The sequence below is a fragment of the Leptospira vanthielii serovar Holland str. Waz Holland = ATCC 700522 genome (genome assembly GCF_000332455.1).
In the GTDB taxonomy this organism is placed as follows: Bacteria; Spirochaetota; Leptospiria; order Leptospirales; family Leptospiraceae; genus Leptospira_A; species Leptospira_A vanthielii.
This window is the reverse complement of the sequence record NZ_AOGY02000038.1, coordinates 1-53908: the sequence shown is the minus strand read 5'-3', so window position 1 is coordinate 53908 and position 53908 is coordinate 1. Positions and strand designations below refer to the sequence as shown.

Genomic DNA, 53908 nt, shown 5'->3' with positions numbered 1-53908 from the left:
TGTTTATGGAATGCGGCGGATGCAGTTACCGCCATATTTCTTACAATGATGAGGTAGAAATCAAAACCACACTTCTGGAAGGAATGTTTCCGAAATGGAAAGGAAAGATTCAAATTGTCAGAGGGCCAGAAAACGAGTACCGAAATAACGTTCAATGGCAATCGAATGGTAGAGAAATTGGATACTTCTCAAAAAATACCCACCGGATTGTAAAGGATTCTTATTCCGTCTGTAAAACCGTCGATAAACGTTTGTTATGGGATATGGTTCCCGCTGGACTCCAAAAATCAGTATCCAAAAACAAGTCCATACAGCTTCGTTTGTCCTCAAAATCGGTTGTGAATTATGAAAGGGACCAAACAGAAATCAGCATTTTTAATACCAAGTTAAGAGTTCCAGAACGGGGATTCTTTCAAATCAACCAATTTCTAATAGAACCTTGGCTTGAAAAAATTAAATCGCTATTACCGGATTCTGCTAATATTTTGGAACTTTTTTGCGGCTGTGGAACAATTGGAATTTCAATACGGGAAAAAATTGAGTCCTTGTATGGAATTGAATCGCACGAAAAAAGCATTCGTTATGCAAAAGACAATGCGAAGACGAACAATGCTTTGCAGTTTGAGTATGAAGTTAGCGATTTATATCAAAAACATCTTCCGAAGCATGTTTCCACATTCCCAATTTGGATTGTGAATCCACCAAGGGCAGGACTTTCTGAAGGCATTGTCGAATCAGCATCTATGTTTTCACCAAAACAAATAGTTTATTCCAGCTGCAATCCGAGTACACTGAAACGTGATATCACAAGATTAGAGGCAATAGGATATAGACTGAATTATATGGGTTTATTTGATTTTTTCCCAAGAACACAACACTATGAAGTATTGGTGAGTTTGAAGAAATAAAGGCACAACTCACAAATTCAAATCTGTGAGTTGGTTATTATCTACCTTTGTGTGACTTATTTTTCTTTTGTAGTAAACTTAAAAGGAAGGTAAGCCGGGCAAAATCCAATTGCAGATGTTGCAATCATAACAAGTCCGATAACAAAGAGAACCAATGCTGTTGTTCCTTCTACAACTCCACCCAAATACAATCCACCTAATACTAAACCAACGACGACTCGAATGATTCTGTCATAAAGACCCATATTTTGAAACATATTCAATCTCCTTAAAGAATGTTTGACGAAAGAAAATGAATGGATTATTATTTATTTTTTCGTAACCATTCTAAAATCAGCTTTGTCACTTCTTCTCTTTTTTCCCATTGAAGAAAATGACCAGCATGATCAAAACCAATTTTACGAAATCCCCGAGGAAAGTCCGTTTCATCCAAAAGATGTTCAAACAGATTTTTATGGAAACAACCATCATTCAATCCATATAGAATTTGTGTAGGAACAGTAATTTGTGAATCTAAAATTCCTAATATACTTTCTCTTCCAGATTCTGTGAATAAATCGTTTAAATTTCGATAATAAGCGAGGGCCGAAGATAGAATTCCCGGATTTTGAAAGTTCGCTTTAATTTCTGCTAAATGGTCTTGGTTTGGAGTGTACCCTGGTGACCAGTCCTTCCATAAAAAATCCACCAAAGCAAATCCGTTGGAACGAATCGTTAACTCCGCTAAAAATGGAATTTGGAACAAAATAACATACCAAGAGTGGATTGTTTGTTGGGGTGCCCACAAGAATGAATCTTGATAAGTTCTTAGTAGTGGAACTCCTAAGCTTGTGATGGATTTGATCCGATTGGGATAATACATTCCAGCTGCAAAGGCAATCACTGCACCCCAATTGTGTCCTACTAAATGCACTGAATCCCATCTGCGGTCTTCCATCCAGCCCAAAATATCATCCACAAGATCGACTACATGTAGTTTATGTGCATGGGAAATTGTGGAAGGTTCATACCCTCGCATAACAGGTGCAATGCAATGGAATCCACTTTTCCCAATTTGTTCCATAATAGGAGCAAAGGTTTTATGGTTATCCGGAAATCCATGTAGGAAAAGAACAGGGTCTCCTGATCCTGTTTCTAAAGTGGTAAATACGGTGGATGAATTTCTAATTTCCGAATGATGCATTGTTTACCAACTTTTCTTTTTTGTAGGTCGACCTGAAGAATTGTAACACAATTTCTCTCGTATCCAAGTCCTTACTTAAGTACCCATATTGTTTTTCGTTTTGGTAATAAAATCCATTGGGCCAAATATGACCACCGCCGGGAATTAAATACCCTTCTACCAGTTGGTCCGAATGGCAATCCGTGATTTTGGTATATTGAATATCGCGTTTCCAAAACTTATTTAAATGCCTTCTTTTAGATTTTGTTTCTTCTTTGCAGGAAAAACTGGAAGTCCAAAACTCTAATGATTCTAAATAGGAAAGAACATCTCCTGCAGCAATGCGTTGCGAATGATTGTTGGGATCAGAAGGAATGGAAACCGTGCCCCCTTGATAGGGGACTACATCATCAGAAGTTCCCATAATGAAACCAATTGATTTTTGTGGAGAGGGATTACAGATTTCTTTCAAACCTCTGGAAGTGACTGCGGCAATTGAATAACCGGAAGTAAATAAATCAGTAGCTTCGCATAACAATCGTTGCGTCATGAATCCGCCATTGGAGATACCAACAGCATGGATTCTGTTATAATCAACGGGTATTTGTGTATCTAAATGCCGAACCATATCCCGAAAAAATTCCACATCTTTTGTGTTTCGTTTATCAGTTAAGGAATGTGGAATTTTTCTACCGTCGTTCCAACGATTGGCATAACCATCAGGATAAACGGCGATAAAACCATATTCTTCAGCCTTTTCGGACATTCGTGTGAGGTAAATCATTCCTTCCCCAGTGCCGCCACCACCATGCAAAATAAAAACTACGGGTAATCTGTCTTCTTTGATTTGTTTGGGAATGTAGTAGCGAAAGGATCGCAAAATTCCATCAGAAGAAATGGATTCTAACTTATGTTCTTTTACAGGAACAATGGAAGGCAGCGATTTACAAAAAAAAGATAAGGAAACCATAAGCAGTGGTAGGTATAATTTATTTACCAAAAAAATCCAATTCATACAAACAAAGATTCATACCAAACAATGGTTTCTTTAACTTTAGGATCACCTTCCAGCGGGTAGTTAACGTGAAACTCTTTGTCAATAGTTGGATCGTAAGGACCCGACTTCCCTTCAAAACAAACAGCATTCTCTGAAAGACAAACTAAACTATGCCAAACGCCTGGTTGTAGATCAATTCCTCGTTTGGGACCACTAGCGGAAAGTTTATGAGTTTCTTTGATATCTCCATTATCATGGAAGATTAAAAATCCAATTTCGCCTTCGAGCACCACGAAGGTTTCCGGTTTTGGATCCAACAAATGTCTGTGAGGTGGAATGTATGTGTTTTTAGAAAGGACGTTGAGGAATCTTTGGTAGACTTCCGTTGGTTCGTGGAAGTTATGATTGGTACGTTTTCTTTCGGTGTTTTTAGCTTTTTTGACGAGTGATTCGATTAAGTCGGAATCAATAATTTGTATTTCCTGCAAGTTGACCTTCCAATTCCTGCTCGATGAAGGCTAACATATCCGGAACACAGGCCGTACAAGTATCAGCTGCTCCCATCTCGCGGGCAACTTCTAGTATAGGGCGATTGGATTCTTTGACAACATTTAAGATGGATTCAAAGAAAACTTCTGCACAGTGACACTTGATCATGGTTCTGAGAATCAGTCTCGTAGATGTGCGAAAAGCTGACAAGTATTTTTGAACCGGTAAGTGAGGATTTTTATGGTCTAGAATCGGAGCCTGTGTGAGTTTTTTGGTAATGAGAAACTGCCCATTGAGTTAGTTCATTAATAACCTTTTCCAAAGATTTTCCATGTTTTGTGATCGAGTATTCAACGCCTGGCGGGAAGGAATCGATGACCGTTCGATCGATTAACTGAATTTTTTCTAAATCTTTCAGTTCTTTCGATAGCATTCTATCCGTAATTCCAGGGATTTCCTCAGCAATTTTTTTAAATCGCTTATTTCCGAACGATAGAGACATAATAATCGGCAGCTTCCATTTTCCGCTTAAGATTTCTAGGGCCTCACGAAGTGGTAAAATTAAATTAGCACATTCACTATGGTCGGGTTTGAATTTTGGATCTTTTCCCTTCATTGTAGTTTCATTCGAAGATCTTGGATCCATAAGGTCACGTCAACCGAACGAAAAATCTCATTTTTCCAAATTTTCTGTTTGCTAAATCAGCCCAATAAATATCTAAACAATAGTTACTATATAATATATAGCTACATAGAAAGTTTTATAGGAGTTTCTCATGAATCTATTTCGAATCATCTATTGGGTATCAACAGCGATGATCTCTCTTTTGATGCTTTTCAGCGCATTCAGTTATTTTGTGAATCCAGAAATTGCAGTCGGATTTAAACATTTAGGTTTCCCTGATTATTTCAGAGTAGAATTAGGTGCTGCGAAATTGGTCGGATCGTTCGTCATTCTCATTCCACAAATTCCCCAACAATTCAAGGAATGGGCCTATGCTGGTTTTGGAATTACTTTTATTTCGGCGGCCATTGCTCATTCGCAAAGTGGAGATCCAGTATCGATGGTAATTGCTCCCCTAGTGGTATTCGGAATATTAATTGTGTCTTACGTTTTTTATCATAATACACGACAATCATCAGTATAAGAGTTCGGGCGAATCTAGATTCTTTCGGATCTAAATAGAAAGTTGTTTGTAAACATCAGCTAATGATTGAATTGCACTTTTCCAAAGGAAACGGTTTGCGTTGGTCAGGCCTTTCTTTTGGTATTCATTTTGCAATTTATCGTTTGAAAGTAAAAAAAGAATTTTGGATTTCAAACTTTCCTTAACGTGCGGATCAAAATATTCCGCAGACGTTTCTAAAATTTCAGGAAGAACACTTGCGTTTGAAGAAAGCACAACAGTACTTACACTTTGTGATTCCAATACGGGAAATCCAAATCCTTCATAGAGTGAAGGGTAAATGAAAAGTTTTGCACCTTGGTAAGCAAGCGGTAGTTCATCATAGGGTAGGTGTGGAAGAAAAAAAATTAAATTTGGGTATTTGCCTTTGAAGAATCTTAGTTCTGTCGGAATCTCTTTACTGATCCCACCAATCACAAGCGGAAGATTCAATTTTTTTTCTTTCCATAATTCTTCTATGGTTTCTAATAAAAAAGGAAAGTTTTTGTGAGTTTTGCCAATTCCAACTGTGAAAAGATAAGATTTTGGAAGAGATTTTTTTTTTAAAAAATCGTTTAACTTCTTTAATGGTTTTTTCAAAAAAATCTTTCTATCGATTCCGTTATACACCACAGAAATTCTATTTTCTGGATAGCCAAACGATTGAACTAAATCTTGTTTGGTGAATTCGGAAACTGTAATAATCTTCAGTGCAAACCATTTGATCCATCGAAACACAATTTGCATATACACACGTTTGATGATCGAACTGTGTGCAACTTTGAAGTGGTAAGGAATGAGATCATGGATAGTAACAATGCACTTGCGAATGTAAGGAAAAGGAATATTGAAATGAGGGATGTCCAATATGTCCATTTCTGCCATTTTTGGATGGCCTAAAAATTCTTTTGGTGAATAGATATTGTCTTTGTATTCAATGATTGATGCCTGTTTTGGGAGATCGTATTTTTTTAAAATTACAGGATCGCCAAAAATAAATAAATCAGCGGACTCGTTTGGGATGGGCCAAAATTTCAAAATATGTTGGATACGGATACCAATCCCCGAATTTTCGATCATCCGTGCATCGTAACCGATTTTAAGCCGCATTGTATCTAGATTATGTCCTTTAGAATTAATTTAAAAAAAAGGAAATGTGTCTTTTCCTTATCAGTCAAGTCTAGTCAAATTGATAGTGAATATTCTGCATTCATAATTTGAAAGGTAGAATTATAAGGAACATATCTGTAAAAAGGAATCGGATGGAAAACTTAATCGAAGAAATCCTAAAACAAATTGGTGAAGATCCCACAAGAGAGGGTCTGATGAAAACTCCCAGTCGAGTGAAAAAGGCTTATGACTTTTTGACGAGTGGGTATAAAGCCGATTTGAATCAAATTGTAAATGGAGCTATCTTCGAAGAAAATACCACTGGTATGGTTCTTGTAAGAGATATCGAAATGTATTCTCTTTGTGAACACCACTTACTTCCCTTTTATGGAAGGGCTCATGTAGCCTACATTCCCAATAAAAAGATCATTGGGATTAGTAAAATTCCAAGAATTGTGGATGTTTTTGCGCGCCGATTGCAAGTGCAAGAACGACTAACTGACCAAATTGCACAGGCAATTCAAGAAACATTAGAACCACTTGGCGTTGGCGTTGTCATCAAGGCAAAACACTTGTGTATGATGATGCGCGGGGTAGAAAAACAAAACTCAGAACTTTTTACTTCTAGTCTCCTCGGTCTATTCAAAACAGATCCTACTACCCGAAGTGAATTTTTGGATTTGATCCGAACCGGTTCGCACTAGGTTCAATTTTTAAATTCTATTTTTAAGATTCATGCTGGACTTTTTCAAAAAAAAGTTCAGTTTTCTTTCTCTAGAGGGAATCTATGCCGAAAGAAAGAATCGTGGCACCGTCCAAAGACTTCGCTAAGTTTGCGAACGTTAGTTTAAAAGAATACAAAACCAAATATAAAGAATCCATTGAAAAACCAGAAAAATTTTGGGCTGAACAAGCAAAACGGCTAACATGGTTTAAAAAATGGACCAAAGTTCTCAAACATGATTTTGCAAAAGCAAAAGTGGAATGGTTTGTGGGTGGAAAACTCAATGTTTCTTACAATTGTTTAGACAGGCACCTAGATTCCCCACGTAAGAACAAAGCGGCACTCATTTGGGAAGGAGACAACCCTGATGAATCTAAAGTTCTGACCTATCACGACCTCCACCGCGAGGTGAATCATTTTGCGAATGTATTAAAAAAGTTCCATGTGAAAAAAGGGGACCGTGTTCTCATTTATCTTCCTATGATTCCTGAACTTGCAATCGCGACACTGGCATGTACTCGCATCGGTGCCGTTCATTCCGTTGTGTTTGGTGGATTTTCTCCGGAAGCCCTCCTTGGTCGTATCGAGGATTGTAAACCGGCAATTGTGATTACTGCAGATGGTGGATACCGAGGTGGAAAACCCATCGAATTAAAAAAGAATGTCGATGCCGCTTTAGAAGACACCAAGTTTAAAGTAAAAGATGTAATTGTTGTTAAGCGAACGGGAGATGAAGGAAACTTAAATTGGAAAGAAGGTCGTGACCACTGGTACCACTACTTAATGAAAGAAGCGGATGTCAGAAAAGAATGCCCTCCGGTGCCGGTGGATTCGGAAGACCCACTTTTTATTCTTTATACTTCTGGTTCTACAGGGAAACCGAAAGGGGTTCTGCATACAACCGCAGGATATTTGCTCGGTGCCAATCTAACTTTTGCAACCATTTTTGATTACAAGGAAACGGATACCTACTGGTGTACGGCAGACATCGGTTGGATTACTGGGCATAGTTATATCCTTTATGGACCTTTGTCCAATGGAGCCACTTCTCTTATGTTTGAAGGAGTTCCCAGTTACCCCGATGCCGGTCGGTTTTGGGATGTGATTGATAAATACAAAGTCACTGTATTTTATACCGCACCAACAGCCATTCGTGCTCTCATGCGAGAAGGAATTGAACATATTAAAAAAAGGTCGTTAGCATCTTTACGACTTCTAGGTTCTGTGGGGGAACCTATCAATCCAGAGGCTTGGGAATGGTATCACACCAATATCGGAAAATCCAAATGCCCGATTGTAGATACTTGGTGGCAAACGGAAACTGGATCCATTATGATCTCAGGAGTTCCGGGTGCGATTCCCCAAAAACCTGGTTCGGCTAGTTGGCCTTTTTACGGAATTCAACCAGTTCTTGTGGATAATGAAGGTGTGGAAATCAAAGGGAAGGGAGAGATCTCTGGAAACCTTTGTATCGCCAAACCTTGGCCTTCCATGATGCGAGGTGTGTATGGCGACTCCAAACGATTCTTTGATACCTACTTTTCTCAATTTAAAGGTTACTATTTTACCGGGGACGGCGCGAATAAAGACAAAGATGGTTATTTTCGCATAACAGGAAGAGTGGACGATGTATTAAATGTTTCGGGCCACCGAATCGGATCGGCCGAAGTGGAAAGTGCACTGGTAGAACATAAATCCGTTGCGGAAGCAGCTGTTGTTGGATTTCCACATGATATAAAAGGCCAAGGGATTTATGCCTATGTCACAGTGAAACATGGTGTGACCACCAATGATGCCTTAAAAAAAGAACTCATCGCTATGGTAGAAAAGGTGATTGGTAAAATTGCGAGGCCAGAAGTGATCCACTGGGCACCGGGACTTCCCAAAACTCGGTCTGGGAAAATTATGCGACGTATTTTGCGAAAAATTGCCAATAACGAATTTGATACACTCGGAGACATCAGTACACTTGCCGATCCATCCGTCGTACAAACGTTAATTGATGATAAAAAGAAATACCATAGTTAAAGATCCTGCGAGAGTGCGGCAAAGGGGCCTATCACTCGCAGAAATTCTGATTCTTCAAATTCTATATCGCGGTCTTTTAACCTTTGGCGGTATAGGTTTGCCTTTGTCAGATCTCGGTTAGAAAACCAGTGGATACAAAAGAGTAAATACTCTCTATTTTTGCGGTAGGTATTTTGGTGGTTTTCTAATTCAACTGCTGTGAGTTTATTTTGGTTCTGAAAGTCTTTTACGAGTGAATCAATCGCGAGAGTATCTCTATCTTTTCCGAGATTCGCATAACTTTGACGGATGAGAAATAAAATCTCCCCTGCATCCGTGTTTGGATGAAATTTTAGTAAATTATAAAATCCGCGTCGAAACAAAGACAGGGCTTCGAGGTATCTTTGTTTTTCTTGGAGATACACTCCATACCGAGTGAAATATCTTGTTTCGTTCAAAAACACGGTGGTTGTCCATTGGTAGGCTTGTTCTAAAAGTTTGGATTGGCTTCCTCTTCTTGCCAAAATCAAAGTTTCATACATACCTTCTTCTCTGGGAAAATAAACAAGGTAACGTAAACTCAAATCATCGGCTTCTTTCCACTTTTTGTTTTTGATATTCTTTTGAAGGCTTGTTTGTAAGGCCTCTTTTTCGGAAACAAAGGTTTTGTCTGATTCTAGTTTTTGGAAATAGGATTCGTATTCTGATTCGAGTCCTAGTTGTCGGGCGAGGATGGCTGCTGTATACAATCTGTATTTTGCGTTTGGTTTTTGTTCTAAATAGAATTTAGTATAAAACAAAGCTTCTTTTTGTTTCCGTTCTTTTTCATAAAAATCAGCAACATACAAAATCAAATCGAGTTGGTCTTTTTTCTTTTTGAGTGACTCTTCATAATCATGGATCCCATCGAAGTTTTGTCCGAGTTTTATATGAGCTCTTGCCGCTAAGTTGTAGTAGCGATAATCAGGATCTGGATTTATTTCTTTGGCTTTAATGAGAAAATCAAAGGCCTTCGCCGGAGTTTCTTGGATAATTTTATCCTCGGCCATTCGTAGTAAATCTTCATAGCCGTACAAAGCCTTAACGGGGTTCAGAACCTCTGTTTCTGCTAAATTTGGCCTGGAAACCAGAAATAGACTTGTTACCAGAACACCAAATTGCCATATTCTCCTAGACCGAAGTATCATCTATGGATTCTCATCGGTCATCTTCTAAATAATCTTAGAAATTCAAATAAACAATCTCAAAGAGGATCTCATGAATGTAGAGTTAATCATCATCGTCATGGCGCTTGTTTCCATTGCCACGGCGATTTTCTACGCAGCTAGGGTGGTTCGCATCCAAGTCGGCGGAGACGGTAGCGACGCAAAAGAAACCGCAAAGTTAAAAGAAATCTCCGCGGCGATCGCAGAAGGGGCAATGGCCTTCCTTCTTAGAGAATACCGAGTCATTTTGCTATTTATCAGTTTCATGACTGTTCTCATCTATTTACTTTTGGACAATCCGAAGACTGAGTTCAACGAAGGGATTTACACTGCCGTTGCGTTTGTCTCGGGAGCCCTCATTTCTTGCCTTTCTGGTTTTATTGGAATGAAAATTGCCACAGCCGGTAACGTTCGTACGGCTCAAGCGGCAAAAACTTCCCTTTCTAAAGCATTCCGAGTGGCTTATGATTCTGGAGCTGTTATGGGTTTCGGACTCATTGGTTTGGCTGTTCTTGGTATGATCGGCCTTTTCCTTCTATTCACAGGGACAAACGTTGGTGTTGCTAAACACATCCTTATGGAATCACTTGCTGGCTTTGGTCTCGGTGGATCTTCTGTGGCACTTTTTGGTCGTGTGGGTGGTGGAATTTATACCAAAGCTGCAGACGTTGGTGCTGACCTCGTCGGTAAGGTAGAAAAAGGAATTCCAGAGGATGATCCTCGTAACCCAGCTACCATTGCTGATAACGTTGGAGACAACGTGGGTGATATTGCTGGTATGGGTGCTGACCTTTTTGGTTCTGCGGCTGAGGCTACTTGCGCGGCTCTTGTGATTGGTGCGACAGCATCGGCACTTGCTGACAACAACTCTGCTCTGCTTTATCCACTATTGATTTCTGCAATTGGAATCCCTGCTTCTCTTATCACTACTTTCTTTGCACGTGTGAAAGAAAATGGAAATGTTGAGAGAGTATTAAAATTCCAACTTTGGATCTCCACATTTATCGTAGCTGCTGCACTTTACTTTGTAACTGACATCTTTATGATTGATAGTTTCCAAATTGGAGACAAAACCATCACTAAGTGGAATGTTTATACATCAGTCGCATTAGGTTTGTTTGCTGGTATGTTTATTGGTTGGATTACTGAGATTTACACTTCTCATTCTTACAAACCAGTGCGTGAAGTAGCCGATGCTTGTGAAACAGGTGCTGCTACGAACATTATCTACGGACTTGCACTTGGTTACAAATCGACTGTGGTTCCTGTCATTTTACTTGTGATTGTGATTGTAGTTTCCAATATCCTTGCGGGTATGTATGGAATCGCGATCGCTGCCATTGGAATGATTTCCACCATTGCCATCGGACTTACAATTGATGCATACGGTCCCGTATCTGATAACGCAGGTGGAATTGCAGAGATGGCGGAACTTGGAAAAGATGTTCGTGATAGAACAGACACTCTTGATGCAGCGGGTAACACAACTGCGGCCGTAGGAAAAGGATTTGCGATTGGATCTGCGGCATTAACCTCGCTTGCACTTTTTGCAGCATTTATCACAAGAACACAAAATGCTTCTAAAGAAATGGGTGAAGGTGCTGTTGACCTAACTTCTATCGAACTTTTAGATCCACTTGTTTTTGGTGGTCTTCTTTTTGGAGCCATGCTTCCGTTTATCTTTTCTGCAATGACTATGAAGTCTGTAGGAAAAGCGGCTCTCGATATGGTAAAAGAAGTTCGTCGCCAATTCAAAGAAATCCCTGGTCTTATGGAAGGAACGGCAAAACCAGAGTATGCAAAATGTGTAGATATTTCTACATCGGCAGCTCTACGTGAAATGATCCCTCCGGGCCTTCTCGTTCTTTTAAGTCCCATCGTTGTGGGTTATTTGTTTGGTGTGAAGTCTCTTGCGGGACTCCTTGCAGGTGCTCTCGTTTCTGGTGTTGTACTTGCGATCTCATCTGCCAACTCTGGTGGAGCTTGGGACAACGCAAAAAAATACATCGAAAAAACAGCGGGTGGAAAAGGATCCGAAAAACACAAAGCAGCAGTTGTGGGTGATACTGTGGGTGATCCATTCAAAGACACCTCTGGACCTGCGATTAACATTTTGATTAAACTGATGGCGATCACCTCACTCGTGTTTGCTGAGTTTTTTGTCACAAAAGGCGGAATCGTTTTAAATTTCTTTAGATAGATTTTTGAAGCAAATTATATTTAAGATTGAGAAGACTTCAATCTAGAAGTTTCCTTAAGAAAGATTACAGATAAAAATCCTTAAATAGAAACAAGAAGAGCCGGCGGAAACGTCGGCTTTTTTATTTATAAGGTGGTGAAACTGAAACTTGTGTTTGTGCCAAGAGTCAGTCCAAAGATCGATTGGATGTTTTGACCTAGGGTGATGGTATATGTAGTTCCAGTGATCAGAGCACTCGCAGGTGTAAGTGTGATCGTTCGGTTTGAAGCTCCGCCTGTCAGACTTGGACAAGACGGGGAACAACTGATATTTGTATTGAGAGAAGTTGATTCGACCGCTTGCGTCATCACAATGGTGATGGTGGGGTTCAGTGATATACCCGTTGCCCCATTGGCAGGAATTGTAGATTCAATGGTAAAATTTTCTGATGTCTGTGTTACCAAAGGTAATACAAGGACACCCAGCAGAGAAGGTTTTGGTTCTGGGAGGCAGGCCAGCGAGGAAAAAACAAATAGAAATAAGATTCGAATTTTCTTCCAGCTGAGCATAGGTTCTAGTTTTAGTTTCGACTAATTTCCCTTGGTAACTGTGCATAGTTTTGCGTAAATCCCCAAGAAATTGTAACTTTCTAATTCAATAGACGTAATTTCTTTAATATTTCCATTTTTTTGGGAGACTTCCACAGAGGCATCTCCCAGAGCAAGGAGGCCGAGGTAGGACTTGGCACAGGCAATTCCTTCCTTGTTGGCAAAGAGGCCAGTTTCCATCATGCTGATCCTTTGGTCCTCAAAGAGTAAACCTTGCGTTCCGAATCCAGAACTTGCGCAAGAAGATGTGAAGATAAAACTTATAAAACAGACTAGTCTAAAATACGGAAATTCCATTAAGGTTTGTTTACTTGTTAAGCTCCTTATCCAAGGTTTGTGAGAGTTTGTTTTGTAAAATGATGATGTCGTCATAGAGTTTTTTTATTTGTTCTTCTTTCTTTCGAATTTTTTCAGTAAGTTCATCTAATGATTTGTTAGATGTATTGATTTTTTTGGAATGAAATTCCTTTAATTTGGATTCTATTTCCTCGTAGATAAGTCCACTCTTCAGTTTTTTTGCAAATTCATTTAATGAGTCAATATTCTGTTTCATCGTCCGGTGATGCGTAAACAAAGTTCTTGGAAAAAGAAATATTGTTTTTTATAATAATGGTCTAGGCTATGAATTTCTTTAGGTCGAGAATGGCGCGGGATGAATTCTAAACTTGCATTACCTATACTAACCAATCCGAAATAGTTTGTGGTGCATGCTTCAACAAAACTGTCGGTTACTAAAGGAACTTTTCCCGGAGAATGCCAGCCCTCTTGCCCTTTGTTTTGAAATAACGTTACCGAAGGATTTCCAATTTGTACACTGAGACAATGATAAAAGTGTAACACAAGCGGTAACATCCAAAGTATTCTCATACTTTATTGATTTGTATCAAAAAAGTAGAAGTAAGAAAAACGAATTCCACGATCCATAGCATTGTCTTCTTTCGGTAAAATGCCAAGTAGGAGAGAAAAACTAAATGTTCCAAAACTTTCTGTATTCATGGAGATACCGGGATAAAAATTAAAATATCTTAAATTTTTATCTGCGGCTCTGTCGATTGGTTCTCTATATTCAATTTCTGTAAATATACGAACGGAATCCGCAATAGCAAAAGAGGGAGCAATTCCCACTTGGTAGTACCTTTTGAATTCTTGCAAACTAGATTCTTTTCCATGTCGGTTGGTTTCCGTTTGGAACCGAAACTCAGACATGATTTGAAAGATACCGTATTTATAACCGAGTCCAAAGTTGGGTCTGATTAAATAATAATCTGGATTTTCTCTTTCTCTGAATTCAGCATTTCTTTTTTTATCGTAGAGTCGCAAACCGCCACCGATGAGAAATTGCGATGAACCATTTTCAAAGACTTTTCCGTATGTCTTAGTTCAGTGAAAAACAGAATTTTGAGATTCAAAATTAAGCTAAGCAACAAGCCTTATATTAGCCTTTACCGAGTATTCTTTTCTCTTCAATTTTGCTTCAAGTAGTTTTTCTTTTCTTTCTGCTAAAATCTTTTCCTTGCGACCATAAAACACATCCATAGGTGTTACGTAACCGATTGCAGAATGAAGTCTTACCGAATTGTATTCTTCAATCCATTTACCAACTTCTTCTCTAATTTGTTCGAGTGAATACATTGGTATTTCACGGATTAACTCAGTCTTAATGGTTCCATGAAATCTTTCTAGTTTCCCGTTGGACTGAGGATGATTTACAGAAGTCCGAACATTATGGATTGAAAATTCTTTCAAAATTTGTTTGAATTCCTTAGTCAAGAATTGAGATCCATTGTCAGTTATGAGACGAACCGCTAAAAACTTATCGCCTCCAAGCCATTTGTCGCATGCATCCCATAAAACTAACTGTGTATCAAGTGACTCCATTCGAGTACTGATTGACCATGCAAGGACTGCACGTGAAAATCCGTCTAACACTGATATCAAGTAAACAAAACTTCCTTTAAAATTGATATATGATATGTCCATATGCCAGTGTTCATGAATAGCTTTAGGTTGATCAAAACCTGTTTTCTTGGATTCTCCCAAGGGCTTTTGCCATCTGCGGTTTAAACCACAGTCCACCAATACGTGGCGTATACACTAGAAGGACGCCACGTATTACGTTTTCATCAATCATCATCCATGCCAAAAGAACATATCCTTTGAATGGATGATTTCGTTTGTAATCTTCAACTGCCTTTCGTTCCTCTGGTGTTATCCAATGCGATTTTGGAATTACTTTCTTTGGTGATTTGTTTTTACATTTTCTCCAAACAGTTAACTTGCCTGGATTTACATCTATTTTACTACACAGGTATTTGATGGGGAGACCTGACGCCTCTTTCAGCCGATCTAAGGTATTTACAATCTCATGCTTTAATGCAGTCGAAACATGTAATCCTGTCAGAGCTCCCCAGCTTCTTTTTTTAGGTCGATGATCTCCCCTGTGAGTTCGGCTATGATTCTGTTTTTCCTCTCCAGTTCCTTTTCATACTTTTCTATCAGTTTCTTGTTTTCATTGGATTCTTTTTGATTCGACCCAGCCAATGCTTCGCGTCCTGCTTCCAATACTATTTTTAACCAATTTTGCATCATGGTTGGATGAATCCGATATTCATCACAGGTGTCTACCAACTTTGATTTTAATAGGTGTTTTCGGATGATGCCTATCTTGTCATCCGCTTTGAACGTACGTCTTTCTCTTACTTGTTTTTCCATCTCTAATCTCCATTTTCGGCTTGGAGTATTAGCTTAATTTAGGTCAGCAAAATTGCGTTTTCATCTGAACTGGAATACGTATTTGATCCCAGCATTCCAACGATCCCAAGTAACTTCTTTTGCTGTATCAGTTTGTGAATAATCGTTGCGACCAATAGAGGATATTACTGAAAAAGAATCTGTAAATTTGTATTCACCTTCAATGTTAATGTTTTTGTTTATTTCTTTGACTCCATTGAAGTCCTTGTGCCAATAACCAACATTACCTTTGAGCTTTGTATACACGGCCACCGGTTCAATTTGTAATGGGTGTGCAAAACCACTATTGGCAGGTTGCGAATATAAGGATGAAGCCAACGAAATAATAAAAAGAGAAATGATTATTATATTTTTCATATTTAAAATCCTATATTAGTAATCGGATAGATTAATCTTGCAAATTTATCTGCAAGATAAGTATAACCTAAGTTATTTGCATGAATACAATCTAACATAAATTCTGCTCGCGAATTCGGTTTCCCACCTAACGTATTTCTTAAATCTGCATAGATGAGAGAAGGTTCTTCTCGAACTGTATCAAGAAGTAAGTTATTGAATGCATCTAATTGGTTAGAGGTAAATACCGCTGCATCAGGAACAACAAGTCCGATGCTATCAAACTTAGATTTGCATCCTTCATCTGAACCAGCAATGACAGGTGCCATATATGGATTGGGATAGTCGTATCCATGGATGATCCATTTTAAAGGTGGACCCCCAAATTTCGAAATTTTGTAGGCATTACCGGAAATGATCATCTGTTTGAGGTTTGCTTTGATGGTTGCAAATCGCTGCGCTTGAACCGTTTCCACTTTTCCGATATATTCGGAGAGGTTTGCTTGGATATCATTTCCACCTAAGGATAGAATGATTACCTTCATATCTGCCCCACCTTGGTCTATGACTTGAAACTGAAGACCTTGGTTGACTACCTGTTGTAAGGTTTTTCCACCAAGGGTTGCACCAACGAATTTATAATGAAACCGATTTTCCAATTGAGGTCTAAGTGTTTCTACTGCTGGAAATCCAAGAAGGAGATCTGTCCAACTATCGCCGATGATGCCAGTTTTAGCAGGTGTTTCACCGTTACAGACTGCGTATGTAGTACAAAGTAGATTGGCTCCAACATCATCAAAATAATCTTTTTTTGTATCACATTGGATGAGGAATACTAAGATTCCTAACAAAACTGTATATTTAATTTTCTTCATTGGGTTTAGTTTCCTTCCAGATATGGTCCATGATAAATGCGCATGATAAATCGCCGGTTAGATTTACTGAAGTTCTACACATATCTAAAAAGCGGTCAACTCCAAAAAGGATAGTGATTCCTTCAATGGGTATGTGAAATGTATATAAGATGGATGCAAGTATGACGAGTCCAACCCCCGGTGTTGCGGCCGTTCCAATCGAAGCCGCCGTTACCGTTCCAACTAACAAAAACAAGTCTAAAGATGAAAGATTTACTTGGTATACCTGACTTAGAAATACGGTCGCAATAGCTTGGTACAATGCGGTTCCGTCCATATTGATAGTAGCACCGAGGGGAAGAACAAAATCTGCCACTGTCTCTTTCAATTTTAATTTCTCTTTGGCAAGTTTTAAAGAATAGGGAAGGACAGAGCTAGAGCTAGAAGTGGAAAATCCAAGTAAGGGAATTTCACGAACCTGGTTCAAAAAACGAAGAGGATTCTTTCCTGTAAAAATCAGAATCAAAACAGAGTAGAAAACAAGGATACAAAAAAGTCCCAATATTACTGTCCCAATATATGAAACAAGTCCAAATAACAGTGAAAAGCCGATCTGGACCATGGCATAACTCATCAAACCTAAAACGGCCAAGGGAGCTAGTTTCATTGCAGTAGCCACAACCCATAAACAAAAACTTTCTAAGGAATGACAAAAAGCTTTTAACGCTGCACCTGATTCACGAGAAGTTAGAAAAAAAATCCCTAAGATCATACCAAAAAAAACTACTGATAACATCTGCTGTTTGGACCAAACAATGACTAGGTTTTTAGGAATGATATTTGCTATGGTTTCTGGAACCGATTCTAAATTTTGATTTAACTTAGCGTCGGAGTTGTTTGTGCTAATTTCTACTGATTGGGTTTGGATGTGATTTCCCGGTTTGATGATGAGTGCTAATGAAATTCCGATACTTACTGATATGATCGTAGTAAAAATAAAGTAGAGGAGAGTTTTGCTTCCTAGGTTCCAAAGATCTTTTAAATTTCGTAAACTAGAAACACCGAGAGCTATAGAGACTATAACTAAGGGGATCATAATCATCTGAAGTAAATTTAGAAAGATATCTCCGGGAAGTTTCATCCATAGTAAATATGGTTTTAAAGTGAGTGTTGATACAAGGCCTGTTTCTGGATTTAGCAGGATTCCAAGTATCAAACCTAACAATAAAGATACGAGAATTTGAATCCAGAATGCAATTTTTGGAAAGAACATTTCCAAAGTCTATCCTTTGGAAATTCTATGTAAATGAATTTAAATGCTGATATAAGTTTGGAATAGTCGTATTCTATGGAAAATGGTGGCACCGTTTTTGATTTTCCGAATTTCCACAGTGTATTCGTCTTTAGCGCGTTGGATTTCTTTCATCGTTTTGTGGAGGACTGCTTTTTTTTCAGGACGATTGTCCCATTTATAAGCGGCCTCTTGGCGCATCAATTTTTCTTCTAATTGACGAATGGTTTTCTGGTGAGAAAGTTCTACTTTATATTCTTCCTTTTGAAATATGGATAGAGTTTCTTTTCTTAGGATTTCTTTTTTAATTTCCGCTTCTGATTCAACAATCGGATAACAATGGATAAATGCTTCTTCTAGTTTCGAAAGAGGGATTTCCTTTTCAGGAATATATGTTTTTGCCTCTGTCCATTCCGTAGGTTTCTCTGTATATACTAGAGTTTTCCTTTTTTTTAGATCAAATTCTATAAAGAAAAGATCCTTTCGTTTGAGAGAGAAGTCGAATTCCACTTGGAAAACAAAAAGGATTTTCTGCCCTAAGTTCTCTGAGATAAGATACTTTTTTTTACGACCGACATCACTCTGTGTGAGTAGTTCCGTTACCTTTTCTACAAAAGGATGTCCAAATGCCAAAAATTCGAGAGAGTCATTGGTTAGAGCCAAGTCAGAATCGAAGGTAGCTTTTTTAACTTTGCCTTCTGTATTTTTATATTCGTAGGAACCTTTACTGATCGCTGTGAGGGAGCCGGGTAAATAGTTTTGAAAGAACTTCGAACCTTGAGCTACCACTTCTTCTAAGTGGCTATTGTTCCATTCCCTTTCTTCGAGTGTGTGGTCGTAGTAATCTTTTAAATTAAAATCTAATACTTTGGGAGTAACGAGTGCATTGAGTTTTTCAAATCCTTTCTGAGCGACTTGAATCCGTAGGTCAAATTCTGTTTCTAATTCTTCTTTGGTTTTAGTGCCAGTCACAAACTTCATAAGGCTAGAATTAAAATCCAATTCTTCTTCTATGGTTCCCAGTAAGTCGTCAGAAGCACCAATCGATTCTTCAAACAAACGAATTTTGTTTGTGAGTACTTCTAGAATTCTTTCAGCAACTGTATCTTTGGAAGCAAAGTTAAAGATATAAACATTATCTTTTTGTCCAAAACGGTGGATCCTTCCTATTCGTTGTTCAATCTTGAGAGGACTCCACGGTAAGTCATAGTTAAATAGTATATTCGCAAATTGTAAGTTACGGCCTTCCCCACCGGCTTCTGTACAAATTAAAATTTCGTAGTCTTCTTTGAATTTTTGGATGGCTACTTCTTTTTCATCCATACTGAGTGAACCGTGAAAGGGAGATACTTTGAAGTCTGGTTCTAATACAGATTGTAAATGGTCTTGTGTGGTTCTAAATTGGGTAAAGATAATGAATTTTTTATGGCCTTCTCTTTTTAAGCGATAGAGTGTTTCTTTTAGTTTTAAAGTTTTTTTATCTTCTTTGATTTGTTTTCCCAAATGAATGAGGCGGTTCAGAGTGAAGAGCTCTCGTTTGATCCTTTGGAAACTACTCATTTCTTCATCTTCTAATTCAGTGATGAATTCTTCGACACCTTCTGTTTCATCCAAATCCCAATCATCGAGAGTGGTTTCATGTTCTTTCATATAATGGAATTTGGATTCCAACATAAATTTACGTTTTTGTAAAGCAGAGAGAAGGGCAATTACAGATGAATCGAGTAACTTCTGGAACACCACCATCACAAAACCAATGGCACGGTTTTTGGTTCCCATAGCCATATTATATTCTCTTTTTACATATTCGGTAGTTTCGTCATAAAACGCACGTTCGATGGGAGAAAGATCAATTCGAACTGTTTTTGCAAACCGTTTGGTAAACCCACCCACTTCTACCTTTCGGCGACGAAGAAGAACCTTAGAAATTTTTTCCTTTAAATCGCCCTTTTGACCAACTACATAGTCGTTCACAAAAGTGTGGTACGGCCCAAGGATATTTGGATCTACTAAATGTAAGAGATAAAAGAGTTCTTCTAGTTTTCCACGAAAAGGTGTGGCTGTGAGAAGGAGTAAACATTCTGTTTTACGTGCAATTTTTTCGGCAAAAAGGTACCCACGAGTAATTTTAGAATAATCACGTCTGAGCCTGTGGGCTTCGTCAAAAACCACAATGTCCCATTTCGTTCCTAAAATTTCTTCTGCATATTTTGGGTTTTTGATAAAATCAATAGAAGTGATAATTTTATTAAAGTTTCGCCAATGGTCGGGGCCGTTTGTGATAAAGTTTTTTCTGCGAACGATGGCAAATTCTTCGTTGAATTTGTTTTTCATTTCTTGTTGCCATTGGACAAGAAGGGGAGAAGGCGCAACCACGAGCACTTTTTTAAGTCCACGGCGAAACATGAGTTCCTTAATGGCAAGACCGGCTTCAATCGTTTTTCCAAGGCCTACTTCATCAGCAAGGATAAACCTTGGTTTTAGACTATTGGCTACAATGAAGGTACACTCAATTTGGTGAGGTAGGAGTCGTGTTCTGGAATTGGAAAGAGAAGACAGTTTATTAAAATTATAAGTAAGTTTGAGTTGGCTTGCCGCAAGAGCCAAGTCCATGGCTTTGGGAAATTCTTCCCAGTCACGAAGTGAATCTGGATATTGGTTTAAAAATTGTAATTGTTTATTGGATTTATTAACTGTTCGAAAAATTTCTTTAGATTCAAAGAACAACTCCACTGAGGTGGCCATCTCTTTGGTGACTTTAGCTAGACCTAACTCTGGTTCATCGATGAGGAATCCATACTCATTTGTTTGCTTTGGTTCAACCGTTGTTTCAAAATCTAAACTTAATTGAATAGGGATGTCCATCAAACTCCTTTCTGATTTCCCCAAAGCACTTTGTGAATTTGAAGCGACAAACGGCACTTAGGTGGGTTGTCTACTTTGATCCATTCGACTAGTTCTTTGGCATCCACTTCACCGTGGACTGGCGAATACAATATATTTGTCTGTATTTTTTGTTCGCGAATGACTTCGATACTTCTCTCAAAGTCGATTCTATCTCGCACAACGAACTTGATTTCGTCAAGTGAATTATGTCTCTTTTCTAGAATCCGAAAATTTTCCTGATCCATCCGGTTTTCCATTCCCGAACCAGGTAATTTATAATCCATAGTGAAAATAAAAAAGGAATCTTCGGTGATCCTTTCGCTTCCATTGGTTTCTACACGTGATGCAGGGTAGGGCCTACCGAAATTCATTCGGTGTTCGTAGATTCGTTTGGCAAGGGCTACTGATAGATCCCTGTTTTTTCCTTCTAAGGGTTCCCCTCCCGTGAGTAGTACTTGGTATCCGTGGCGCGGATCCAATTTTTCTAAATCGTTCCAAACAGAATCCAAAGTTTTTTCTTCACCTTGGTTTGGTCCAAGTGCGTAAGCTGTGTCACACCATAATGCTCTTGTTTCCGTTTTGCCACAACGTAAGGAACAACCAGCAAATCGTATGAAGACAGTAGGGATTCCTTGTGAAATGCCTTCACCAGAAATGGAAGAATAAACTTCATGAATTTTTCCAAACATTGTATTGATTCTCTCTGTGCCAGATTACTTTAAATTGTTCTTGCGAAAACATTTATTCAGAATTTCATTTTATGGTCATGTTTGTAGATGCCAAATTGGAATTTCCTTTGATTCAAGAAAAAGAGGTACAAGAAAACCATCTCTTACTTCGATTTCGAACTCCTGCCAACCCAAAGATTGATGAACGAAAACCTTTGGTGATCGGTCTTGCCGTGGACAAAAGTTGGTCCATGAAGGGGGAAAAAATGGAATCGGTGATTGATGCCTCCTGTGCCCTAGTCAATTGGCTTACCAGACATGATGCTGTCACAATCATTGCGTATTCAGCTGATGTTCAAATCATCCAACCGGTGACTCACCTAACAGAAAAAGTCTCAGTGACCGATAAAATTAGGAACATTCAAGTAGCCACCTCTACCAATCTGAGTGGTGGATGGTTGTCTGCTCTGAAAAGTCTTAACCAATCCAAAATTCCGAACGCATACAAACGAGTTTTATTACTCACAGATGGAAATCCCACATCGGGAATTAAGGAAAAAGAAGCACTTGTCAAAATTGCCGCTGATCATTTAGCAATGGGAATCTCCACCACAACCATCGGCGTGGGAAACGATTTTAATGAAGAGATGCTAGTAGAAATTGCAAAAGCTGGCGGGGGAAATTTTCATTACATCGATAACCCGGAAAAAGCATCAGACATATTCTTTGAAGAATTTGGAGACATTGGTGCCTTGTATGCACAGGCAATTGATGTAGAATTACAAATGGCACCAGGTGTAAGGTTGAAACAGGTTTTATCCGAAACCTCACACCAAATCGCAGAGGAATTTGATGAGTTTTTGGGTGATTCCAAAACCATTTCTAGACAAAAAATCAATCTCCAGTTAGGTGATCTCAGAGCCGACGACATTCGTAATTTAGTATTGCGTTTGGCAATTGATGACCGCATAAACCAAGCGGATTCTCCTTTTTGCGAAGTGAATGTTTCCTATTATAATTTATTACAACAAAATGCCTTAGAATCAGTAAAAGAATCTTTTCGTTTTCCCAAAGGGAACAATAGGGGAAAACAAGATCCCGATGTTCTTGTGGAAATTTTGATTGCCAATGCAACTCTTGGAATCAAAGAAATTTCGGATTTCATTAGACGTGGTCATACAGAGGACGCCAAAGCCTTGTTATTTGGTCTGATTCAAGATATAAAAACCAACCTACATTTTGCTCCGAATGCACTGGGATCGGTTCTGGGTCGATTGCAGGTTTTGGAAACAAAAATTACAACCAAATCGGATGATTTAAACAAACATCTGTTTATGAACTCGCAAATGATGATGAAAGGTCCAGAAAAGTTAGATTTGAAGGACGTAATCGTTCATGATGAAATTTTTGAATACCGCACTATAGGTGATATTGATTTGTATAAATGCCCTGAAATCAAACTTTTAATCGAACAAAAAATGTCAGAAGGATACAGGTATATGATTTTTGATTTTGCCAATACTTCGCATATTGATTCGTCTGCGATTGGGATGGTGATTCAAATTGTGGGTTGGTTACGCCGTCGTGGGGGGGGAACTTGTGGTTGCTAACATTCATGATTCTGTAAAAAAGATTTTTGAAATCACACGGTTGTACAACCACATTCGTGTCGCTGAAAACGTTTCCTCTGCCAAAGAAGTGTTACAAAGGATTATTTATGCAAACGAAGGGGATACAAACAAATAGTTGGTTTATGCTAACCAACGTTCTGCTTCTTCGATGGCCTCTTTCAATTCACCAACAAGAGTCGGTGCAATGGCGATCCCTTTCTGAGTGGGTTTTAGTTCACCGTTGGGATCGGTGTACCAAACTCTAATATTAAAAAAAGTTTGGCCTTTGTATTCGGAAATCTCCACACGGATGACTTCCCCTCTACCTTTGTCAATGTCTCGAATGATTCCTGTTTTTGCCATGTTAGTACGTCTCTACAAAAAGTTGTTCTTTTTCCTCTAGATGTTTTTTGAAATCCTCATACGATAGATCTGTTCCGCAAGCAGACATGATTTCTTGTATGACTCCTTTTTCCATTCCCTTCGGACCGCCACAAATATAAAACTTACCGTTTTCATTGACAGCATTTTTAATTGCTTCGGCATTTTCTTTTGCACGGTGAGTGATGTACATCTTTCCGCCATCAAACGAGTTTTTTTCTTCTCGACTAATTGCCGTTAGGAAGTGAAAATTGGAATGAGATTTAGCCATTCCTTCAAAATAATCGCGCAGGACAATTTCATCGGAGTAAGGAGCTCCATAAACCAACCAAACATTTCCTTGGAAGGAGATGATTTTTTGGACGAGGAGTTCTTCCACCATTCCAAAATAAGGACTGATTCCTGTTCCTGTGGCAAAAAAGAAGATATCGCCAATAAAATCCGTTTGAGGCAGGAGGAATTTTTTACCGGCAGGCCCGGTCATGGTCACCGTGTCACCAGGTTTTAAATCACAAAGGTAATTGGAACAAACGCCCTTATGAACAAGATTTCCATTTTCATCGTACACATTGTCCCTTTTGACCACAAATTCGATATTGTCCTTGGTTTGGCCAAAACTGAACGATGGTGAGGCGATGGAATACAAACGAATGGTATACGACGGGTCAGCTGATCCTTTAGCTTGTTTTTCTGGATCAATACCCGGAGGAATGATCCCAGCGCTTTGGCCGATCATATAGGGATAGGTATTGTGGTCGATAGCGATGGTGATTCGGTGGACTGCGGAATCGCCTTCCTTACTTGGGCGTTTTCCCTTACCCAGTTCGGGAGTCAAACGGGTGTTCGCCACAACTTGGGCTAGGATGGGATTGGATTTTTTGAAGAGATTGATTTGAGGGGTAAGCAAAGTCGTCCTCGTAACAGGTGGTTTTTGGTCAAGTTTGACATTCCGATAGTTCGGGAAAAGGAGAAGTTGGAGTTTTCATTTTTCCTCTTCAGAATTATGTCTCTTCCTTGACTGTATTTTTCGATTTTTTAAACTTTAGTCATTCCGGCCCCCTCGCCGATCCTATAGACAACCGGGAAAACAAATTGCATGAGATCGACTGAAGCACAAGAAAAGAAACCATCCTCATTTCCAAATACCGTCCTTCATCAAAAATTGGAATCATTCACTAATACGATGCTCCAATCTATGCAAACCAAGGCAAAAGAAGAAAAAACCTGGGCAGTTCTTTCGATGTCGGGAGAAATTTTAGCACAGGGTCACCAACTTCCGCAAATCGATCGTAATTCTGATTCTTTATTTTCAATCTAAGTACGGAGGTTTCTATGTTCAACCGTAGATTCCGACTCTTTGTTAAAATTCAATTAACAATTGTTAGTTTATTATTTCTACTGACTTCTTTTCCCGTTTCTGCGGAACCTTACGGGATGGCAGGGTGTGGGCTTGGTTCCATGGTTTCCGTTTGGAAAAACGATATTGGACAGGTTCTTGCCGCAACAACCAATGGCAGTTTATCCTCGCAGACTTTTGGAATTACGTCGGGAACTTCGAATTGTACTAATGATGGAATTGTAAGAGCAGATCGAGCCCAAGAAGTGTTTATAACTTACAATGAAGAACCATTGGAATTGGAAACTGTAAGCGGAACAGGCGAAAGGATTCGAGCGATCGCTTCTTTGTTAGGTTGTCCTACTCATAGTAATGAACTGGGAAAATTGATGAAAGAAAAACATTTATTTATCTTTGATAAAACACAAGGTTTAGATTCAAATTCCAGATCCAAGGTCATTTTATCTCGATTGAAATCAAAAATCGCCGAAGATTCTGAATTAAAACAAGCCTGTTTGTACTAGTCGCGAATCACTCGAGATATTTCTGAGTTATACCGATGCGCCGCTTCCGTTTGGTTGAGATAACCAAAGGCGCCTAGTTCAAATATAAAAGCTGCTGTAATTCCATAACTACCATCGGGTACATCGTCACATCCTTTTTTACCAGCAGGGTGAATTTTCCAATCGCGTGGATTGAGAAACTGGAAGTTTTCGGGACAAACCACATGACCGTAACTTTTTCCATCAGCGTGCCTTGCTTCATGTAATAGAACAAGGATCCGATCCATTCGATTTAAACTAAAGAAGGCACGACCGAGTAATACATCCCCATCATGATACATAGCTATGTATTCGCCAGTGGAACCGTAAGAGTATTTTTTGATCCGTGATTGGATCCAACGTGAAAGTTTTTTACCAGAGAAACCAAACTTAAAAATAGATTCAAATTGGGTGAGACGATTGTAGGTCGATTTATCGATTCTGATTCGTTTTGGTTCCAAAGTTTCCAAATAAGAAAACGATTCTTTTAAAACTTTGGATTGTTTCGCATTTAACTTTGATTCATCGGAGTACAGAGCAACTCCAGATAACCAATAAAGAACGATTACAAAAAAAAATGTTTTCTGCGAATAAAGTTCAAAAAGTGGCTTGGAGTCCACCATAGTAAAACCTGGGACGAATAGGATTGTATGTAAGCTCGTATTGGTCTAGGACATTGTCTACTCCTAAAAACAAAGCCATCCTTCCATCGAAGAATTTTTTCTCCATCCTTACATTTAAGAGAGTAAATGGTTTTCCATACACAACTTTGTTGGTTTCTTCTGGAGTTTTTGTTTGTTGGTCGATGAGAGCTGTACTTGATCCCGCAGTAAATTCATTGGTTGTACTATAAAACGGCCGTTTGTCTAAACGTTTGGCACGAAGGGCAAATTCCCAACCACCAGGTGCATTCACAAAAAAGTTCATTGTTCCTTGGTGGAGGGCTCTTCCTTCTAAGGGTCTATCGGTTGTTAGGTCACGAGTGTCCGTTTGGTTGTATCCCAATTCCAAAGCAAAATACTTCAGAAATCGAACTCGGGAACCCGCTTCCACACCTCTTGTATAGGCTCTTTGTACGTTCTTTAATTGAAAATTGGCAAATTCGCTGGTTCTCGTTCCAAAACTATATTGGATAAGATCGGTGATATCATTCCGAAAGACACTTAAGGATAGAGTCCAAAATTTAAAGGGAGTGTATTCGAGGTCTGCATTGACAGTTGTTGATCTTTCTGGTCTTAGTTTGTCATTCCCATCCACAACGTACCCCACACCTGGGTTTTCAAAACGTAAGTACAATTCTCGAAAAGAGGGAGGTCGGAATCCCTTACCGTAACTGGCACGGAAAACAAGGTCACTTGTGATATCGACTTTGGTTGCAATTTTTGGTGTAGTCTGACCACCAAACTGAGAATCCACATCATGACGTACCCCTGGAACCAACCGCCAAACAAAACCTTGGCGCCAAATCACCCATTCATCTTGAATGAAGGCAGCTCGTCTGGTTCTATAGGCATTTCTTCTTTGTAAACGATCTGATTGTAATTCTTCTGAATAGGATTCGACACCAGCAGTCACCATGTGATCTTTATTGATTTCATGATCAACTTGAGCGACACCTTGGGATGAAAATTCATTTGTGAATTCTTTTACGTCGAGTTCATTGGAATTTCGTTGGTCCAACTTATAGTGATTTTCCCAACGAGAAAAATTTCCACGTAAAGATACCATATTGCGTTTTCCATAAGTATATTCCAATGCACCTAACCCGAGAAAGTCGTTTGTAAGGTTGGTTCTATCAAAAACTCCACCATTGGATCTAGAATCAATTCCTGCTTGGTTACGATTTAAATAATTGATTCCTGTTTTTACCTTAAATTGACCATCTGGATTGAAGGTCATATTCCCACCTACGTTTGCATCCTGGAATGCATTTCCTGTTGTGGCTGGAGTTTTGGGATCTAAATCATAAGCAGCTGATTGGTTGAACCCACCAAAAAAATTGGAGGCTACAAAATTATTTTTGAAACCAACATCGGCGATCATATTCTTTTCGCCTTGGCTTCCAAAATTGGTCTGCCTTCCGTTTCCATAAGAGGTTCGGAATTGGTAATGTTCTGGTTTTTCTGCTTGTTTGGTGATGATGTTGATTACACCACCAATGGCATCGGCTCCGTATAAAGAAGAGGAACTTCCTTTTACGATTTCAATTCGTTCAATGTTCTGAACTTTAAACCGAGTGAGATCAATGGTGTTATTCAAACGTCCGGCAACACGTTGTCCATCCACAAGAAACAATACATATTTGGAATCGAGCCCGAGCATCTGGACTTGAGATCCTCCAAAAAATGGAGTTACGTTAATTCCAAGTTGGGTATCTAACACCTCACCTAAGTTACGTGCTCCTGTTTGTTCAATTCTTTTGCGAGAAATCACTTCTGTAGCAACAGCTGAATCTTTGAGTCGTCGTTCTCTGCGAGAACCTGTGACTACAATACCATTTTTATTATCTAAATCTTTAAAACGGTCCACTTCTTCTGTTGGATTCTCTTCTTTATTTCCCTCTTGCGGCGTGGTTGTGATAGAGGTTGGAGTTTCTCCGTTTTGAGGATTAGGATTGGTTGTATTGGTATCTGTTTCTACAGGAGTTGTTGGAACAGTTGATGTTTTCTCAACAGTTTTTGTATTCTTTCCATTTTCACGTGGTTTTACTTGAGAATGAACTTCTCCTATAAACAATAAAAAAAGACACAGGATTGGCAAAAGGAACGGATTAAATAAATACATTAGGGAAGTTTTTTCCATCGGATGGTCGGATACCCTGAAGTTCCCGCATCACTATAATAATTTTCAATATGGACTGCATAAATAGATGAACCCGTTCCAGAACGAATCAGGTAGATATCTGACTTCGGTGTTAAATTTCCAATTGTATAGTTATACCATTCAGTCATTAGAGCGTTTCCGACATAAACGGCACCGGCTCCGCCGATTCCTTGTGTGGTAGAAGCGCTGTCTATGGTGAAAGAATTACATCCTTGGCTTGCGGCAGAAGTAGAACTAGCGACAGCAAAATCTGTTGTATTACTTTTGCAAGTTCCCCCCAAACCCGAACGATTGGTTTCCCCTGAATTGGTTGCCACCTTATATCGGTTAAATGCAATATCCCAGGTTAACTTATCTTTTTCAGATAAGGGAATTTGTTTATTTCCTTCAAAATAGAAATAAATATAAAAATCTAAATTACTGGCGTTGATGCGAGTGAGGTAACTCCCGTCCGCTTGTAAACGGGAGAAAACAATTTTGTCAAGTGCATTGGGATTTCCAGCATTGATTGCATTGACAATCAATTGGTTGACTAAAATTTCTTGATCCGTCAGGGCTTTTTCCTGACGGGCACAAAAAAAGAATCCGATTGCAATCAGGCAAATATAAATCCTTCGCATACGGTAGGAATATTATAGAGCTATTGAATAGCTAATCTCTGCGGCTTGTCCATTGCGAGGAATTGCATAAATTAAAATATAAACACCTGAAGTGTTACCACCGTTAGTAAGCGTGATAGTTCCTGTGCCATCTAATTTGTAGGCATCAGTAAAAGAAGGATCAGCTGTAAGAGCTGGACCATAAGTGATTCCCGTTTTGATTACTTTTGTAGAATCTAAGGGGCAAGATCCAGATCCATACACAATCACTTCTGACTTTCCAGTTAAAGTAAATGTTACAGCGCCTGTGCTTGCGTATTTTAATACTGCGGTTGGATGGCCCACAACAGGAACACTGCTTGTTTTAGAGATGGTACCAGATCCAACTCCAGAAGTTGTTGTCCAAGTATTGAGTGATTTACCGGCTGCGGCAACAGAACAATCACCAGCCATATTAAAAAGGGAGCCAACAGCTACTAAAGTAAGAAGGTCTTTGTCGTTATTTTCTTTTTTTTCGCACTGAAGGGAAAGTCCAGCCACCAAACTCAAAAGGATTAATAATTTTGTCTTATTTTGAAGGGATTTCATAGAACCTCGGTCATTTTTATCCAGGCTTAAGGACTGGTAATGAGAATCAAATTCATTTTATCGATTGGCCAATTTTTTTAAGTCTCTGACAGAATCATGACAGATTTCTGAGGAATCGGAAAGATTTGGTCATTTTATTTTCCAATTTCCTCATTGTATCTCGATTGAGCTTACAAACGTATCATGGAAAAAATCAATTGTAAGGAAAAGGATTTTTCGTCTACTATGCCTAGGTCATGTCTCTCAAACAAATCACTATCTATATTGAAGAGTTTGATCATGATTTTTATAACAGAATACTTCGCGACATAACGAATATTGAATCTTGTAATGTTCACAGTTTTCGTTCAATCTTGGACATTAAACCGGGCTCTATTAAAGAATCCGCAGTCTTTCTATTTTGGAATGATCCTAAAGTATTAGAAAAACAAAAATTTATTTTTGAACAGTTTCCTGAATCACCTTATATTTTGCTTTCGATTGCACCTTTAACACCGATCGAATTAGCAAGAGCTGCGCACCCTACCTATCTGCACCTTGCAGAAAAAACATATTCAGTTGGTATCCTAGATTTAGTACTAAACTTTTCTGAGCGATTGATTGAGGATATGAATCGTTCCATTGCTTATGATGAAATTAGAGAAAAGGTAATTGTCCTTCAAAATGTTTTCGAAGAATCATTGGATGTTTTGATGCAAATTGATCCTGGTACCAAACAGATCATAAACGCAAATAAACAAGCTGTTGTTGTATTAGAATACCCATTGGAAGAGATTGTGGCATAAAGAATTTTCATTCTTTATGCCACCTGTGGAAGTAGATGAAGATGAAGAGTTTCAGGGAAATCTAATCGAAAGTACAGCTTTAAAAACAAAGTCAGGGCATTTGATTCCAACGGAATCTTCCTTTCGATTGTTTCCAGTGAACGGTAAAATGGCAATTTGGGCCACCTTTCGTGATATTACCGAAAGGAAAAGATCTCAAGAACAAGTCAGAAATCAAAAAGCTTTTTATGAGTTTATTTTAGATAACCTAGACTCTGATATTGCTGTGTTAAATTCAAATTTTCAATACGAATATACCAACCCTGTCTTTTTATCAAATATGGACATTCGAAAGTGGTTATTTAAAAAAACAGATTTGGAATTAGCTGAGAGATTGGAACTTCCTGCTGAATTTCATGAAAAACGTAAAAAATATTTAGAAATTGCAGCCAAAGAGAATCAAATTGTAGAGTTTGAAGAACTCATACAAGACAGTAACGATAAAGTAACTTACCTTTTAAGAAAATACATCCCTATTGATGATACAGAAACCGATCAAAAAAGATTTATTAGTTTCGGGGTTGATATTACGGAAAGAAAATTATCAGAAGAAAGAATAACTTACTTAGCTTATTATGATGCCCTGACAGGACTTTCCAATCGTACATTATTTATTGATCATGCAAACCAAGCCTTAAAAAATCACAAATCAACAGAGACCTTACTTGCGTTCTATTTTTTTGATATAGATAACTTTAAGTTTATTAATGATAGTTTAGGCCACACCAAAGGAGATATTCTTTTGCAAATGGTTGGTGCAAGACTGAAACGTGTCATGACGGAAGTAGATACTGTGGCTCGATTTGGGGGAGATGAATTTGCGATTTTAAAAGTAGATATTCCTAATAAAAGTGCTGCTGCTGAATTTGCCCAAAAGATTTTAGATATTCTAAGCCAACCTTTTCATATCATGGGACGTGATTTGTTTACAACCATCAGTATGGGAATTGCCCTTTCGCCAAATGACGGTGTTTCTTCCTCTGAACTTTTAAAGAATGCAGATATGGCAATGTACAAAGCAAAGGAACTGGGTAGAAATAATTATAAATTCTATACTAACGAACTCATCCTTCGCTCTGAAAAACGATTGTACATTGAAAACTCTTTACGAAAGGCGATTCAAAACGAGGAGTTGGTACTTTTTTTCCAACCTAAAATTTCTACTCTTACTAATCAAGTTTGTGGAGCCGAAGCACTCATCCGCTGGAAACACCCGGAAAGAGGTTGGGTTCCACCTGTAGAATTTATTCCAGTCGCAGAAGATTCTGGGATTATCGAAAGGATTGGCGATTGGGTTTTGGAAGAAGCTTGCCGGCTTAAAAAACAGTGGAAATTACAAAAGTTTCCTGCTTTTCCGGTTAGTATCAATGTTAGCGGAAAGCAACTAGCGCGCGCTAATTGGTCGCATCGCGTTCAGTCTACTATCCTTCAATATAACATTGATCCCGAGGAAATTGAATTAGAATTAACCGAAAGTTCCATCATGGAAAATCCAGAAAAAAGTATCGAAGCGTTTGAATATTTATCTGGGCTTGGAATCAAAGTATCTATCGATGATTTTGGAACTGGTTATAGTTCATTAAGTTATCTTAAAAAAATCAATGCAGATGTTTTAAAAATCGATCGCTCCTTTGTGATTGATTTGGAATTGAATGAAGATGACAGAGCTATTTGTAAGGCCATTATCAATATGGCGCATTCATTAGGAATGGAAGTCATTGCAGAAGGTGTGGAGAACGTCGCTCAAAGGGATTTGTTGCACGATTTGGGATGTCATATGATCCAAGGATATCTTTACAGCAAACCACTTCCCGCAGAAGATTTTGTTGTCTTCGTTCAAAAATTTAACGAATCCGCAAAAACAAAATAGCCGAAATTTAAAGAGATGATACGGTTTTTCTCCTTATTAATCCTCATTTTATCTTTTGTACGTGTTGTACCTGCTGAGTCTCGCGAGGTCAAAAAAAAACCAACACACGCCATACCTTCCAATTATTTTGTGAAAAAAGAGGAAAAGAATTTTTCCTTACTGATGGAAGCCAGACGATTCGGGAGAGGCGAAGTTATTTTTCTTCGTTTAACTCCTAAAGATAAAAAATGGATCAACGAATCCTACAAAGTCAGTTGGTTGGGAAAAGATGTGATCCTGACTAAAAGGGAAAAAAGTATGGTGGCTTTTTTACCCATTTCTCCAGACACTCCAGCGGGTGCGATGACTTTGGAAATTGTATCAAAAATCTTTTTTGTCAAACGGGGACAAAAACAATACCAGATCATTTTAGAACCAACGAAATTCCAAGTAATCAAAAAAAACCAACAGATCAAAGTAGATGAGAAGTTTGTTACCAAAGAACTTCCGAAAGAAACGTTAGATTTTATCCAAGAATGTAAAACTGCAAAAGAGGTTGCCTTCTCAAAACAAAGTCGTTTACAGTTTGGTGGTAATTTCAAAAACCCTTTGGAAAAAATTTTTATCACTAGTAAATTCTATGTTAGGCGAGACTATAATAACAAACAGGGCCGCCCTCATGGTGGTGTAGACTTTCGGGGCAAATCAGGAACACCTGTGTTTGCGATCCAAGATGGAGTAGTAGTCCTTGCACGTAAAACCTACTACGAAGGAAATTTTACAATCGTAGATCACGGGAATAAGATATTTTCTTTTTATATGCACCAAGATGAAATCAAAGTCAAAGTTGGTGATACAGTGAAACAAGGACAAGAAATTGGAACTGTTGGTTCTACTGGAATGTCTACTGGACCTCACCTCCACTTAGGAGCAAAGGTAAACGATATCCTAGTGGATCCACTTTCCTTAATTGCTTTGCAATCGATTTCCGAATCGAATTGAAGATAGAAAATCACGAATGCCTTGTTCGTGAATTTCGCCTTTTTCCAGATTTTCTGTGATATGTAACAATAGTTTGTCGTGATTGGGTGTGTCCACAAGGAGGAAACCCGTTTTTGCGTAACGAGGTCTTAGTAGGTCGTAAAATGTCCAAAACTTGGATGTGAGAACAAACGGTTCTAATTCCTTTTGTTGGATTTCTTGGATGTCTTCAATATCGCCTTTACTGACTTGTATTTTCAAAAATTCAGAAAACTCTGAGATGGCTTGGTTTTCTTGAAAACCTATGTAGTCAGGAAAATAGAAGATACGAACAAATGGATACCGTTCCGCATCATGGTCACTGAAAGCAAGGAGTCCCGCAATTTGCCCTGCACCCGTTTTGTTTTCCATCGTTAAGTCTTCCGGCTTAAAAAAGTAAAATCCGTCGGGGAGAGTAAATCCCAATTGGAGTTCTTCATTCCAATATTGGTTGTTGTCAGTGACCGTCCAACCATTCAGATCCTTTTCTTCAATTTGGTATTTGTTTTTGAAAAGTAAGTAAGCCGACAATACTTCTGCACCCTGTAAGGCTTTAAAGGCAATCAGCGCATTACTCGCAATTAGGCAGGCGGCCACCAGAAGACGAGCATACTCCGCAAGATGCAAAACACGAATGAGAAAAGCAATGGCGATAAATAAAAATAAAAATACAGTTCCGGCCTCAAATACCAAAACTTCTGCAAGCCATAGAGCAAAGATAAAAATAACTACGACACCCAACTCAATGATGGGATGAAAAGTATCGATCCAATAACGTTGGATGACATACAAACTAGCATAAGTGATGAATAAGCCAACAACGAGAGAAACAATACAGAGGGCAAAAATGTAGTGCCAAGGCAAATGGGATTCATGATAAATAAAAAAGGGAATGGCAATGAGTGAATATAGAATGAGAAGGTTTCTTGAGGTTTTGGGTGCTAAGAACTTGGTAAAGAAACCACTTGCATGATTTTGGATTTTGGTTAGTATTTGTTTCATGTCGGCGATCACAGACTTCTTTCAAAAAATCCAAAACCAAATTCTAGAAATCCAAACTACCATCAACCAGATCAAAACCAGTTGGGAGAATTTTCAAAAGTTTTGGGATTTGTTTTTTACATTAGTCCCTTGGGAAGTTCTCCTCTTATTCATCTTTTCTGTCATCCTCCTTTCCGTTTTCAATTCAGTTTCTCCCAAAACTCCGAAGGCCAATCTCACGATTGCAGTTCTGTTACTCGCATCCCTTTGGATCTATTTTTGGGGACTATTTTCAAAAGAGGTTACTTATGCCAAGGTCATCATAGCGTCCTTATACATTTTGGTTCCTTTACATGCGATAGGTTTGTTTCAGCTAGTTTTCCTATGGGGGAAAAAAAGGTATTGGAACAAAAGGCGGATCGAACCAAAAAATTGGGAGTCTGCCCTCCACCAACTTTCGTTGGATTACCACCAATTGGTAGGTAAGGCCCATTTGTATCATGGAGAAATTCAAGAAAATCGGGACAGTTTGCACCAAGAAATGGAACAATTGGAACTATCACTAAAAGGAATTAAATCTCTTCTTTTGCAAAAGGAGCAATCGATAGTTAAACCATCTGAGTAAAGATAATGTCCAATTTTCTAATGAAAAAAAATTTTAGCGTTAGTGAGAGCCTGTAAAACCTAGAGCTAAAAGAAAGATAAAAAATAAACAGATTCCGTTGATTCCATTCATTAGTAGAGATAAGATAGATATTACATAGAAGGAAACGTTTTGTTTTCTTCTAACAACCATTCTATATAGGACCCATCCAATTCGAATTAGGGAAACAAATTCTAAAAAAACAATTCCATAAATTAGAGATAGTTCCACTTTGTAAGAGAAATAAAAAATTAAACTCACTATTGAAAGTAACCAAAGCAAAAAATCAGGGAATAGGATTTTCATTTGCTTTTTTATCGCATAACGGTCGATCTACTTCCACCAATCAGTTTAGGATAAAAGCCGAGAGCCCCTTGGACATCATGATCATGTGCGGGGATCACTTGTAACTCTGGATTTACTTTTATAAGTTCGTGAACTCGGGAGATTTCTTCTCCGAGAGTGGTCGTGTCATAATCCACTATCCAACGGGCACCTCTGGGTTTGTGTTTTTTATTAAGAAAACCTTCTTTTCTCCAAACTATATCTCCTGTAAAAAAGAAAGTTTCTCGATTTTCGGTATGTAAAAACAAACCCACTGAACCTTCGCTATGCCCCTTCATAGGAACAAAAACGGCCGTCCCGTCTCCAAACCAATCCAAACTCTTCGGATAAGAGGCATAAGGTATATTGTGAAATTGTAAATGGTTCCAATTCACAGAATCCCCATCAAATTGTGAGGAAATATAACCTAATTCGATTTTCGGATTGTTTAATTCACCAGGTAAAGAATGGATTTTTGCCGATGGAAAGTCTTTTAGTCCACTTGCATGGTCCCAATGGAGGTGCGAGAAAAAAACATCTTGGATTGAATCAGTTTTTATACCATTGGATTCTAACTGTCCGCTTGCGGTTTGTATCAACTGGTAGTCCATGAGTAACTTTAAATACAAAGGAAAAATCTGGAATTGTTCTTTGATTTTGGTTCCAAGACCAGTATCGAATAAAAAATTTCCTTTGGGATGTTGGACGTAAAAACCTGAGTGAGCCACAGTGACTACCTTAAGAACGGACCCTCCCTCAATCACAAAGGCTTCTAAAGTTTTTGCCTCTCCTGTTTTCAGAATCGAAAAAACCAACTTTGATTTTTCTTTTGGTTTTGGAATGAGAAAGTGAGTTTCTTTTTCGACCGAGCGTGTAGCTGCGATATTTTCATTGGGGTATCCAAGAAAATAGAGAAAGAAGAGAAAAAGCGAAACAATGGTTAGGCTCGTGGCAATCAAAGTTTTTGAGGAGAGTTTCATATTCGATAGGTATCCTTAATAAAAAATTAATTTTGTTTGAAGAGTGATTCGGCAGTTTTTGCGGCCACACGAAGTGGTTCTGGAGACTTTTGAAGTTTGGAAAGTAATAAGGCTCCTTCCCATAAAGAAAGTAAGGAAAGAGAAAGACTTTTGGCGATGCGAGGAGTGTATCCCTTATCAAGAAGATAGGATTCAAAAGTTTTTAGCCAAAGCGAATAGACCTCGCTACATGTTAGTGAAACTATCGGGACAGAACCTGCTGTTTCCATAGCGGTTGTCGCAATCGGACATCCTTTTTTGTATTCACTCGAAACAATCCTTTCTTCCAAAGCATGAAACACCTGTTTAATGGCTTGGGTGGGAGAATCGGTTCCTGCGAGTACGGATAAAAAAAACAAATTCAGCTGATTTCCAGAATGGAGGAGGGCAAGGCTCGTGAGTTCGTCTTTCCCACCTGGAAAGTGAAAGTAGAGAGAACCTTTTGGAGTGTTGGTTTCTTTCCCGAGCTCACTCAGTCCACTTGCCCCATACCCACCCGTTTCTAAAAGTTCGGCCATAACTTCAATCATCCGTTGTTTTGTGGATCCACCTTTTTTGCCCATAGGTCATTCCTTATAAAAATAATAGACCGGTCAACATAAAAAATTCAGATGACTAGGTTTTCCGAAGATTGAAACCATTTCGCTCCGATGGGTTCGATTTGTTTTGGAGGCAAAATTTCCCAAAGAATAAATCTCATTGTTTTTTTGAATAGCGGCCGATAAACTAAGTAGTACGGATTTCGGGACGAAGTATGATCAATAAGAAGCCATCGCTTACAGGAAGACAAAAGGCCGCCATCTTTTTGGTTGCTGTTGGAAACGATGTGGCATCCGAAATTTTCAAACACCTCCGTGAAGACGAGATCGAACAAATCACGTTCGAAATTGCTCGTTTAGATAAAATCACTCCAGAAGACAAAGAAAAAGTACTCGTTGAGTTCAATGAACTCATGATGGCGCAGGAATTTATCACCAATGGTGGTATCGATTTTGCACGTGGTCTTCTCGAAAAAGCTCTCGGAAACCAAAAAGCCATCGATATCATCAACCGTTTGACATCGTCCTTACAAGTAAGGCCGTTTGACTTCATTCGTAGAACAGACCCGGCCCACCTCCTCAACTTTATCCAGGGGGAACATCCGCAGACCATAGCCCTTATTTTATCCTATTTGGATCCGCAAAAAGCATCCAACATTCTCTCTAACTTACCGCACCAAATCCAAGCGGAAGTGGCCAAACGGATTGCGACCATGGACCGGGTATCACCGGACGTACTTCGAGAGGTAGAACGAGTGTTAGAACGTAAACTCTCCACTCTTGCATCTGAGGATTATACTTTCGCTAGGGGTATCGATTCTGTGGTAGAAATTTTGAACTTGGTAGACCGGGGAACTGAGAAAACCATCATTGAAGCCCTGGAAGAAGAAGATCCGGAACTTGCCGAAGAGATCAAAAAACGGATGTTTGTATTCGAAGATATCGTATTACTTGATGACCGCGCGATTCAAAAGGTAATGCGTGAGGTAGATAACACCGATTTGGCGAAAGCATTAAAGTCGGTAGATTCCGAAGTGCAAGATAAAATCTTTAAAAACATGTCCAAACGTGCCGCAAACCTACTCCGAGAGGATATGGACTTTATGGGTCCTGTTCGTTTGAAAGATGTGGAAGATGCACAGCAAAAGATTGTAAACATCATTCGTAAACTGGAAGAAGCGGGCGAGATCGTTGTGGCTCGTGCGGGAGAAGACGAACTTGTGGTTTAAGTCGCAAGTTTTGCTTTGATTACTGTAGGAAACCGATTCTGTTAGTAAATTCGAATCTTCCTAATTCTCTTTACTTCGGTTGCTGAACTTTCCCCACTTAGGCGGAAATTCGATGAGTGCATCCTTCGGAGAAATTTCACCACGTTCTAATCTTTGGTTGAGAGTGATGAGTTTGTGCAGGTTTCCCATCGAAAATGAAAATTCGGTGATATCAAAATCATCCAAACGTACTTTGGCATTCCTGCAGAACAATTTGAGTTCCGATAGAATCAAAGTAACCCTTGCATTGGCATAACGAGCTACGATTTCTTCAAATTCCTCTTCATTGAAAAATTCCTTTTCTAAGTCATAATCGAATTCTTGTCGGATGAGATCGATGAGAGAGAGTCCTAGTTCTTTAGCGACCAAAACGACATAATCGAACTTAGATCGGATCCAATCTTCGGATTCCAAGAGTTCTACGGCAGAACGAGGAATATTCAATTTTTCTGATAATTCGATTCTAGTAAGTTTTCGTCTCTCTCGGTAGTTTCTGAACTGGTTTACTTTTTCCATGTTTTAAAAAAAATTCTAAATTTCCGTTAATAACGGTCTGAAAAGGCTCCAAAAACGTTTTGAACGTTCTGAAGGAATAAGATTCGCATGGATAGGGTTGACGTTCTCTTCGAAAGAACTGTTAGGCTCAAATTACGCTAAATTTCCTTTCTGGAGTCCGCCACCGAGGTTAGCCTAGGTGGTGTGCTCGTTTTTTCCAGCCTTTTCTTATTTCTTCCCCTCGAATTCTTTATTTTTCCCATGTTTTGCAAGGAAAGAGCCGTGGATCGGCTGTATTTCTCCTATTTTATAAGCACAGAGACTGTTTTCTTTTTAGAATAAAATTAGAAAAAATTCTTTCTTATCATTATCAATGTTTACGATGGAATCTCTTAGAAAGGAAACCTTTGATGAACAAAACCCAACCTTTTAGAATTAGTTTACTCTTAGTTTGTCTTGCACTATATTCTGCCAACTGTGCCTCTGTGGAATCACCTAATCGTTTGCGTAAAGAAATCGATTTACAAGGCCACCGCGGGGCAAGGGGACTCAAACCAGAAAACACTTGGCCAGCTTTTGAAGAAGCAATTAAGTATAAGATGGTAACCTTGGAGCTTGATACTGTTCTTACCAAGGACAAACGAGTGGTCATCCACCATGATTCCGATACCAATCCTGTCATTTGTCAAAACGCAGATGGTAAAGAGATTAAAAAAACATCTCTTTATGAACTGACATTAGCTGAGTTACAATCCTATGATTGTGGATCTAAAAAAAATCCAAACTTTCCCAAACAAATTCCAGTTCCTGGAACCAAACTTCTTTCTTTGGAAGAGTTTTTTGAAAGGGTATTGGCTACTGAAAAAAAATCAAAGGAGATTTATGAATTCAACATTGAGACAAAATTTCCAGATGACGGATCGGCTCCCGATAGTTTGGTAAAAGAACATACAGAAAAACTAATTCAAATCATTGAAAAGTATAAAGTCATAGACCGATCCACCATTCAATCCTTTGACCTTCGTACTTTATCGGTTTCTAAATCAAAAAATCCTAAAATCAAAACTAGTGCTTTGTTTGTTCCCACTTACTTTCAAGGTTTTTTAATGACGATTGGCCTCGGAAATGGTTATCGTGAAACTATTCTATCAGCAGCAAAAGACAAAAAAGCCGATATCATTTCCCCATACTTTTTGTATGTCACACCTAAGTTTGTGAACGAGTCACATAACAATTCTATGTTGGTCATTCCATGGACAGTCAATACGGACAAAGAAATGAAACGACTCGTTTCCTGTGGTGTGGACGGAATCATCTCTGATTATCCCGATTTGTTAGATTCAGTGGTTCGTAAAAAACCTTAGATTCCCCAAACCACCGTACAAAGCGAAGAATAGAGTGAGAGGTAGTTCGTTGCCTCTTTTTCGATTCGATAGATATCTACAATTCCACCGGCATTGGCTGCCGTTCCAATGCTGGCATTACCAGAAGTAAAAAGAAATCCATACCGCTTTATACAGGCTTTTCCTTTTTTTAAAGGTAGTTTTGGCAAATTTCGCTCGGATAAACCCAAGGAATAGGAGGCATAAAAAAGTCCTGTAGGGCCCAATCCCTGTGGTTGTCCCAAATTCACACAACCGGTTGTAAAGATACCAAGAAGAACTATAAACCCAAAAGTCAGTGAATGCCGAGAAATCAGTATCGTTTTCATTCGTTTCCTGAGATCTCTACACATAGGTTCGCATAAATGCCGAGGATGGAAAAGGTTGTCCAATTGGTTTCGGTTACATTTTGAATTTTGGATCTAGACTTTAGAAATTCAAAAGAGGCATCGCCATAGGATATAAGTCCGAGTACAGAGTGTACGCAAGAAGTAACTCTTCGTTTAGAAGGTTCACCTGTCCCAAAAATTCCGATTTTTGCTCTTGTATACAAAAACCCCCTGGGTCCGAAACCCGGAGAAGCACAGTTGCCAAAGAACAAACTAGAAATCAAAACTAGTAAGATAGAAAAATTAAAAACTCGATTCAAAGAATTTCCTTAGTTGTTAATCAGTTTTTTATGTTTGTTTTTTATTTGGATGCATTTTTTTTCTGAATCAATTTGTTTCAAAAGAGTTTTTTTGATCGGTGCGGTAAGCCTTGGATGGTTGCCTGTAAACTTCTTTAGAATGAGCAGTGTCTCATCAGTACAAAAATCGGGTGCCAAACTTTTAGCAAAAGCATCCAAATAATTTTCATCTTCTCCCCGATTGAACTGGTCAAGTGCATCAAAATATGTATTTAAAAAACTCAGTTGGATTTCTTTTTGGTTTTCGGGAAAAAGGGAATAGGAAACTACTCTGAGAGTTGAAGAAGAGAATTGACTCGACTTAGGATTGAGAAGAATTTGAATCCATTTTTCTTTTACAGAACGATTGGGTTCTGCCCCTTCGGCCGCCAAACTAGAGTTTACTCCACGACTAGAAGGATCTACTTTTTTCTCTCGTTCGATGATGGATTGGATTTGGATTCTATCTGTTTCTAGGGAACTGAGTTTTACAATGAGACTCCATCGTAGGTCTTGGTCGATTTTTAATCCACCAACGATGAGTTTATTCTCTAAAAAATCGTATAAACGTTTTTTACTTTTCGTTGTATAGGTAGAGTCAATGAGCGAAACAAAGAGGTAACGTTGTTCATCACTTCCCGGTTTTGCCTGGTTTAGTTCTTCCCATAAAAAACTTTGTAAAGCATCAAAGTCACGAACCCTTTTTTCTTCGGGAAACCAAAAGCGACTGGTTACATAAGTAAAGCCGTTGTCTGAGGCCAAACGAGATAAAATCCAACGTTTGATTTTGATATCCGATTCTTTTGGATACAGACGGATAGCCGTGTCTTTGAATTCATCAAATGTGATATTGGCGAGTAACACTTGTCCAAAATAATCAGTCCACAAAATGAGTTTTCGCATGGGGTCTGTATCATATTCTAAAACATATTCCAAATTTTCCTTGTTAGGTTCTGTCCATTTCCAGATTGCAAAGTCATGGTCTTCGGCATTGATAAAACTATAATCAGGACAAGATTTTACAGGAAAAATGGCACTAGTCGAGCGACCAGAATAAATCACGGGAACTTCTGTAAAGGAAAGTTGTTTGTTTGGTTTATCAAAAAAATAAAGTCCGAGGATGGTTTTGTGATCTCTGAGTTTGTTTTCTAAACCAGGTGCTGATTGGACAATTTTCCAATAGAACTGGTTATCGGCACAAAGGGTTGTGAGTTCTACTTGGTTTGTTCCTTTGGTTTCCAACCAATCTTTGGACCATTTTTTCATGGGAAACCCACTTGCAAATTCCAGTTCCTTTAAAAAGTCTGTGAGTGTAGAATTCGAATAGGAATACTTACGAAGGTAATTTTGCACTCCACGCTGAAAGGTATCTTCACCGATAAAGTAAACCAATTGTTTGAGGACAGAAGCCCCTTTTCCATAAGTGATTCCATCAAATTGGGTGAAGGCTTCTTCTGTATCGGATACTTTTGCTTCTACGGGGTGGTTAGTGATAAAACTATCTTCTTCATAGGCCCATTGTTTCATTTTTTCAAAAAAACTAATCCAAGTTTCTTTGAATTCGGAATTTTTTGCTTGGGCTAAACTTGCCATATAGGTCGCAAAACTTTCATTAAGCCATAATCCATTCCACCATCGCATGGTGACTAAGTTTCCAAACCACATATGTGCCATTTCATGTAAAACCACATCAGATAGGTTTTCTCTTTGTGATCTGGTCATGGGAGCCCGAGACACAAAACGTTCAGAAAAAGTAACAGCTGCTACATTTTCCATCGCACCAAAATTAAATTCGGGTACAATGACTTGGTCGTATTTTAGGAAGGGATAAGGAATTCCAAAGTAAGAATTAAAAAAAGCAAATCCTTCTTTGGTAAAGGTAAACCAGTCTTTGGGATCTACATATTTGCTAAGTGACTTTCGAACAAAAAGTCGCAAAGGGATGGATTCAAATTGATCTTCCCAAACTTGGTAAGGTCCTGCGTGCAGTGAAAAAACATAGGTTGCGATTTTTGCTGATTCTGGAAATGAATGAGTTACCTCTTCTGAGTTTGTGCCTTTGGTTTGCGATTGGGGAAGAGTGGTAGAAATTACTTTCCAATTTTTTGGAACGGTCGCATTCAGTTGGAAGGTCGCTTTTAAATCAGGTTGGTCGAAACAAGGGAACATTTTGTTCGCATGGAAGGCTTCAAATTGGGAATAAAGATACACTTCTTTATCGTCTGGATCAGTGAACTTATGAAGCCCATTCCCCGTTTTCGCATAAGGGGTTTCAAACAAAACTGTGAGAGTGTTATTTCCTATCATAACGTTATTTGCCGGAAGTTGGATATGGCCGTTTTGGAAAGGAAGGTTTGTTAAATCTTCTTCATTCAGAATGATCGATTTGATTTTTCCTTCATAATAATCCAAACGTAGGTCTTTTAGTTTTTTTCCCAAAAATCGGATTTTGACTTTTCCTTCGAAGGAATCTTTCGGAGTTAAATGGACATCCAGTTCATAATGAATGTCTTCTAAAATTTCAAACCGACTTTCGGCCTCGGATTGTGTTAGGTGGTAAACTGGTTTTTTGAGACGGCAATCCAAAACCAAAACAATTGAAAGTAAGGATAGAATTTGTAAGATTTGTTTCATAGAAGCTCCGTCTCGTTATGGTTGAAAGTTACGATATAAAATGGCCCAGTCGATGGACTTTCGATTTTTCCATTCTGGTTCGCTATAGTATTTGCCACCAATGGAATTTAGGATCATTTCCATATAATCTTCGCCTGGATCAAAGTCTTTTGCATTTAAGAAAATGGAACCGCCCCATTTTTTTTTGGCTTGGGTATGGCTAAAGACACCGATTAAGTCTTCCACTTTTTCATTTGAGAGAGGGATCTTGTATTTGGATGTGAGCTCAATCACAAGGTCTTTTACAGTTTGGATTTGTTCTGGTTGTTTTAAAAGTTCTTCTGTATCTTTGGCCACAATTTCGATTTGGATACAATTGTCGTTTGTACCTGTGGCAGCAGCAGCTCTGTCTTCGAGAACGTCCACTAGTTGATAAGCCTTTCCGTTATTGTCCACCATGATAGATGCAGTTAGGTTTCTTGCTTCCAGTGTCCGGAGGGATTTAAAATATTCAGAAATGGCAGTGTAATGTAAAACAACACAACTAGGTTTGATTTTTCCACGGAATAAATATTTGACTCTGTATTCTTCAGGGGGGAAACCCCTCTCATCTTTTTCAATTCGTGATATGTTGATCTTTTCTGCTTTTGTGATCCCTCGGCCATTGGTGGGTTTGAAGGTTTCTTTTAAAATTTCTTTGTTTTCTTTTTTTAAGACCCAACCAGTAACAAAACGATCCTTCCAATCATCTTCTTTGTAGAATTTTCCATCAATTTCTGAAAGGATTTGTTTGAGGGCAAGTTCACTCCCGCAAGGAGAAAAATCCACAAAGCCACCAAACCTTCGTTTGGTTTGATTGTGAGTAAAAACTCCACGTTTAGAAATAACATCGTAGTTGGATTTGGGGATATCAAGTTCTTCGGTCAAATAAGAAATAATTTGGTTCAAGACACTGCGTTGTTTGCGATTGTTATAGAGAGTTTCTTGGGTGCCTTCGTATACTATATGAATGGATTCTAAATCAATTCCAGGGGCGGCCGACCATTCATGATTCAAAAAATTAGGATCTCCAAAAATAGTACCTTCCGAGTCCACGTAGACATGAAACATAAATTGATTGTCCACAGAAAGTTTCAGGAAATTAGGGAACGTTCGTTTTCCTGAATTATGAAGGATGATGGCAGAAATAGATTTTGGATCCCTATGTTTGGAAAGTGAGTTCCATTTTACATTCTTAACCGACTCTAGTTCGCTATAGGATACTAAACCTTCGATGCGAATGGATGGATAGTCTGGCGCCTTTCGAAAAATACCAATACATCCAGTGGAAATAAGGAAAATGAGTGATAATTTTACAAGATTCTGACACAATGGGTTCAAAATCATAACAAGGAAAAGAGACTTGGAGCCGTATACACCCTTTACTCTGTCGCGAAATCGTTTCTTAAAGTTTTCTCTCAAATGTTTTGCCCTAACTGCAGTTTCAATTCAAGGAGTGAATTGTGGTCCTGGACTTACCACTCCCACACTCAGGGGAATTTCACCAGAACAATACCACAGTTTTCGTAGCTTGCAAGAAGTCTTCCTCCAAGACAACCCCATTCCGAATTTTGATCTAGGGCTTGCTTTGGACAATTATGTATATGGTCACCCCTATCCCATTGAAACAGAAAGCATTATACAACTGTTAGCTAGCGTTCCTTCCTCAATTTTAGCGGCCATGGCCCTTGATTTTTCTTTTACTCCGATTGTAAAACTTCCCATGGAAAAAAGGATCAAACGATTGTTAGAGTGGAAACATTCTTCTCTCGGTCTCAAACGTGGTGTTTACGCCATTCTTAGGCAAATTTCATTTTTCCTTTTAAGTTCCGACAAAGAGTACCAAAAATTTGTCGGTTATATCCAATAAGGCGGGCTATATGGGAATTCCTATTTTTAACCAAAAAATTATCACTCCAAAAAAACATTCAGACATTATCAAAGAAAACAAAATCCAAAACGGAAAATGGGAACTGAGTGCCGATGTTGTTGTCATTGGCTCTGGCGCTGGTGGAGCCGTCGCAGCGAGCGAACTCGCACGTAACGGTTGGAAGGTGGTCCTCATTGAAGAGGGAAGTTACTTCACCCCTGCACAATTCAATTCTGATGAATTTATCTCGCAAGCAAGACTCTATCGAGATGCAGGGTTTATTGTTACGGAAGAACAAACATTATCGATTTTGCAAGGGAAATCCATCGGTGGTTCCACTACTGTCAACTGGCAAACATCTTTATATCCTCCAGACTATGTAACAACGGAATGGAGTGAACGATTTGGATGGCAAGGATATTCAAGAGAAGAAATGGATTCATTTGTTTCCGAAGTACACCAAAGATTAGGTGTTCATGAAGTCCCTGACAATTTAGTTAATGCCAACAATAATGTCCTTCGTGTGGGGGGTAAAAAAATCGGCCTCACACCACAAGTGCTTCGAAACAACAACCGAGGTTGTATTGGGCTTGGTCGGTGTGGACTTGGTTGTCCTATCAATGCCAAACAATCGGCGTTTTTAACTTGGATTCCCGATGCGATTGAAGCCGGTGCGATTGTTGTTTCCAATATGCGGGCCGCAAAAATTAAAGAAGGAAAAATCAAAACTGTCATAGCCGAGTTTACACCTGATGCTTATGAAACTGCTCCTTCAGAAGTAATTGAAATTATGGAAATCAAAGCGCCGGTTGTGATTGTGAGTGCCGGTGCCATCGAAGGACCTGCTCTTTTACAAAGGAGTGGGATTGGAAATGGATGGGTAGGTAGAAATTTAAAAGTCCATCCAACATCCACTATCTTTGGTAAGTTTGAATCTGAAATCAAAATGTTTCAAGGCCCACCACAATCCATTGTAATCAAAGATGGTCATAACCAAAATGGGACTGGTTACGGTTTCTGGTTGGAAGCGGCTCCTTACAGACCTACTCTTGCTTCTTCTCTTGTTCCTTTTTACGGCAAACAACAGTTTGATGTCATGAAGGACTACACTAAATACAATGCAGGGATTGTTCTTGTCCGCGATGGTGCTGATGGGGAAGCTAATGCGAGTGTTAAGTATAGTTTAGGAAGACGAAAGGTGTATTTTGAACTAACACCCACAGACGGCCTCAATATGCTGAAAGGATTAAAGGCTCTTGCGGAAGTGACAGTGGCAGCAGGTGCGAAGGAACTCATTTTTCCTTTTACAAGGTTTACAGAGCCTTATAAAGTCACAGGAAACGACAACTTTGATTGGATTTTGAAAGAAAGTACGAGACCGGGTGACCTAACTGTTGGTTCTGCGCATCCGCATGGGTCTATTCAGTCTGCAAACGATCCAGAAAAGGGCGCTGTTGATTTAAATTTGGAAATTTATGGTCATAAAAACATATTTGTCATGGATGCCTCAGTTTATCCTACAGGACTTTCGGTGAACCCACAAATAACGACAATGAGTATCGTTCTCAGAGCATCGAGAAATTTGGCCGCACAAAAAGAAGAAAGAACGAAGATCTAACTTTTTTCCAAAAATCCCTTTCATTCCCATGGGTTCTAACTAGTTTGGAATCCGTGCGGAAATATCTTTCCTTAGTTTTTATCTTTGTAATCCTTCACACTACAGTCTTTGCGATTGACAGTGACGCAATGAAGGAAGGCAAAAAAGCTTTCTCAAAAAAAGCTTACGGCGAAGCGATTAAAAAATTTACAAAACATGCCGACTCACACCCGCAAGACGGTGAAGCCTATATGTATTTGGGATATATTTACGAATATAAAAAAGATTATCCTAAATCCATTCAAAACTTCAGAAGAGCTGCCGATTTGGATTTGGACAAAGACCAAAGAAAAACAGTCCTTTTAAAACTCGCACTTTTTTTTAATTACCACCAAGATTGGAATTTGTCTGCAACTTATGCGGCGCGTTATCTAAAATATGATTCTAAAAATGAAGAAGTACAAAAGATATACAACCGTGCTGTGGGAAATAAAGGGAATCCTTCTTATACTCAAAACTATACTCATACAGTCAGAGTAGAATCTAAACCTACAGAACCAAAACAATCGGATTCAAAAAAAGATACTTCGAAAAAAGCAGAAGAAGTTTCCGATAACTCAGAAGGTACAAAACCAAGCGAGTATTATGAACAAGTTTTAGTAGGCCAACCAAATTTGGAAGATGTACGTTGGGATTATGTTTTAGCATTGTTTGAAGAAAAAAAATATGATCTAGCGGAAAACAATCTTAAAACTCTGATCGAAAAAAATCCATCTCGTTCGAGATATCACTACAAACTAGGGATTGTAAAACTAAGGCAAGATGATCCTAAATCAGCAATTGAGTCCTTTGAACGAGCTAAAAAAAATCCATTTTCCAAAGACACTAATGTTTTTTTATACTATGTATACCTGAATGAAGGTATCGCCTTTCAGAAGTTAGCTGAATTAGATAAAGCAGAAACTTCCTTCCAACTGGCATACAAACAATTACAAAAAGACCCTCCACTTTTGGCTTTAGCAAGATTGTATGAACAAAAATCTGATTGGGAGAATTGTATTTCTTCTGCGGACAAAGCCCTTTCTCTCAATCCAGAACAAATAGAATCTCATATATTTCGTTTTGTCTGTATGTTTGAGGCCGGAAAAAGAACTAAAAAATTCGAAACGAGTTTTGCTAAATATTCTGAATTTATTGATTCAAAATATCCTGACTTAACCCAAACCCCAGAAAAATACCAAGTGGGTTTTATTAAACTCGCTAGGCGTTATACGGAAACCAATGCTTTCGACAAAGCTGAAACCTATTTTTCTGTTTTGGAAAAAGTTCCGGCAAATTTAGAATCTAGAGAGTTTTTATTCTATCGTGGTCGGAATTATTTTTATTCAGGAAAGGTAGACGCGGCCATTTCTATCTTACAAAAAATTTCCGGTTCTTCTTCAGGATACTACCTGCTTGCTAGATGTTATTCTAAAAAAGGAGATCTTTCCAAAACCAAAGAACAATTTAAATTAGCTGCGGATTTAAAACCTGAGTATTGGACTTCTGAATCTTTGGAGAAAGATTTTAAAGATGTTTGGAAAGATCTTAGTTTTCGAGAATTTATTAAAACAAAAGCAGGCACAATTAGTGCCCAGGCTCAACCATAAACTAAAACCTCGGGCAGGGATCACTGTTCCAAGGACAGTTACTGTCTAATCTTCTTTTGAATCCTTTCCAGAACTTGGACTTTTAAACAAATCGGCTCTTAGTTTTTTAAAAGTATCCACGGAAATTTGGCCAGGAGCTTTTGCTTCACCTAATGTCATATAGGTGAAAGAAGAGTGAAATTTATCACCGAAAACTCGAGAGATGATTCCAAGTTCTCCCATACAAATTCCGATCATTGTATTGGATTTTGATAAAAGTTTAATATCATTTAAAAAATCTGCTGTTTCTTCAATATCTTCCGGTGTGATGGCAAACTTAAAGATTGGGTTTTTCTTTTTTACAGGTTTTGCTTTATTAATATAATTCATCATTTCATTCGCGAGGATGGATTTTTTAAACGAATGGTAGGAATAAATAATCCGATAGTTAAGAGTATCATAATTGCGAAAGATCGTATCTTCGCGATTCAATTCGATATCTAGGTAATTGGCATTATCATTAAAATCTTTTAGAATCCCTTCCACATCTTCATGAAAGAGTTTAACATAAGAGCGAACGCTACTATCTTCTGCCCTGCGGTAAGTAAAAAGCACGGGAAGACCTAAAGCTTTTAGCTTTTTCTTCATTTCTTTTTGGATGTAGTTTCTAGAAAAAAGATCCAATCGGACTTCGATCACATCGACTTCTTTTACATCTTTTTTTTGTAAGTGACGAAGATCATCTTCACCTACGGAAGCTATGATTTTGTAAGATTCTGGCATTATTTCTTATAGTCCTCTTTGTAATAAATCGTGAAGGGAAATCATTCCTACAAATAAACCCGTTTCATCCACAACGGGAGCAACGGAAATAGGACGTTCTCGACCTTCCATTTTAATTAAAACATCATAAGCTTTTTCTTCTGGTCGGAAACTGCTTGGATTTGCATTCATCATATCTTTTGCAGTCACAGTAGGTAACAGTGTTTTTTTACTTAGATATTTTCTGATATCGTAATCAGTGATAAGACCAATGAGTTTAGAATGGGAATCCACAACACCTGTGGCTCCAATCCCTTTTTCCGTAATTTCTTTGAGAATGGTTTCAAGATTAGCATCCACAGGAATCGATGCGTTTCTTTTTCCTTTTCGCATAACATCTGATAGGTACAAAGAAAGACGTTTTCCAAGTCGGCCTGCGGGATGATATAAAGCAAAGTCATTCGCCTGAAAATTTTTTAATTCCATCAGTGCCACAGCAATCGCATCCCCGAGAACAAGGGCAATAGTTGTGCTTGATGTGGGTGCCAAATCCAAAGGACAGGCTTCTTTTAATACGGGAGTGATGATGACAATATCAGAAAGGGATGCTAACTTGGATTTGGCGTTTGCAGTGATTCCTACAATTTTTGCTCCAATTTTTCTGAGTGTGGGCAATATGTAATTGAGTTCTTCGGACTCTCCACTTTTACCGATAGCAAGGACTACATCATCTGGTCCTACAATTCCTGAATCTCCATGAGAGGCATCCGTTGGATGTAAAAAATAGGCAGAGGTTCCTGTCGAAGAAAGTGTATGGGAAATTTTTTTGGCAATGTCTCCGGACTTACCAACACCAGTGACAATTACTTTCCCCGATGAATTTAAAATTAAATCGATACAGTCTTTAACAGATGGATCTAGCTGGTCACGAAAATGAACCAGAGATGAAATTTCATCATCGAGCGCTTGTTTTACGATAGATAGTGTATCTTTTTCTTTCATACGAGTAATTCCTCCCAGGCTAAATCATCCACTTTGATTTCATGAGTAATCGCAGTGTCAATTCCTGGAAACCTTAGGACCACTAAGGTTTTATTTTTAACTTTTAAAATTTCCAATGTTTTGCCACTAAACGCTCCACTAACAATACGCACCAATTTCCCTTTTTCCAAAACCGATTCCGGCCTTACCTTTAGTGAGTCTGCATATTTCTGAAGGCCTTCTTCTAATAGATCTAATTCCTCTTGTGACACCGTTGCCGGTTGGCCCTTATGAAATACAAAATGATGGGAACCAGGTAATTGGAGGACTTTATTTTTATCTCTCCAGAAGACAATTTTTACAAAAATATAAGAAGGGAGTGTGGGTGTATGGATCCACTTAAACCTGTCGGTCCATTTTTTTCTTTCTTTGCGAATGGGAACATAGTTTTCTAGAGTATACTTCGTGAGTAACTGGCTTAGCTTTTTTTCTGCCCTGGGTTTGGTATACACAATGTACCAAGCACTTTCTTCTATTGGGGGGTTAGTCTCGGACATCTAAACGGAACCTAATGGGTAGAACAAATTCTTTACCTTTGGAATATTGGAACTGCCAATCGGCTAGCTGCCGACGCACCTGTAAATCAAAGACCGCATACCTACACTCGGTGACCACTGCAATTTTTTCTAGAGTACCATCTTCTTTAAGGTAGAGTTTATAAATGCAAACATCTTCTAATTTCTGTTCCAAAGCGAGTGCGGGGTAACTCAAACGGTTTTGGAATTCGGAGATCTCGTCTTCCAAAGTTTTTGTCCCTTCCTCTTGTGAGGGATTTCTAGAGTCAGACTCAAGGGATTTTCCAAATCCAGAAGAAAATTGCAAATGTATGGTCGATGCAGTCCCACCTTTTTTCCATTTTAAAAATGGCGAATCTATGTCCCTTTGCTGGCTATAGGCAATTAGAGCGAATAGTAACACAAGGTGAAATCCAAAAGTTATGATCAGCGCCTTATATTTCTGACCTTCAAAGAGAATGTGCATCCCAAGATCATGAAAAACTTTATTGGAGAGAATGCAATCTCCATTTTCATTGTCCGTATATGCCTTCAAGTTGGGGAAAAATTTTTCGAGTATCTACGTTTGGTGAGTCCCACGGAACTTCCGTTGGGGTTGTTGTGGATGGGGTTCCAGCGGGCCTTCCCTTTCCAGAAGAAGAAATCCAAAAAGATTTAACGCGCCGTAGACCCGGCCAAAATGATCTCACCACTCCACGTGATGAAAAGGATCGTATGGTTGTGGAATCGGGAGTGTTTGAAGGAAAAACTACCGGTAGCCCCATTCTTATGAAGGTGAACAACCAAAACACAATTGGTAGTGACTACGATGAAATGGCACATGTCTTTCGTCCTTCGCATGCAGACTATACATATTCAGAAAAATACGGACACCGTGCCCATGTAGGTGGTGGTAGGTCTTCGGTTCGTGAAACCATAGGACGAGTGGCTGCAGCGGGTCTTGCTCGGGTCATCTTAGAACGCGAGTTAGGTATCTACACAGTCGGTTGGGTAGATGCCATTGGCCCCATTGATTCCAATATTAGTGAATTGGAATATCCTATTTCAAGGGATATTGTGGATAAGTTTCCGACAAGATGTCCTAAACAATCGACCAACGACGAAATGGAAACTCTTATTCGCAAACTTCGGGATGAGGGAGATTCTGTGGGTGGGGTGGTAAAAATTGCCGTTCGGAATCTACCTCCAGGTCTGGGTGATCCCGTATATGACAAGTTAGATGCGGATTTAGCAAAAGCGATCCTTTCTATTTCTGCTTGTAAGGGATTTGAAGTGGGTTCAGGGTTTAGTGGTACTCGCCAAACAGGTAGCATACACAACGATGAGTTTTATATTGAAGAAGGAACGGGAAAAGTAAAAACTAGAACTAACAATTCTGGTGGAATCCAAGGTGGAATTTCAAATGGAATGGATTTGATTCTTCGGGCAGCTTTCAAACCAACTTCGACCATCAAAAAAGAACAAAAAACCATTAACGATAAAAACGAAGAAACCATCCTCAAAGCAAAAGGACGTCATGATCCTTGTGTGTTACCAAGAGCCGTTCCCATTGTGGAAGCTGTGGTAAATCTTGTGCTCGTAGATGCTTACCTTTACCAAAGAGCATTGCAGCCGAAATGGTTTATGAAATATGCAAATTTAGATTCTATACCAGAACAATAAAGGAATCATAATACAGATGAGCCGACCAAAAGTTTATAAAGTCCTCCTCCTCGAAGATGATGAAAGTAGTGCTAAACTATTATTACATACTTTGGAAAGATATAACTTTGACGTCACTCATGTCGTGGATGGAATGTCTGGGCTTACTAAAATTCGAAACAATAGTTTTGATTTAGTGATTAGCGATGTGAATATGCCTTATTTGGATGGGATTAGCTTCTTAGAGAAAGGAAAGGATATGTTAAAGATGACACCTGTCATCATGTTATTCCAGTTCAGATGAAAACGCAATTTTGCTGACCTAAATTAAGCTAATACTCCAAGCCGAAAATGGAGATTAGAGATGGAAAAACAAGTAAGAGAAAGACGTACGTTCAAAGCGGATGACAAGATAGGCATCATCCGAAAACACCTATTAAAATCAAAGTTGGTAGCACCTGTGATGAATATCGGATTCATCCAACCATGATGCAAAATTGGTTAAAAATAGTATTGGAAGCAGGACGCGAAGCATTGGCTGGGTCGAATCAAAAAGAATCCAATGAAAACAAGAAACTGATAGAAAAGTATGAAAAGGAACTGGAGAGGAAAAACAGAATCATAGCCGAACTCACAGGGGAGATCATCGACCTAAAAAAAGAAGCTGGGGAGCTCTGACAGGATTACATGTTTCGACTGCATTAAAGCATGAGATTGTAAATACCTTAGATCGGCTGAAAGAGGCGTCAGGTCTCCCCATCAAATACCTGTGTAGTAAAATAGATGTAAATCCAGGCAAGTTAACTGTTTGGAGAAAATGTAAAAACAAATCACCAAAGAAAGTAATTCCAAAATCGCATTGGATAACACCAGAGGAACGAAAGGCAGTTGAAGATTACAAACGAAATCATCCATTCAAAGGATATGTTCTTTTGGCATGGATGATGATTGATGAAAACATAGCATATATGTCTCCTTCTAGTGTATATCGCATTCTGGTGGACTGTGGTTTAAACCGCAGATGGCAAAAGCCCTTGGGAGAATCCAAGAAAACAGGTTTTGATCAACCTAAAGCTATTCATGAACACTGGCATATGGACATATCATATATCAATTTTAAAGGAAGTTTTGTTTACTTGATATCAGTGTTATACGTGGCGTCACGTGCAGTCCTTGCATGGTCAATCAGTACCCGAATGGAGTCACTTGATACACAGTTAGTTTTATGGGACGCATGCGACAAATGGCTTGGAGGCGATAAGTCAGTAGCGGTTCGTCTTATAACTGACAATGGATCTCAATTCTTGACTAAGGAATTCAAACAAATTTTGAAAGAATTTTCTATCCATAATGTTCGGACTTCTGTAAATCATCCTCAGTCCAACGGGAAACTAGAAAGATTTCATGGAACCATTAAGACTGAGTTAATCCGTGAAATACCAATGTATTCACTCGAACAAATTAGAGAAGAAGTTGGTAAATGGATTGAAGAATACAATTCGCTAAGACTTCATTCTGCAATCGGTTACGTAACACCTATGGATGTGTTTTATGGTCGCAAGGAAAAGATTTTAGCAGAAAGAAAAGAAAAACTACTTGAAGCAAAATTGAAGAGAAAAGAATACTCGGTAAAGGCTAATATAAGGCTTGTTGCTTAGCTTAATTTTGAATCTCAAAATTCTGTTTTTCACTGAACTAAGACACAAATATATCATGATAAATTGAAAAGCAATGTGATATTTCATTCAGAAATTCTCGTCTTAAGTTTTTATCTCTTTCGATTAGTTCTCTTATAGCGCTGAATTTTAGTTCACGAAAGGCTATTTGATAGGCTATAAAACCTGCAAATAGAATACCACCTATGATTAGACATTCTTTTACTATCTCTAGAAAATATTTAATATCAAAGCTGCAGTCCATAGATAATAATTCAATAAGTTCAATCATTTATTAATTTCCTTCATTTCGGCT

General features: G+C 38.7%; 63 protein-coding genes (1 of these 63 cut by a window edge). 23 read left to right on the top strand and 40 right to left on the bottom strand.

Translation table 11 applies throughout. The features are described from left to right. Positions 1 to 908, top strand: partial view of a class I SAM-dependent RNA methyltransferase gene (locus LEP1GSC199_RS07990; protein WP_002980287.1) — the 3' portion only. Its footprint begins 208 nt before the window's first position; only the last 908 of its 1116 coding nucleotides appear in the window; the start codon falls outside the window, past its left edge; its stop codon occupies positions 906 to 908. Between the two features lie 56 nt (positions 909 to 964). On the opposite strand, the gene LEP1GSC199_RS07985 is transcribed toward LEP1GSC199_RS07990, so the two are convergent. The 6 genes from LEP1GSC199_RS07985 to LEP1GSC199_RS07960 all read right to left on the bottom strand — a co-directional run bounded on the left by LEP1GSC199_RS07985 (position 965) and on the right by LEP1GSC199_RS07960 (position 4202). Beyond that, positions 965 to 1165, bottom strand: coding sequence for a YgaP family membrane protein (locus LEP1GSC199_RS07985; RefSeq protein ID WP_002980352.1), 201 nt, complete (start codon positions 1163 to 1165; stop codon positions 965 to 967). A 47-nt stretch (positions 1166 to 1212) separates the two neighbouring features. After that, on the bottom strand, positions 1213 to 2091 hold the full coding sequence (locus tag LEP1GSC199_RS07980) for an alpha/beta fold hydrolase (RefSeq protein ID WP_002980479.1): 879 nt from the start codon (positions 2089 to 2091) through the stop codon (positions 1213 to 1215). Next, positions 2072 to 3085 (bottom strand): CE1 family esterase, encoded by a 1014-nt coding sequence (locus LEP1GSC199_RS07975; RefSeq protein WP_002980263.1) that lies wholly within the window; start codon positions 3083 to 3085, stop codon positions 2072 to 2074. Before LEP1GSC199_RS07975 ends, LEP1GSC199_RS07980 begins: the two co-directional genes overlap by 20 nt. After that, positions 3082 to 3555 carry a WbuC family cupin fold metalloprotein gene (locus LEP1GSC199_RS07970; RefSeq protein ID WP_002980432.1) on the bottom strand — a complete coding sequence of 158 codons (474 nt, stop codon included), beginning with the start codon at positions 3553 to 3555 and terminating at the stop codon, positions 3082 to 3084. The genes LEP1GSC199_RS07975 and LEP1GSC199_RS07970 overlap by 4 nt, the downstream gene beginning before the upstream one ends. Next, the gene (locus LEP1GSC199_RS07965; RefSeq protein WP_002980451.1) at positions 3533 to 3724 is read right to left on the bottom strand and encodes a hypothetical protein; all 192 of its coding nucleotides are present in this window, start codon (positions 3722 to 3724) and stop codon (positions 3533 to 3535) included. Before LEP1GSC199_RS07965 ends, LEP1GSC199_RS07970 begins: the two co-directional genes overlap by 23 nt. A gap of 70 nt (positions 3725 to 3794) precedes the next feature. After that, a complete protein-coding gene (locus tag LEP1GSC199_RS07960; RefSeq protein WP_002980414.1) occupies positions 3795 to 4202 on the bottom strand; it encodes a winged helix-turn-helix transcriptional regulator in 408 nt (135 codons plus the stop codon). Positions 4203 to 4332: 130 nt separating this feature from the next. On the opposite strand from LEP1GSC199_RS07960, the gene LEP1GSC199_RS07955 reads away from it, so the two are divergent. Beyond that, positions 4333 to 4704 carry a DoxX family protein gene (locus tag LEP1GSC199_RS07955; protein ID WP_002980265.1) on the top strand — a complete coding sequence of 124 codons (372 nt, stop codon included), beginning with the start codon at positions 4333 to 4335 and terminating at the stop codon, positions 4702 to 4704. 30 nt (positions 4705 to 4734) lie between these two features. Here the strand turns inward: LEP1GSC199_RS07955 and LEP1GSC199_RS07950 are convergent, their stop codons facing one another. Beyond that, positions 4735 to 5832 carry a glycosyltransferase family 4 protein gene (locus LEP1GSC199_RS07950; protein ID WP_039926380.1) on the bottom strand — a complete coding sequence of 366 codons (1098 nt, stop codon included), beginning with the start codon at positions 5830 to 5832 and terminating at the stop codon, positions 4735 to 4737. Positions 5833 to 5951: 119 nt separating this feature from the next. Here LEP1GSC199_RS07950 and folE point away from each other — a divergent pair, with 119 nt between their 5' ends. After that, a complete protein-coding gene (gene folE, locus LEP1GSC199_RS07945; protein ID WP_415857903.1) occupies positions 5952 to 6536 on the top strand; it encodes a GTP cyclohydrolase I FolE in 585 nt (194 codons plus the stop codon). A gap of 83 nt (positions 6537 to 6619) precedes the next feature. Beyond that, positions 6620 to 8584: an acetate--CoA ligase gene (acs, locus tag LEP1GSC199_RS07940; RefSeq protein WP_002980505.1), complete on the top strand. Its 1965-nt coding sequence runs from the start codon at positions 6620 to 6622 to the stop codon at positions 8582 to 8584. On the opposite strand, the gene LEP1GSC199_RS07935 is transcribed toward acs, so the two are convergent. Then, positions 8581 to 9750 carry a tetratricopeptide repeat protein gene (locus LEP1GSC199_RS07935; protein ID WP_039926377.1) on the bottom strand — a complete coding sequence of 390 codons (1170 nt, stop codon included), beginning with the start codon at positions 9748 to 9750 and terminating at the stop codon, positions 8581 to 8583. The genes acs and LEP1GSC199_RS07935 overlap by 4 nt on opposite strands. Before the next feature lie 70 nt (positions 9751 to 9820). Here LEP1GSC199_RS07935 and LEP1GSC199_RS07930 point away from each other — a divergent pair, with 70 nt between their 5' ends. Continuing rightward, positions 9821 to 11968: a sodium-translocating pyrophosphatase gene (locus tag LEP1GSC199_RS07930; protein ID WP_002980370.1), complete on the top strand. Its 2148-nt coding sequence runs from the start codon at positions 9821 to 9823 to the stop codon at positions 11966 to 11968. 125 nt (positions 11969 to 12093) lie between these two features. Here LEP1GSC199_RS07930 and LEP1GSC199_RS07925 read toward each other — a convergent pair whose 3' ends face one another. From LEP1GSC199_RS07925 to LEP1GSC199_RS07870, 12 genes are all read right to left on the bottom strand, one after another. Beyond that, on the bottom strand, positions 12094 to 12516 hold the full coding sequence (locus tag LEP1GSC199_RS07925; RefSeq protein ID WP_002980406.1) for an Ig-like domain-containing domain: 423 nt from the start codon (positions 12514 to 12516) through the stop codon (positions 12094 to 12096). Positions 12517 to 12537: 21 nt separating this feature from the next. Next, on the bottom strand, positions 12538 to 12852 hold the full coding sequence (locus LEP1GSC199_RS20825; RefSeq protein WP_083901929.1) for a TRL-like family protein: 315 nt from the start codon (positions 12850 to 12852) through the stop codon (positions 12538 to 12540). Positions 12853 to 12862: 10 nt separating this feature from the next. Then, complete coding sequence (locus tag LEP1GSC199_RS07915) at positions 12863 to 13108, bottom strand: hypothetical protein (RefSeq protein WP_002980343.1); 246 nt, start codon at positions 13106 to 13108, stop codon at positions 12863 to 12865. Then, a complete protein-coding gene (locus LEP1GSC199_RS07910) occupies positions 13105 to 13407 on the bottom strand; it encodes a TRL-like family protein (RefSeq protein ID WP_002980261.1) in 303 nt (100 codons plus the stop codon). Before LEP1GSC199_RS07910 ends, LEP1GSC199_RS07915 begins: the two co-directional genes overlap by 4 nt. 18 nt (positions 13408 to 13425) lie before the next feature. Then, positions 13426 to 13875, bottom strand: a complete 450-nt coding sequence (locus LEP1GSC199_RS07905) for a hypothetical protein (protein WP_002980405.1) — start codon at positions 13873 to 13875, stop codon at positions 13426 to 13428. 96 nt (positions 13876 to 13971) lie between these two features. Then, positions 13972 to 14535: an integrase core domain-containing protein gene (locus LEP1GSC199_RS07900; protein ID WP_083901932.1), complete on the bottom strand. Its 564-nt coding sequence runs from the start codon at positions 14533 to 14535 to the stop codon at positions 13972 to 13974. A 417-nt stretch (positions 14536 to 14952) separates the two neighbouring features. Further along, positions 14953 to 15267: a hypothetical protein gene (locus LEP1GSC199_RS07895; protein WP_002975869.1), complete on the bottom strand. Its 315-nt coding sequence runs from the start codon at positions 15265 to 15267 to the stop codon at positions 14953 to 14955. Positions 15268 to 15327: 60 nt separating this feature from the next. Next, the gene (locus tag LEP1GSC199_RS07890; RefSeq protein WP_002980304.1) at positions 15328 to 15663 is read right to left on the bottom strand and encodes a hypothetical protein; all 336 of its coding nucleotides are present in this window, start codon (positions 15661 to 15663) and stop codon (positions 15328 to 15330) included. Between the two features lie 2 nt (positions 15664 to 15665). Then, the gene (locus tag LEP1GSC199_RS07885; RefSeq protein ID WP_002980507.1) at positions 15666 to 16517 is read right to left on the bottom strand and encodes an SGNH/GDSL hydrolase family protein; all 852 of its coding nucleotides are present in this window, start codon (positions 16515 to 16517) and stop codon (positions 15666 to 15668) included. Then, the gene (locus LEP1GSC199_RS07880; protein ID WP_002980517.1) at positions 16504 to 17769 is read right to left on the bottom strand and encodes a dicarboxylate/amino acid:cation symporter; all 1266 of its coding nucleotides are present in this window, start codon (positions 17767 to 17769) and stop codon (positions 16504 to 16506) included. The genes LEP1GSC199_RS07885 and LEP1GSC199_RS07880 overlap by 14 nt, the downstream gene beginning before the upstream one ends. A 39-nt stretch (positions 17770 to 17808) precedes the next feature. Continuing rightward, the gene (locus tag LEP1GSC199_RS07875; RefSeq protein WP_002980397.1) at positions 17809 to 20652 is read right to left on the bottom strand and encodes a DEAD/DEAH box helicase; all 2844 of its coding nucleotides are present in this window, start codon (positions 20650 to 20652) and stop codon (positions 17809 to 17811) included. Then, entirely contained in the window at positions 20652 to 21362 is a 711-nt protein-coding gene (locus LEP1GSC199_RS07870) for a 7-carboxy-7-deazaguanine synthase QueE (RefSeq protein ID WP_002980293.1), read from the bottom strand. Before LEP1GSC199_RS07870 ends, LEP1GSC199_RS07875 begins: the two co-directional genes overlap by 1 nt. A gap of 71 nt (positions 21363 to 21433) precedes the next feature. On the opposite strand from LEP1GSC199_RS07870, the gene LEP1GSC199_RS07865 reads away from it, so the two are divergent. Continuing rightward, complete coding sequence (locus LEP1GSC199_RS07865) at positions 21434 to 22951, top strand: VWA domain-containing protein (protein ID WP_232420718.1); 1518 nt, start codon at positions 21434 to 21436, stop codon at positions 22949 to 22951. Beyond that, positions 22941 to 23087, top strand: a complete 147-nt coding sequence (locus LEP1GSC199_RS21755; protein ID WP_232420716.1) for a hypothetical protein — start codon at positions 22941 to 22943, stop codon at positions 23085 to 23087. Before LEP1GSC199_RS07865 ends, LEP1GSC199_RS21755 begins: the two co-directional genes overlap by 11 nt. A gap of 5 nt (positions 23088 to 23092) precedes the next feature. Here the strand turns inward: LEP1GSC199_RS21755 and LEP1GSC199_RS07860 are convergent, their stop codons facing one another. Continuing rightward, positions 23093 to 23314, bottom strand: a complete 222-nt coding sequence (locus LEP1GSC199_RS07860; protein WP_002972855.1) for a transcriptional coactivator p15/PC4 family protein — start codon at positions 23312 to 23314, stop codon at positions 23093 to 23095. Between the two features lies 1 nt (position 23315). Next, positions 23316 to 24239: an FAD-binding oxidoreductase gene (locus tag LEP1GSC199_RS07855; protein WP_002980349.1), complete on the bottom strand. Its 924-nt coding sequence runs from the start codon at positions 24237 to 24239 to the stop codon at positions 23316 to 23318. A 189-nt stretch (positions 24240 to 24428) separates the two neighbouring features. Here LEP1GSC199_RS07855 and LEP1GSC199_RS07850 point away from each other — a divergent pair, with 189 nt between their 5' ends. Both LEP1GSC199_RS07850 and LEP1GSC199_RS07845 read left to right on the top strand, forming a co-directional pair. Further along, a complete protein-coding gene (locus LEP1GSC199_RS07850) occupies positions 24429 to 24650 on the top strand; it encodes a hypothetical protein (protein ID WP_002980383.1) in 222 nt (73 codons plus the stop codon). A gap of 14 nt (positions 24651 to 24664) precedes the next feature. Beyond that, positions 24665 to 25192, top strand: a complete 528-nt coding sequence (locus LEP1GSC199_RS07845) for a DUF3015 domain-containing protein (RefSeq protein WP_002980481.1) — start codon at positions 24665 to 24667, stop codon at positions 25190 to 25192. On the opposite strand, the gene LEP1GSC199_RS07840 is transcribed toward LEP1GSC199_RS07845, so the two are convergent. From LEP1GSC199_RS07840 to LEP1GSC199_RS07825, 4 genes are read right to left on the bottom strand one after another with little or no spacing between them, the layout of a single operon-like run. Next, entirely contained in the window at positions 25189 to 25833 is a 645-nt protein-coding gene (locus LEP1GSC199_RS07840) for a hypothetical protein (RefSeq protein ID WP_002980291.1), read from the bottom strand. The genes LEP1GSC199_RS07845 and LEP1GSC199_RS07840 overlap by 4 nt on opposite strands. Then, positions 25808 to 27994, bottom strand: coding sequence for a TonB-dependent receptor plug domain-containing protein (locus tag LEP1GSC199_RS07835; RefSeq protein WP_002980461.1), 2187 nt, complete (start codon positions 27992 to 27994; stop codon positions 25808 to 25810). Before LEP1GSC199_RS07835 ends, LEP1GSC199_RS07840 begins: the two co-directional genes overlap by 26 nt. Beyond that, positions 27994 to 28653 carry an HmuY family protein gene (locus tag LEP1GSC199_RS07830; protein WP_002980339.1) on the bottom strand — a complete coding sequence of 220 codons (660 nt, stop codon included), beginning with the start codon at positions 28651 to 28653 and terminating at the stop codon, positions 27994 to 27996. Before LEP1GSC199_RS07830 ends, LEP1GSC199_RS07835 begins: the two co-directional genes overlap by 1 nt. A 12-nt stretch (positions 28654 to 28665) precedes the next feature. Next, positions 28666 to 29220 (bottom strand): hypothetical protein, encoded by a 555-nt coding sequence (locus LEP1GSC199_RS07825; protein ID WP_002980278.1) that lies wholly within the window; start codon positions 29218 to 29220, stop codon positions 28666 to 28668. A gap of 236 nt (positions 29221 to 29456) precedes the next feature. Between LEP1GSC199_RS07825 and LEP1GSC199_RS21750 the strand changes: the two genes are divergently transcribed. The 3 genes from LEP1GSC199_RS21750 to LEP1GSC199_RS07815 are packed head-to-tail and all read left to right on the top strand — an operon-like array spanning position 29457 to position 32895. Continuing rightward, complete coding sequence (locus tag LEP1GSC199_RS21750; RefSeq protein ID WP_002980389.1) at positions 29457 to 30005, top strand: hypothetical protein; 549 nt, start codon at positions 29457 to 29459, stop codon at positions 30003 to 30005. Then, positions 29995 to 31914 carry a sensor domain-containing protein gene (locus LEP1GSC199_RS07820; protein ID WP_232420714.1) on the top strand — a complete coding sequence of 640 codons (1920 nt, stop codon included), beginning with the start codon at positions 29995 to 29997 and terminating at the stop codon, positions 31912 to 31914. The genes LEP1GSC199_RS21750 and LEP1GSC199_RS07820 overlap by 11 nt, the downstream gene beginning before the upstream one ends. Positions 31915 to 31929: 15 nt before the next feature. Next, positions 31930 to 32895: a M23 family metallopeptidase gene (locus tag LEP1GSC199_RS07815; RefSeq protein WP_002980391.1), complete on the top strand. Its 966-nt coding sequence runs from the start codon at positions 31930 to 31932 to the stop codon at positions 32893 to 32895. Here LEP1GSC199_RS07815 and LEP1GSC199_RS07810 read toward each other — a convergent pair. Further along, complete coding sequence (locus tag LEP1GSC199_RS07810) at positions 32860 to 33915, bottom strand: hypothetical protein (RefSeq protein WP_002980295.1); 1056 nt, start codon at positions 33913 to 33915, stop codon at positions 32860 to 32862. The genes LEP1GSC199_RS07815 and LEP1GSC199_RS07810 overlap by 36 nt on opposite strands. Here LEP1GSC199_RS07810 and LEP1GSC199_RS07805 point away from each other — a divergent pair. Further along, complete coding sequence (locus LEP1GSC199_RS07805) at positions 33914 to 34519, top strand: hypothetical protein (RefSeq protein WP_002980488.1); 606 nt, start codon at positions 33914 to 33916, stop codon at positions 34517 to 34519. The genes LEP1GSC199_RS07810 and LEP1GSC199_RS07805 overlap by 2 nt on opposite strands. Before the next feature lie 39 nt (positions 34520 to 34558). Here LEP1GSC199_RS07805 and LEP1GSC199_RS07800 read toward each other — a convergent pair whose 3' ends face one another. From LEP1GSC199_RS07800 to LEP1GSC199_RS07790, 3 genes are read right to left on the bottom strand one after another with little or no spacing between them, the layout of a single operon-like run. Then, positions 34559 to 34843: a hypothetical protein gene (locus tag LEP1GSC199_RS07800; RefSeq protein WP_002980257.1), complete on the bottom strand. Its 285-nt coding sequence runs from the start codon at positions 34841 to 34843 to the stop codon at positions 34559 to 34561. An 8-nt stretch (positions 34844 to 34851) separates the two neighbouring features. Beyond that, positions 34852 to 35841, bottom strand: coding sequence for an MBL fold metallo-hydrolase (locus LEP1GSC199_RS07795; protein ID WP_002980328.1), 990 nt, complete (start codon positions 35839 to 35841; stop codon positions 34852 to 34854). A gap of 26 nt (positions 35842 to 35867) precedes the next feature. Beyond that, positions 35868 to 36443 (bottom strand): TetR/AcrR family transcriptional regulator, encoded by a 576-nt coding sequence (locus LEP1GSC199_RS07790; protein WP_002980341.1) that lies wholly within the window; start codon positions 36441 to 36443, stop codon positions 35868 to 35870. Between the two features lie 191 nt (positions 36444 to 36634). Here LEP1GSC199_RS07790 and fliG point away from each other — a divergent pair, with 191 nt between their 5' ends. Further along, a complete protein-coding gene (fliG, locus tag LEP1GSC199_RS07785) occupies positions 36635 to 37648 on the top strand; it encodes a flagellar motor switch protein FliG (RefSeq protein ID WP_002980429.1) in 1014 nt (337 codons plus the stop codon). Positions 37649 to 37708: 60 nt separating this feature from the next. On the opposite strand, the gene LEP1GSC199_RS07780 is transcribed toward fliG, so the two are convergent. Next, on the bottom strand, positions 37709 to 38203 hold the full coding sequence (locus tag LEP1GSC199_RS07780) for a helix-turn-helix domain-containing protein (protein WP_002980307.1): 495 nt from the start codon (positions 38201 to 38203) through the stop codon (positions 37709 to 37711). Between the two features lie 389 nt (positions 38204 to 38592). Between LEP1GSC199_RS07780 and LEP1GSC199_RS07775 the strand changes: the two genes are divergently transcribed. Further along, positions 38593 to 39546: a glycerophosphodiester phosphodiesterase gene (locus LEP1GSC199_RS07775; protein ID WP_002980365.1), complete on the top strand. Its 954-nt coding sequence runs from the start codon at positions 38593 to 38595 to the stop codon at positions 39544 to 39546. Here the strand turns inward: LEP1GSC199_RS07775 and LEP1GSC199_RS07770 are convergent. From LEP1GSC199_RS07770 to LEP1GSC199_RS07755, 4 genes are read right to left on the bottom strand one after another with little or no spacing between them, the layout of a single operon-like run. Continuing rightward, positions 39543 to 39893, bottom strand: a complete 351-nt coding sequence (locus LEP1GSC199_RS07770) for a TRL domain-containing protein (protein ID WP_002980315.1) — start codon at positions 39891 to 39893, stop codon at positions 39543 to 39545. The genes LEP1GSC199_RS07775 and LEP1GSC199_RS07770 overlap by 4 nt on opposite strands. Then, positions 39890 to 40213: a TRL-like family protein gene (locus LEP1GSC199_RS07765; protein ID WP_002980463.1), complete on the bottom strand. Its 324-nt coding sequence runs from the start codon at positions 40211 to 40213 to the stop codon at positions 39890 to 39892. Before LEP1GSC199_RS07765 ends, LEP1GSC199_RS07770 begins: the two co-directional genes overlap by 4 nt. Positions 40214 to 40222: 9 nt before the next feature. After that, entirely contained in the window at positions 40223 to 42865 is a 2643-nt protein-coding gene (pepN, locus tag LEP1GSC199_RS07760) for an aminopeptidase N (protein ID WP_002980277.1), read from the bottom strand. A 15-nt stretch (positions 42866 to 42880) separates the two neighbouring features. After that, complete coding sequence (locus LEP1GSC199_RS07755; RefSeq protein WP_002980400.1) at positions 42881 to 44305, bottom strand: peptidoglycan recognition protein family protein; 1425 nt, start codon at positions 44303 to 44305, stop codon at positions 42881 to 42883. Here LEP1GSC199_RS07755 and LEP1GSC199_RS07750 point away from each other — a divergent pair. The 3 genes from LEP1GSC199_RS07750 to LEP1GSC199_RS07740 are packed head-to-tail and all read left to right on the top strand — an operon-like array spanning position 44247 to position 47999. After that, positions 44247 to 44753, top strand: a complete 507-nt coding sequence (locus LEP1GSC199_RS07750; protein ID WP_198288765.1) for a hypothetical protein — start codon at positions 44247 to 44249, stop codon at positions 44751 to 44753. The two genes, LEP1GSC199_RS07755 and LEP1GSC199_RS07750, sit on opposite strands and share 59 nt — an antisense overlap. A gap of 10 nt (positions 44754 to 44763) precedes the next feature. After that, positions 44764 to 46371, top strand: coding sequence for a GMC family oxidoreductase N-terminal domain-containing protein (locus tag LEP1GSC199_RS07745; RefSeq protein WP_002980324.1), 1608 nt, complete (start codon positions 44764 to 44766; stop codon positions 46369 to 46371). 44 nt (positions 46372 to 46415) lie between these two features. Next, positions 46416 to 47999, top strand: a complete 1584-nt coding sequence (locus tag LEP1GSC199_RS07740; RefSeq protein WP_002980412.1) for a tetratricopeptide repeat protein — start codon at positions 46416 to 46418, stop codon at positions 47997 to 47999. A gap of 45 nt (positions 48000 to 48044) precedes the next feature. On the opposite strand, the gene LEP1GSC199_RS07735 is transcribed toward LEP1GSC199_RS07740, so the two are convergent. The 4 genes from LEP1GSC199_RS07735 to LEP1GSC199_RS07720 are packed head-to-tail and all read right to left on the bottom strand — an operon-like array spanning position 48045 to position 50831. Continuing rightward, positions 48045 to 48761: a type I 3-dehydroquinate dehydratase gene (locus LEP1GSC199_RS07735; RefSeq protein ID WP_002980497.1), complete on the bottom strand. Its 717-nt coding sequence runs from the start codon at positions 48759 to 48761 to the stop codon at positions 48045 to 48047. A 6-nt stretch (positions 48762 to 48767) separates the two neighbouring features. Continuing rightward, positions 48768 to 49742, bottom strand: a complete 975-nt coding sequence (locus tag LEP1GSC199_RS07730) for a KpsF/GutQ family sugar-phosphate isomerase (protein WP_002980424.1) — start codon at positions 49740 to 49742, stop codon at positions 48768 to 48770. Next, a complete protein-coding gene (locus LEP1GSC199_RS07725; protein WP_002980299.1) occupies positions 49739 to 50278 on the bottom strand; it encodes a UpxY family transcription antiterminator in 540 nt (179 codons plus the stop codon). Before LEP1GSC199_RS07725 ends, LEP1GSC199_RS07730 begins: the two co-directional genes overlap by 4 nt. Continuing rightward, a complete protein-coding gene (locus LEP1GSC199_RS07720; RefSeq protein WP_002980363.1) occupies positions 50265 to 50831 on the bottom strand; it encodes an LIC_10042 family TonB-like protein in 567 nt (188 codons plus the stop codon). The genes LEP1GSC199_RS07725 and LEP1GSC199_RS07720 overlap by 14 nt, the downstream gene beginning before the upstream one ends. Here LEP1GSC199_RS07720 and aroC point away from each other — a divergent pair. From aroC to LEP1GSC199_RS07700, 5 genes are all read left to right on the top strand, one after another. After that, positions 50822 to 51958 (top strand): chorismate synthase, encoded by a 1137-nt coding sequence (gene aroC, locus LEP1GSC199_RS07715; protein ID WP_002980493.1) that lies wholly within the window; start codon positions 50822 to 50824, stop codon positions 51956 to 51958. The two genes, LEP1GSC199_RS07720 and aroC, sit on opposite strands and share 10 nt — an antisense overlap. Positions 51959 to 51974: 16 nt before the next feature. After that, a complete protein-coding gene (locus LEP1GSC199_RS07710; RefSeq protein WP_002980489.1) occupies positions 51975 to 52241 on the top strand; it encodes a response regulator transcription factor in 267 nt (88 codons plus the stop codon). A gap of 60 nt (positions 52242 to 52301) precedes the next feature. Further along, positions 52302 to 52427, top strand: coding sequence for a hypothetical protein (locus tag LEP1GSC199_RS22080; RefSeq protein WP_002980313.1), 126 nt, complete (start codon positions 52302 to 52304; stop codon positions 52425 to 52427). Next, positions 52424 to 52615: a hypothetical protein gene (locus LEP1GSC199_RS07705; RefSeq protein WP_002980453.1), complete on the top strand. Its 192-nt coding sequence runs from the start codon at positions 52424 to 52426 to the stop codon at positions 52613 to 52615. The genes LEP1GSC199_RS22080 and LEP1GSC199_RS07705 overlap by 4 nt, the downstream gene beginning before the upstream one ends. 263 nt (positions 52616 to 52878) lie before the next feature. Then, positions 52879 to 53595: an integrase core domain-containing protein gene (locus LEP1GSC199_RS07700; protein ID WP_051999747.1), complete on the top strand. Its 717-nt coding sequence runs from the start codon at positions 52879 to 52881 to the stop codon at positions 53593 to 53595. A gap of 37 nt (positions 53596 to 53632) precedes the next feature. Here LEP1GSC199_RS07700 and LEP1GSC199_RS07695 read toward each other — a convergent pair whose 3' ends face one another. Then, positions 53633 to 53884, bottom strand: coding sequence for a hypothetical protein (locus LEP1GSC199_RS07695; protein ID WP_039926322.1), 252 nt, complete (start codon positions 53882 to 53884; stop codon positions 53633 to 53635). Positions 53885 to 53908: the final 24 nt, after the last annotated feature.

What these genes read in the sequence shown, in the direction of transcription:
- LEP1GSC199_RS07985 (WP_002980352.1), bottom strand. Translation starts at nt 1,165, where the DNA reads ATGTTTCAAAATATGGGTCTTTATGACAGAATCATTCGAGTCGTCGTT.
- LEP1GSC199_RS07980 (WP_002980479.1), bottom strand. Translation starts at nt 2,091, where the DNA reads ATGCATCATTCGGAAATTAGAAATTCATCCACCGTATTTACCACTTTA.
- LEP1GSC199_RS07975 (WP_002980263.1), bottom strand. Translation starts at nt 3,085, where the DNA reads ATGAATTGGATTTTTTTGGTAAATAAATTATACCTACCACTGCTTATG.
- LEP1GSC199_RS07965 (WP_002980451.1), bottom strand. Translation starts at nt 3,724, where the DNA reads ATGATCAAGTGTCACTGTGCAGAAGTTTTCTTTGAATCCATCTTAAAT.
- LEP1GSC199_RS07960 (WP_002980414.1), bottom strand. Translation starts at nt 4,202, where the DNA reads ATGGATCCAAGATCTTCGAATGAAACTACAATGAAGGGAAAAGATCCA.
- LEP1GSC199_RS07955 (WP_002980265.1), top strand. Translation starts at nt 4,333, where the DNA reads ATGAATCTATTTCGAATCATCTATTGGGTATCAACAGCGATGATCTCT.
- LEP1GSC199_RS07950 (WP_039926380.1), bottom strand. Translation starts at nt 5,832, where the DNA reads ATGCGGCTTAAAATCGGTTACGATGCACGGATGATCGAAAATTCGGGG.
- acs (WP_002980505.1), top strand. Translation starts at nt 6,620, where the DNA reads ATGCCGAAAGAAAGAATCGTGGCACCGTCCAAAGACTTCGCTAAGTTT.
- LEP1GSC199_RS07935 (WP_039926377.1), bottom strand. Translation starts at nt 9,750, where the DNA reads ATGATACTTCGGTCTAGGAGAATATGGCAATTTGGTGTTCTGGTAACA.
- LEP1GSC199_RS07930 (WP_002980370.1), top strand. Translation starts at nt 9,821, where the DNA reads ATGAATGTAGAGTTAATCATCATCGTCATGGCGCTTGTTTCCATTGCC.
- LEP1GSC199_RS07925 (WP_002980406.1), bottom strand. Translation starts at nt 12,516, where the DNA reads ATGCTCAGCTGGAAGAAAATTCGAATCTTATTTCTATTTGTTTTTTCC.
- LEP1GSC199_RS20825 (WP_083901929.1), bottom strand. Translation starts at nt 12,852, where the DNA reads ATGGAATTTCCGTATTTTAGACTAGTCTGTTTTATAAGTTTTATCTTC.
- LEP1GSC199_RS07915 (WP_002980343.1), bottom strand. Translation starts at nt 13,108, where the DNA reads ATGAAACAGAATATTGACTCATTAAATGAATTTGCAAAAAAACTGAAG.
- LEP1GSC199_RS07910 (WP_002980261.1), bottom strand. Translation starts at nt 13,407, where the DNA reads ATGTTACCGCTTGTGTTACACTTTTATCATTGTCTCAGTGTACAAATT.
- LEP1GSC199_RS07900 (WP_083901932.1), bottom strand. Translation starts at nt 14,535, where the DNA reads ATGGACATATCATATATCAATTTTAAAGGAAGTTTTGTTTACTTGATA.
- LEP1GSC199_RS07895 (WP_002975869.1), bottom strand. Translation starts at nt 15,267, where the DNA reads ATGGAAAAACAAGTAAGAGAAAGACGTACGTTCAAAGCGGATGACAAG.
- LEP1GSC199_RS07890 (WP_002980304.1), bottom strand. Translation starts at nt 15,663, where the DNA reads ATGAAAAATATAATAATCATTTCTCTTTTTATTATTTCGTTGGCTTCA.
- LEP1GSC199_RS07885 (WP_002980507.1), bottom strand. Translation starts at nt 16,517, where the DNA reads ATGAAGAAAATTAAATATACAGTTTTGTTAGGAATCTTAGTATTCCTC.
- LEP1GSC199_RS07880 (WP_002980517.1), bottom strand. Translation starts at nt 17,769, where the DNA reads ATGTTCTTTCCAAAAATTGCATTCTGGATTCAAATTCTCGTATCTTTA.
- LEP1GSC199_RS07875 (WP_002980397.1), bottom strand. Translation starts at nt 20,652, where the DNA reads ATGGACATCCCTATTCAATTAAGTTTAGATTTTGAAACAACGGTTGAA.
- LEP1GSC199_RS07870 (WP_002980293.1), bottom strand. Translation starts at nt 21,362, where the DNA reads ATGTTTGGAAAAATTCATGAAGTTTATTCTTCCATTTCTGGTGAAGGC.
- LEP1GSC199_RS07865 (WP_232420718.1), top strand. Translation starts at nt 21,434, where the DNA reads ATGGTCATGTTTGTAGATGCCAAATTGGAATTTCCTTTGATTCAAGAA.
- LEP1GSC199_RS07860 (WP_002972855.1), bottom strand. Translation starts at nt 23,314, where the DNA reads ATGGCAAAAACAGGAATCATTCGAGACATTGACAAAGGTAGAGGGGAA.
- LEP1GSC199_RS07850 (WP_002980383.1), top strand. Translation starts at nt 24,429, where the DNA reads ATGAGATCGACTGAAGCACAAGAAAAGAAACCATCCTCATTTCCAAAT.
- LEP1GSC199_RS07845 (WP_002980481.1), top strand. Translation starts at nt 24,665, where the DNA reads ATGTTCAACCGTAGATTCCGACTCTTTGTTAAAATTCAATTAACAATT.
- LEP1GSC199_RS07840 (WP_002980291.1), bottom strand. Translation starts at nt 25,833, where the DNA reads ATGGTGGACTCCAAGCCACTTTTTGAACTTTATTCGCAGAAAACATTT.
- LEP1GSC199_RS07835 (WP_002980461.1), bottom strand. Translation starts at nt 27,994, where the DNA reads ATGTATTTATTTAATCCGTTCCTTTTGCCAATCCTGTGTCTTTTTTTA.
- LEP1GSC199_RS07830 (WP_002980339.1), bottom strand. Translation starts at nt 28,653, where the DNA reads ATGCGAAGGATTTATATTTGCCTGATTGCAATCGGATTCTTTTTTTGT.
- LEP1GSC199_RS07825 (WP_002980278.1), bottom strand. Translation starts at nt 29,220, where the DNA reads ATGAAATCCCTTCAAAATAAGACAAAATTATTAATCCTTTTGAGTTTG.
- LEP1GSC199_RS21750 (WP_002980389.1), top strand. Translation starts at nt 29,457, where the DNA reads ATGTCTCTCAAACAAATCACTATCTATATTGAAGAGTTTGATCATGAT.
- LEP1GSC199_RS07815 (WP_002980391.1), top strand. Translation starts at nt 31,930, where the DNA reads ATGATACGGTTTTTCTCCTTATTAATCCTCATTTTATCTTTTGTACGT.
- LEP1GSC199_RS07805 (WP_002980488.1), top strand. Translation starts at nt 33,914, where the DNA reads ATGTCGGCGATCACAGACTTCTTTCAAAAAATCCAAAACCAAATTCTA.
- LEP1GSC199_RS07810 (WP_002980295.1), bottom strand. Translation starts at nt 33,915, where the DNA reads ATGAAACAAATACTAACCAAAATCCAAAATCATGCAAGTGGTTTCTTT.
- LEP1GSC199_RS07800 (WP_002980257.1), bottom strand. Translation starts at nt 34,843, where the DNA reads ATGAAAATCCTATTCCCTGATTTTTTGCTTTGGTTACTTTCAATAGTG.
- LEP1GSC199_RS07795 (WP_002980328.1), bottom strand. Translation starts at nt 35,841, where the DNA reads ATGAAACTCTCCTCAAAAACTTTGATTGCCACGAGCCTAACCATTGTT.
- LEP1GSC199_RS07790 (WP_002980341.1), bottom strand. Translation starts at nt 36,443, where the DNA reads ATGGGCAAAAAAGGTGGATCCACAAAACAACGGATGATTGAAGTTATG.
- fliG (WP_002980429.1), top strand. Translation starts at nt 36,635, where the DNA reads ATGATCAATAAGAAGCCATCGCTTACAGGAAGACAAAAGGCCGCCATC.
- LEP1GSC199_RS07780 (WP_002980307.1), bottom strand. Translation starts at nt 38,203, where the DNA reads ATGGAAAAAGTAAACCAGTTCAGAAACTACCGAGAGAGACGAAAACTT.
- LEP1GSC199_RS07775 (WP_002980365.1), top strand. Translation starts at nt 38,593, where the DNA reads ATGAACAAAACCCAACCTTTTAGAATTAGTTTACTCTTAGTTTGTCTT.
- LEP1GSC199_RS07770 (WP_002980315.1), bottom strand. Translation starts at nt 39,893, where the DNA reads ATGAAAACGATACTGATTTCTCGGCATTCACTGACTTTTGGGTTTATA.
- pepN (WP_002980277.1), bottom strand. Translation starts at nt 42,865, where the DNA reads ATGAAACAAATCTTACAAATTCTATCCTTACTTTCAATTGTTTTGGTT.
- LEP1GSC199_RS07745 (WP_002980324.1), top strand. Translation starts at nt 44,764, where the DNA reads ATGGGAATTCCTATTTTTAACCAAAAAATTATCACTCCAAAAAAACAT.
- LEP1GSC199_RS07735 (WP_002980497.1), bottom strand. Translation starts at nt 48,761, where the DNA reads ATGCCAGAATCTTACAAAATCATAGCTTCCGTAGGTGAAGATGATCTT.
- LEP1GSC199_RS07730 (WP_002980424.1), bottom strand. Translation starts at nt 49,742, where the DNA reads ATGAAAGAAAAAGATACACTATCTATCGTAAAACAAGCGCTCGATGAT.
- LEP1GSC199_RS07725 (WP_002980299.1), bottom strand. Translation starts at nt 50,278, where the DNA reads ATGTCCGAGACTAACCCCCCAATAGAAGAAAGTGCTTGGTACATTGTG.
- aroC (WP_002980493.1), top strand. Translation starts at nt 50,822, where the DNA reads ATGCCTTCAAGTTGGGGAAAAATTTTTCGAGTATCTACGTTTGGTGAG.
- LEP1GSC199_RS07710 (WP_002980489.1), top strand. Translation starts at nt 51,975, where the DNA reads ATGAGCCGACCAAAAGTTTATAAAGTCCTCCTCCTCGAAGATGATGAA.
- LEP1GSC199_RS22080 (WP_002980313.1), top strand. Translation starts at nt 52,302, where the DNA reads ATGGAAAAACAAGTAAGAGAAAGACGTACGTTCAAAGCGGATGACAAG.
- LEP1GSC199_RS07705 (WP_002980453.1), top strand. Translation starts at nt 52,424, where the DNA reads ATGATGCAAAATTGGTTAAAAATAGTATTGGAAGCAGGACGCGAAGCA.
- LEP1GSC199_RS07700 (WP_051999747.1), top strand. Translation starts at nt 52,879, where the DNA reads ATGATGATTGATGAAAACATAGCATATATGTCTCCTTCTAGTGTATAT.
- LEP1GSC199_RS07695 (WP_039926322.1), bottom strand. Translation starts at nt 53,884, where the DNA reads ATGATTGAACTTATTGAATTATTATCTATGGACTGCAGCTTTGATATT.